Raw genomic sequence first — 57671 nt, forward strand, 5'->3', positions numbered from 1 at the left:
GAGCGGGCGAGCGGAGCGCCCAGGGCGTTCGTCCGGGCGCGGTGCGCCACCGATGGATCGTCGTCGACCGATCACCGCAAGGTCGGCCGGCGGAACACGAAGCCCAGCGGGTCCGCTTCCACCTTGCCGAACACGAGCTCCGCCGCCCCGTACATCGCCATCTCGGGACCCGCGACGGACGAGCGGATCACGAGCGAGCGGAGCACCGTGGGGAGGCCGACCTCCGACAGCACCTGATCGAACTCCGCCGGGAAGCGTCGGTACAGCGATCCGAGGAACCCGCCGAGGACGATCGCCTGCGGGTTGAACAGGTTCGCAAGGTTGCCGCTCACCGCTCCCGCGATCCGCAGCTGCCTGGCTGCGAGCGCGGGCAGGCCGATGCGCTCCGAGCGCTGCACGAGCAGGTCGATCTCGCCGTCGGTCAGGTCGGCGACACTCGCCTCGGCTTCCCCTTCCCGGAGAACCGCGAGCAGGTCGTCCCGTCGCACCAGCGCCTCGAAGGTGCCGGAGAGCCCGAGGTAGTCGAGCTCGGGCGAGTCGTTGACCCGGAGGTGACCGAGTTCCCCCGCGAAGCCGTTGCTGCCGAGGAGCAGCCGATCGTCGAGGACGATCCCGCCGCCGACACCGCCGGCGCCGGAGAAGATGTAGATGAAGTCGTGGAACTCGCTGGCCTCGCCGAGGCGATGCTCCGCCTCGGTGACCAATCGCGCATTGTTGTCGGCCCACACCGGGAGGCCGGTGATCTCGCCGAGCATCCCGGCGAAGTCCGCATCGCGCCAACCGAGCCGGGGGGCCACGAGCACGTGCCCCGACTCCCGGATCACCTGGCCGGGGACCGCGACGCCGATCCCGCCCACCCGTTCGCCCGGCTGCGACGTCTCGAGCATCTCCCGCATCGCATCGGCGGCGAGGCTCGCCGCCGTGCTCGGCGAGACCGGTGTCCGTGTGGGGATTCGGCGTCGATCCGTGATCTCGCCGCCCATCGTCACGCGACCGACGGTGAGGGCGTCGCTCTCGGGGTTCACGGTGAACGCGACGACGGAGTCGTTCGGCGCGACGATCATGCTGGGGCGGCCCACCTGGCCGGAGCCGCTGTCCGTGCGGTCCGTGATGAGCCCCAACTGCACCAGCTGGTTCAGGAGTTCGAAGACCGTCGTCCGGCCCAGTCCGAGCGCTCCCGTCAGCTCGCCGCGCGAAACCGACTTCCGTCGACGGATCTCGGCGAGTGCGATCGCGAGGTTCGCGGGGCGGATCTCCCCCTTCGCATGGCCTCTGGATCCCGTCGACTCGCGAGCCACTATCGCCCCACTCCCCTTCGCTCATCACCGCAGCGGGCGGTCCGGTCGACCGTACTCGCCATCCCACACTATTGGCCGGGCGGTCACGTCGGCCCGCTATTCCTTGATCGCGCCGCTCTCCGACTTGACGATGCGCCGCTGGAAGATGAAGAAGAGGATCGCGACCGGCAGGGTCATCATCGCGGCCGCGGCGAGCTTCAACGGGAACCGGTTCTCCTTGCCTCCGGCACCGGCCGTCAGCGAGGCGACGGCCTTGGTCAGTGGGGACAGGTCCGGGTCCTGGGCAGCGACGATGAAGTGCGACAGCTCGTTCCATGAGCCCTGGAAACTCAGGATGAGGACCGTGACCACCACGGGCAGCGCCATCGGCAGCACGATCGACCAGAAGGTGCGGAAGACCCCGGCGCCATCGATGCGCGCGGCCTCCTCGATCGAGACCGGGATCGAGTCGAAGTAGTTCTTCATGATGAAGATTCCGGCGGCGTCGCAGAGGAGCGGGATGATCAGCCCCGCGTAGGTGTTGTAGATCCCGAGTTGATGCACGACGAGGAACCGCGGGATCAGGAGCACGACCCCGGGCACGGCCAGCACGCCGATGATCGACGCGAAGACGATCCGCCGTCCGGGAAAGTCGAGCCGGGAGAGCGCATACCCCGCCAGGGCGTTGATGAAGGCCCGGGACAGCGTCACGACGATCGTGATGATGACGGAGTTCGTCAGCGCCTGAGGGAACCAGCTCCCGAGGATCTGCTCGTACGCGGCGAATGTCACCGGCGAGGGGATCAGCGACAGCGGGTCGCTGGTCGCCTGGGCATCCGTCTTGAACGAGTTGGCGATGCTGATGATGAACGGGGAGATGAACAGGAGCGAGAGGACGCTCGCCGCCGCATACAGGACGAGGTCTCCGCGGCGCACCTTCCGGCGTCGCCGCGGCATCGCCATGGCCTCGCCGCTACGCCGATCAGTGGTCTTCACTCGGGTCACCCTTCTGAGTCCGGGCGGCGCGCAGCCGACCCGAGCGGTCGGACGTCCGCTCGCGAAGTCCCCAGCGCTGCAGCAGCGTGAAGAGCAGGATGATGGCGAACAGGATGAAGGAGACGGCGGCGCCCTGCCCCCAGTCGGAGCTCTTGAACGACCACTCGTACGAGAGGTAGGCGGGCGTCAGCGTGGTCTTCGCGGGGTTGCCCTGGGAGCCCGTGTAGATCTGGTCGAACACCTGCCACGACCCGATCATGCAGAGCGTCAGGACCGTGAACAGGGTCGGCCGGAGCATCGGAAGCGTCACGTACCGGAACCGCTGCCAGCGGGTCGTGCCGTCGATGATCGCGGCCTCCTCGATCTCGTCGGAGATCTGCTGCAGGCCGGCCAGGAAGATGAGCATGAACGTTCCGGATGCGGCGAGCGCGGCCATCAGGATGAAGACGGTCATGGCGACGGATGGTCCGGAGAGCCAGTCCCACCACGACACGCCCCAGAATTCGAAGCCCGCGCCCGGTGCCGGCTTCGGGATCCCGAGGCCCTCGAGCGCGAGGTGGAAGATACCGCGCGGATCCGCCATCCACGTCGGCCCTTCGACGTTGATGAGGCTCAGGATCTCGTTGACGACGCCAGTGGAGTTGAAGAGGAACAGGAAGATGACGGTGAGCGCCACCGACGAGGTCACCGACGGGAAGTAGAAGGCCGTGCGGAAGACGCCGTTGCCGCGGCGGCTCTTGTTGACCATCAGCGCGAGCGCGAGCGCGATCGCGGTCACGAGCGGCACCGAGACCAGTACGTAGTACAGGTTGTTCCTGATCGAGGTGCCGAAGTCCTTCTGCGCGAGCCCTTCCTCGGTGAGGAAGGAAGCGTAGTTCGCGGTCCCGACGAACTCGACCCCGGGTTGGAGTGGGCTGCCCTTCCCGTTCCAGTCGGACACCGACACCCACCCGGCGGTGAGGATCGGCAGGAAGAGGAACACGCCGAGGATGATGACCGCCGGCGCGACGAACAGCAGTCCGGCGAGCGCCCGTCCTCGGGCTTCCCGCGAGCGGCGTCTGCGGCGCGGTGCAGTGGCGATGGATCTCATGCGCGTTCCTCTCCCGCCTCCCGTCTACTTGGTGAGCGCTTCGAGGTTCTTCTGCACGGAGCCGAGCAGGCTGGGGATGTCGGCCGTCTTCAGTTCGAACAGTTGGGCGTTCATGTCGGCCATGACCTCGCTGAACCCGGCGATCGTCGGGTAGGTCTTGGAGCCCTCGATCCCGTCCAGGTACGCGACGGTGTCGGGGAACTCGGAGCGGTAGGCGTCGGCCGCCGAGATCCGGGCCGGGATCGGTCCGAACGCGCGCGCGAACTCCATCTGCTGCTCGGGGGTGGTCAGGAACTCGACGAAGTCCACCGCCGCGTCCGTGTTCTTGGATTCGGCCGCGATCCCCCAGGCGTTCGTGAAGAACATCGACGCCGCGCCGTCAGGGCCGGCCGGGAGCTCGACAACGCGGTAGTCGACCTCCGGGTAGTCGGCCGCCATCGCTCCTTCGAGCCACGGGCCTTCGATGACCATGGCCGAGGCCTGCTTGCCGAAGGCTTCTCCGGACCAGCCGACGCCGAGGTCCGTGGTGAGTGTCGCCGAGCCGTCGTTGAGCAGCCCCTGCACGTACTCGAGCGCGTCCACATTCGCGGTGGAGTCCGCGGTCGCCTCGGTCTGGGCGTCGTTGAACACCCAGCCGCCGGCCTGGAGCATGAACGGCCCCACCCGCGCCAGGTCGGGCGACAGGGTCAGCCCGGACACGCCGTTCGTGCTCAGTTTCGCCGCGACGGTGCTCAGCTCGTCCCAGGTCGTCGGGATGTCGGCGTCGGTGAGCCCGGCGGCCTCCCAGAGGTCGAGGTTGATCGCGAGTGCGAGCGCGCCGACGTCCTTGGGGGCGGCGTAGAAGACGCCGTCCTTGGTGTACGCCTCACGAAGCTCCGGGTAGAAGTCGTCGGCGGACTCGAGCTCGTCGGCGTAGGGGTAGAGGTTGCCGGCGTCGACGAGTGCCGTGATCTGCTCGGGGCTGACGTAGAAGATGTCGGCGGGCTCGCCGGTGGCGAATCCCTGGGCGAGCTCCTGCGCGAGGTCGGTCGCCGGGGTGACGGTGACCTCGATGCCGGACTCTTCGGACCATGCCTCTGCGGCGGCTTCGAGCGCGGCGGTCTCCGCCTCGCCGGAGGTGCCGAACAGCACCTGCAAGGATCCGCCTGCGTCGGCGTTGTCGGCGGTGCCCCCGCCGGCGCATGCCGCGAGCAGTGAAACCGTCGAGAGTCCCGCGACGGCAGCCATCGCGAATCGGGTCGTGCGCCTCATTGTGATTCCCTTCCTGGTACTTCATTGGCCCAGTCGACGACCACTCGGTTCGCCGGCGTCGCACCTGATCGGTGACGCGACCAGCCGCCGATTCCGGGTTCGAATCAGGTGCGGATGCATGTTTGGCGTTTGGTCGCATATCGACTATATTTTTGAGCGGCCGGCATGTCAAGGCGCTGGCCGCTCAGCACCGACGCCGATGCGCCCAGACCTCGAAAGGGATTTCCTTGGACACTCAACGCCAGCCGTTCTTGCACCGAGAGATCGCCCTCTACTCCGGTCCCACGCAGGCATGGTCTCCCGCGGACGGGCAGATCGAGGACCGGCGTGGCCTCGGCGGCTTCTACCACTCCGACGTCCGGATCGTGAGCGTCGCGCGCCTGACCTTGAACGGTGAGGAACTCGAGCTCATCGGCTCGGGCAGCACCGACGCCGGACACGCGTCGTTCCTCTACGCCGCCAGGGTCATCGACCGCGAGAGCGCCGATCCCCTCGTCGCGGTGCGCCGCGATCGAGAGGTGCACCACGGACGCATCCGAGAGCGCATCGAGTTCACGGGCGAGACCACGTCGACGGTGGAGGGCACCCTGCGCCTCGAGATCGCCTCCGACCTCGCGGGCATGGATGCCGTGAAGAACGGCCGGACGGTCCCCTCGAAGACCCCCGCCGTGAGCGACGGACGCAGCATCGTCTGGCGCGACTCCAGCATCGTCGCGAGCCTGATCCTCGATGACCGCTGCGAGATCGCCGTCGAGGGCGACCTGGTCGTGCTGTCGTGGGCCGTATCCCTCGGCCCCGGCGAGCGCGCCGTCCACGAGTGGGGCGTCGAGGCGGAGGACACGATCGCCGTGCTCGGCCCGCCCCCGACGGCGACCCCGGAGTGGCCGGCCCCGGCGCTGTCGCACAGCGACCCGCGGCTGGCCCGGTTCGTCGACACCTCGCTGAGCGACTTGGCCGCCCTTCGGAGCGTGGTGAGCACCGCGCCGGACGACGTCGTGCTGGCCGGCGGTATCCCCTGGTTCCAGACCCTCTACGGGCGCGACTCGATCTGGGCGGCGGAGATGCTGCTGCCGCTCACCTGGAAGGTCGCGGCGAGCACCCTCCGTGCGCTCGCCTCGCTGCAGGGCACCCGGGTGGATGCCGAGACGGCGGAGCAGCCGGGAAAGATCCTGCACGAGATCCGCCGCTCGCCCGGCGGCGACGAACAGCGCCCAGGACTCCCGCCGATCTACTACGGGACGGTGGATGCCACAGTCCTCTGGATCGGACTGCTCCACGATGCGTGGCGGGGCGGGATGCCGGATGCCGAGGTCGAGGCGCTGCTGCCGAACCTCGAACGGGCGATCTCCTGGATCTTCGAGTACGGGGATGCCGACGGCGACGGCCTGATCGAGTATCTCGACGAGTCGGGCACGGGTCTCGCGAATCAGGGCTGGAAGGACTCCGGCGATTCCGTCCAGTTCCAGGACGGCACCCTCGCCCGCGGCTCGGTCGCGCTCGTCGAGGTGCAGGCCTACGCCTATCGTGCGCTCCGCGTCGCCGCGGAGGTGCTCGAGGCGTTCGGACGCCCCGGCGCGGCCGAATGCCGCGCCGCCGCCGACCGCCTGCACGCCACGTTCCACGAGCAGTACTGGGTCAGCGACGAGCACGGCCCCTACCTCGCGATGGCACTCGACGGGGACAAGCAGCCGGTCGACGCGCTCGCCTCCAACATGGGCCACGTCATCGGCAGCGGCATCCTCGACGATGCGCAGATCGCCCTGGTCGCCGAGCGATTGATGGGTGACGACCTGTTCAGCGGTTTCGGCATCCGCACCCTGTCGACGTCGGCGGGTCGGTACTGGCCGCTGCGGTACCACGGCGGGAGCGTCTGGCCGCACGACTCCGCCCTGATCGCGAAGAACCTCGCGAACGCCGGGCACACCGACGCGGCCCGCAGGATCGCGAACGGACTGCTGGACGCGGCCGAGGACTTCGACTACCGCTTGCCGGAGCTCTTCGCGGGCTACGCACAGGGCACCGTCCCGCACGCCATGCCGTACCCCGCGGCCTGCCCGGTGATCTGCTGGAGCGCCGCCTGCGCCGTCACCGTCGCCTCGCTGCTCGGAGGGCTGCAGTGATGCCGACCTTCGCACCCCGACAGCCCGCACTCAATGATCTGGTCACCGCCATCTGCGCACCGACGCAGGCCTGGCTGAGCCGCGGCGGAGAGATGCGCTCCGGCGCCGAAGGGCTCTACCACGGAGACGTACGAGTGCTCTCCGGCTTCGCGGTGACCGTCGACGGCGAAGCCCCGCTCACGCTCGGCGTCGACACCGCCGCCGCGGCGCGCGCCGTCTTCACCGGCGTCGCCAGGGCGATCGACACCGACGACGCCGATCCGAAGGTGCGGATCGATCGGGCGTGGGAGGTCGGGTGCGGCCGTGCTGCGCTGTCCATCACCCTCGCCAACGGGAACGACGTCGAGGTCGCTGGATGCCTCCGCGTCTCCGTCGAATGCGACCTGGCGGCCATGGACGCGGTCAAGAACGGCTACCCGACGCCGCCGCGAGCGCCGGCCTTCGTGGACCAGGAAGCCGGGCACGCCGTGCGCTGGGAGACGGACGACGCGCACGTGCGCCTCTCCGCTGCCGACAGCGAGACCGTCGGCGCCTCCGGGGAAACCGTCGACCTCGAATGGTCGATCGTGCTCGCCCCGCATGCGACCCGGGTCATCCTGATCACCGTCGACATCGAGGACGCCGGCTCCGTCGTCGGGCCGGGGATCCCCGGCCTGTGGCGGTCGCCCGACTCGACCACCGGGGACGCGCGCCTCGACCGCCTCGTCGAGCGTTCCCTCGAGGACCTCGCCTCCCTGGTGATGACGTCGCGATTCTCGCCCGAGGACGCGTTCCTCGCGGCGGGAGCCCCGTGGTACTTCACCCTGTTCGGCCGGGACTCGCTCTGGGCCGCTCGAATGATGCTCCCGCTCGGCACGAAGCTGGCAGAGGGGACGCTGCGGACGCTCGCTGCCCTGCAGGGGGCCGCGGTCGACGTCTCCACGGCTGAGCAGCCGGGGAAGATCGCCCACGAGGTGCGGCGCACGAGCTTCCATCTCGACGAGGGGCCCCGGCTGCCCCCGATCTACTACGGCACCATCGACGCCACCCCGCTGTGGATCGTGCTGCTGCACGACGCGTGGGAGGCCGGGATGCCGTTCGAGGTGGTCACCGAACTCGCGCCGAACCTGCGTGCAGCGCTGGCCTGGTTGCGCGACCATGCCGACGCCGACGGCGACGGATTCATCGAGTACATCGACGAGAGCGGCCACGGACTGGCCAATCAAGGGTGGAAGGATTCGTCGGACTCCGTGCAGTTCCGCACCGGTGAACTCGCGGACGGGCCGATCGCGCTCGTCGAGGTGCAGGCCTACGCGTTCGAGGCGGCCGTCAAGGGCGCGATCCTCCTGGAGCAGCTCGGCGCCGCCGACGAGGCCCGCGACTGGCGCGCCTGGGCCGAGCGCATGCGGGAGCGGTTCCGCGGCGCGTTCTGGCTCGAAGACGAGCTCGGACCGTATCTCGGGCTCGCTCTCGACCGCGACAAGAACCTCGTCGACGCCGTGACCTCGAACATGGGGCACGTGCTCGGCACCGGCATCCTGACGGACGAGGAGTCGGCCGTCATCGCGGCGAGGCTCGTGCATCCCACGATGTCCTCCGGCTACGGGCTGCGGACGCTCGCCTCCGACTCCACGGGCTACTGGCCGTGGAAGTACCACGGCGGCAGCGTCTGGCCACACGACACCGCCATCGCCATCCGCGGCCTCGCCATCGACGGTCACGCCGACCACGCCGCCGAGCTGGCATCCGGCGTGCTGGCTGCGGCGGAGAGTTTCCAGTATCGACTGCCGGAGCTCTACTCGGGCGAGGAACGCCGACGCGGCACGTCCGCCCTCCCCTATCCCGCCTCCTGCCATCCGCAGGCGTGGTCGGCCGCCGCGGCCATCTCGATCGCGGACTCCCTCGCGCGAGGAGGCGAGCGATGAGCGGCGGGACGTGCCCGGTCACCGGGGCGACGCGGGAGATCCGCGGCTACCAGGCGGTGCGCCTGGCGGCCAAGGACCACGAGGCCTACTCGAGCGACCTCCTCGGGGATCGGGACGTGCGCACCTTCAAACAGCTCCCCCTCGAGGTGGACCCGCCCCGTCATGCGATGTACCGCGAAGCCTTGCAGCCCTGGTTCCTCGGCACCGCCGTGGCCGTGCACGACGAGGCGTTCGCCGCGATCGCGCAGCGCCTGATCGACCGGGTGACCGCGGTCGGGCAGGGCGAGGTGGCGTCGGAGGTCGCGCTTCCGTACGTCATGGGCTGTCTCGCAGAGCTCTACGGGCGCCCGCAGGATCTCGACGAGTGGATCTCGTGGGGCCCCGACGTCTGGACCGCCGAGGCGTACGCCCGCGGCGAGGTGACGGCGGAGTCCCGAGCGGCGCAGCGTGAGCGCAACTTCGACTCGCCGACCCAGCGCTCCGGAGCGACTCTGCACGCCTACCTCGACCGTGTGCTGACGGCGGCGATGGCGCGGGCGCACGACGGCGTGGAGCCCGTCGACGTCTGGGACGAGCTGGTGCGACTCGACCTCGGCGGCCGCGCTCCGACGATCGAGGAGGCCAACGGTATCGCGAACATCCTCCTCGCCGGCGGGCGGGACACGGTGATCAAACTGATCACCGGCATCGTGTGGCACCTGATCCGCACTCCCGCAGACCGCGAGTTCCTGGCCGCGACGCCGACGGCGCACAGCCGGGCCGTCTCCGAGTTCGTCCGATACCTCTCCCCGCTCCACAAGATCGAGCGACTCGAGACCACCCCGAGCGACGGGTGCCCGGTCGGTGGCGACCACGACGCCCACGTGCTCCTGAACTTCGCGTCGGCCAACCACGATCCGACCGCGTGGGAGCACCCCGGCGTCATCGACATCCACCGCCCGCGCCAGCCGCACCTCGGGTTCGGATTCGGCCGACACTCCTGTCTGGGCATGAACGTGGCCGAACGCGAGGCCAAAGCATTCCTGCGGGTCCTGCTCGCGAACTGGCCATCCTGGGAGTTGGCCTCCGAACCCGAGATCGAATGGGTCGAGGAGGGCGAGATGACGTTCCTCGCCAGCTTCGAATCCGTTCCCGTGACCGTCGACACGCGGCGGCCAGAGCCGTCAGGAGAGTGAGCCCGCCATGCGCGTGCAAGTGAACATGGACCGATGCCAGCACTACGGACAGTGCGTGTTCGAGGCGCCGAGCAATTTCGCGCTCAACGACGAGGACCTCCTCGAGTACGTCGCGGAGGTCGACGATGCGAACCTCGAAGAGGTGCGTTCCGCGGTCGCCGTCTGCCCCGTGCAGGCGATCACGCTCCGCTCGTGAGCGCGCCACGCACCCGGGAGCCGGGGGTCGTGATCGTCGGCGCCTCGATCGGGGGGCTTCGGACGGCGGAGTCGCTGCGGAGGTTCGGGTACGACGGCCGCATCACGGTGATCGGCGACGAACCGCACCGTCCGTACATGCGGCCGCCGTTGTCGAAAGCGGCGCTCCTGAACGGGGTGGAGCAGACCGAGCTCGCGCTCCCGATCGATGCGTCGCTCGACGTGGAGTGGGTACTCGGCACTCGGATCACCTCGGTCGATCTCGACGGGCAGCGGCTGCTCGACGAGCACGGCGACATCCACGAGTACCGCCACCTCGTCGCGGCGACGGGCGTCCGTGCACGGCGCATCGCACGGCGTTCCGCGGTCGACGGCGTCTTCTCCATCCGCACTCTCGACGACGTCACCGCCCTGACGGCGAGACTGCGGCCTGGCCAGCACATCGCCGTCGCCGGCGCCGGCGTCCTCGGCTGCGAGGTCGCGGCGACCGCACGCAGCCGCGGGTGCGAGGTGACGGTCGCCGGATCCGAGGCCCTGCCGATGCAGCGTGCGCTCGGGACGGGGCTCGCCCGCCGTCTGAGCGAGGTCCACGTCGCGCACGGCACGAGGTTCGCCATGGGCGCGCGCATCTCGCACGTCGAGACCGAAGGCGGCGGCCGACCGGCGCTTCACTTCGCGGACCGCGAGCCGCTCGTGGCCGACCTCGTGGTCGAGGCGGTCGGCTCGCGCTTCAACACGGAGTGGCTCGCCGACGCGGACGCGGCGATGCCGCACGGCGTCCGGACCGACTCGAGCATGCGGGTCCACCGCCGTTCAGGCGGAACCTGGACCAACGTCTACGCGGTGGGCGACCTCGCCAGCTTCCCCACCCTCCTCGTCGACGGCGATCACGCGAACGTGCAGCACTGGAACATCCCGACCGAGACCGCACGCCGAGCGGCCCAGGTCATCGCGGCGGCGCACGCCGGTCCGGACCAGGAGGAGCAGGCGGTCGCCGCCCGGTTCGCCCCGCTCCCGTCGTTCTGGACGGATCAGCACGAGGCGCGCGTCATGTCCTACGGACTGCCTGCGGCGGCGACCTCCTCCGAGCTGCTGGAGAGCGGGGACGGGCCGGAGGCGATCTACGGCTTCTTCCGCAGCGGCCAGCTGACCGGCGTCTGCGGGATCGGGATGCGCGGCAAACTCGCCGGCTACCGGAACCAGATCGCCGACCGGTTGAAGGCGGCCTCATGACCTGGGACGTGCTCTGGGCCGACGGCGAGCCCACGGCCGACTGGTCGCATGCGGGCATCGTCGCCATCGACGAGCGGCGCATCGCGTTCGGGCACCCCTCGGGCCGAGGCCTCGTGATCCTCGACGCGACCGGCGGCTCCCGGTTCCTGCCGACGCCCACCACCGAGGTGCATGGGCTCTCGCTGGCGCCGGGTGACGGCGTCTGGGTGGCCGATCCCGGATTCAAGGCGCAGCCTTCCGACGGATACCGGGAGGATCGCCGGCACGGTCGGGCACTCCTGATATCACTGGAGGGCGAGGTCCTCACCGAGCTGAGGCAACCGGAGCACCCCGCGTACGAGGTCCGTCCGTGGCGGCCGACCTCGGTGGTCGCGGCACCCGACGGCAGCGTCTGGGTGGCAGACGGGTACGGGGAGAATCTCGTGCACCGATTCGACTCGGCCGGCGCCGTGGTGCGCACACTCGGCGACGCCCCCTCCGGCGTCGCCTTCGACTGCCCGCACGGGCTGGTGGTGGATCCGCGGATCGCCGGTGATCCTCGGATCGTCCTCGCCGACCGGGGGCATCGACGGCTGGTGTGGCTGAGCCTGGACGGCGACGCCGTCCAGGAGCTGTGCGACGCGGCGGTCACCGCTCCCAGTTGCCTCGCCGTGCGCGGTGACGAGCTGCTCGTCACCGACCTGTGCGGCGGCGTTCGCGCCGTCGATCGCACCGGCGCGGGACGCTGGATCGCCGAGCCGCCGCCCGGGGTCGTGATGACGCCCCCGTGGCCGAACGTCCTCGACGGCTCCGTGCTTCGGCGCCCGCTGCTGGAGCCCGACCGGCTGCACAGCCCCCACGGCATCGCGGTGGGCGCGGACGGTGACCTCTATCTCACCGAGTGGCTGATCGGTGGGCGCCAGCTCCGCATCCCGTTCCCCGAGCTGCGAGGTGACCCCGGGGCCTGACCGGCGGCCCCCGAGGCACCCGCCCGGCCCCGCGTTCGCTCCAGAGCCGGAGCGCCTCCCCGTCGGCGCCGACGAAGACGGTGCCCATGACGTCGGTGCGCGCCGGACGGACGCCGTGCCGCTGCAGCAGCTCCAGGAGGGAGGCGGTCGGGTGGCCGTACCCGTTGTCGGCGCCGACGCCGACGAGACCGAGCACGGCGTCGGTCTGCGCGTACAGTCCCTCGTGCTGATCGGCGGAGCCGTGGTGCGCCACCTTCACGAGGTCGAAGCCACCCGGCCGGTCGGACGCGAGGCGCTGGGCGAGTCCGATCTGCGCGGTCTCACCCAGGTCGCCGAGGAGGAGCGCGCTCGCCCGGGGCCCGTCGACGCCGAGCACGACGCTCGCATCATTGCCCGGCCGTGCCTCGGAGTCCGGCCACAGCACGCGCCATGACAGGCCGCCGAGCTCGCCGTGCCGCCCGGCCTCGGCCTGCACGGTCGGGATCCCGCGCTCCAGGAAGGGGGCGAGCGCGCGACGGGAGCGAGCCTCGTCCGGTGGGCCGTGGAGGACGGCCGCGACGCGATCGGAGACGGCGGCCGCTCCCCCGACGTGGTCCGCGTCCCAATGCGTCAGGACCAGCAGGTCGATGCGCTCCACCCCGGCGAGGCCGAGGCAGTGGTCGAGCAGCGCCGGATCGGGTCCGGTGTCGATCAGCATCGTCGACCCGCCGGATCGGAGCAGCACCGCATCGCCCTGCCCGACATCGCACGCGACCACGAACCAGTCGCTCGGTCGCAACAGACCGGGGAGCACGCGAGTGCCGATCGCTCCGCCCACCGTTCCGACCATCACGAGCGCCACCAGGGCGAGCGAGAGCGCCGCCATCGGGCGTCGCTGGCGTCGACCGAGTACGAGTCGGAGTGCGAGAGCCGTCGTGCCGAGCAGCAGGGTGGCCCCGAGCGGGCCGGGCGGCCAGGGCAACTGTGCCACCGGGGCACTCGAGGCGGCGTGCGCGAGCGCGGCGATCCAGCTCGCGGGAAGCCAAGCCAGCTGGGCGAAGGCGAAGCCGAGCGACGGCAGCACGGGCAGGACGAGGCAGGCGAGCAGACCGAGGACCGTGCCGGCCGGAGCCGCCGGGGCAGCGAGCAGGTTCGCCGCGACCCCAGTGAGCGGGATCGCCGGCTCGAGCAGCACGAGGATCGGCTGGCAGGCGAGCTGTGCGGCGGTCGGGACGGCCAGCACGACGGCGAGGGGTCCCGGCATCACCCGCGCGAGGCGCTCGGCGAGCGGCGGCGCGAGCAGGAGCAGCCCGCCCGTCGCCGCCACCGAGAGCGCGAAGCCGAAGTCGCCCGCGTACCACGGATCGACGACGAGGAGCACGATGACCGCCGTCGCGAGGGCCGGGACCCCGCCACCGCGGCGGCCCCGCGCGAGGGCGAGGAGCAGCACCACCGCCATCGTCGCCGCGCGCACGACACTCGCCTGCGGGGTGACGAGCACGACGAAGGCGAGGAGTGCACCGATCGCGATGGCGACCCGGACCCAGCGCGGCACCCGGCAGCGGGCCGCGATCCAGAACGCGGCGGCCGTGATGATCGCGCAGTTCGCCCCGGAGACCGCGGTCAAGTGGCTGAGCGAACTCGCCTTCATCGCGACGTCGAGCTCCTCGCCGACCGCACGCTCGTCGCCGACCGCGAGGCCCGGCACGAGCGCACCGCCGTCACCGCCGAGCGCGGTCGCGGCTTCGACGAGCCCCGAGCGCAACGGCAGCGCCCACGCCGCCCACCACGGTGGCGCGGTGACCTGTTCGGCCTCGGCTCCACGTAGCCGGAGGGCCGCGCGTTCCGCCGACGGCTGCGGCTGCGCACGTGCGTCGAACACGACCCGGGAGCCCAGCCCGATCCGAGCCGGGTCCACCTCGAACTCCGCCACGACGGGCAACGCCCGCACGGATCGTCCGTCCACGCCGACGAGCCGCGCATCGGCACGGACACGCTGCGGGGCGGAGGACGAGGTTGCCTCGCCGCCGGTCTCGGAGGCGAACTCCACCGCGGCGTATGACGCATCTCTCGGAGCCCCGACGAGTTCGACGACCACCTCTGCGGCAGCCGTGCGCCCGCCGGCGAGCGGCCCTCGCTCGCGCTCGCTCAGCGCGACCCCGGCGCTCGTGGCGACGACTCCGGCCGCCGCCGCCACGACGAGCGCCACGGTCGCGGCCGGCCGACGCCAACCGAGCACCGCGATCGCCGCTCCGGCCGCCGTCGCCCAGCACCAGACCGGAACGGCCCAGGCCGCGACCCCGAACTCGGGCAGCCGCACCGCCACCCATCCGACGCCCCAGGCGACGAGTGCCGGCAGCACGAGTCGAAGGTCTCGCACCGAGGCTCCCGCGCCGAGCGGCCCGGTCGGCTCGGCGCTCACAGCCCGACCCGGTCGACGAGGCCGGCGAAGACGGCATCGCCGATCCCCGCGACCTCCCGCAGTTGCTCCACGCTCGTGAAGCCTCCGTTCGCCGCCCGCCAGTCGAGGATCCGCTGAGCGAGCGCCGGCCCGATCCGCGGGAGCGTGTCGAGCTCGGCGAGCCCCGCCGCGTTCAGCCGCACGACGCCGCCGTCGCCCGGGGCACCGCCCTGCTCGCCGGCCCCGCCGGCGAGCGGGAGGGGGGCCGGCGCTTCGCCGGGCCGCGGGACGAGCAGCTGCTCCCCGTCGGCGACCGGTCGCGCCAGGTTCACCCCGCCCGCGTCGGCTTCGTCGGTGAGCCCGCCCGCGGCGGCGATGGCGTCGACCACCCTGGCGCCGGGCTCGAGCTCCACGAGCCCGGGTTCGGCGACCGCGCCGAGCACGTGCACGAGGAGCACGGTCGGCTCGGCGCTGCCGATCGGCGGCTCCCCCGTCGCTCCGCCGCCGGCTGTCGCCGCGGCCCCGAGCTCGAGCGAGCCGGCATCGCCACCGCCCGCCCCGCCGAACGAGAGCAGCGCGGCCACCCCGAGTGCCGCGATGAACACGACGATCGCCGCACCGACGGCGATGCGGGTGCGCGCCCCCGCGCGCAGCGCGGACGGCGCAAGCACCGCCGACGCATCGTCGTCGGGTTCCGCGCCGCTCCGGGATCCAGGCATGCGACGACGCTAGGCGCCCGCGTGCCCCGCCGTGCGGGGACCTCGCCCGTCGGTGAGCGCCGCGGCATCCGCTGCCGATGTGGAGGACGGGCGTCGCCCGTCCCCGGCCGGGCTACCCCCGCGTCGCGATGTTGACGAGCCTCGGCGCGCGCACGATCACGTTCACGATCTCGCGCTCGCCGATCGCCCGAGCGACCGCAGCCGAGTCGCGCGCGAGCTGCTCGAGCTCCTCGACCGACACCTTCGGCGACACCTCGAGGCGGTCGCGCACCTTGCCGTCGACCTGCACGATGGCCGTGACCTGGTCTTCGACGAGCAGTGCCGGGTCGGCCTTGCGCCACGGCACGAGGGCCACCGACGGCTCGTAGCCGAGCCGCTGCCACATGTCCTCCGCGGTGAACGGCGCGAACAGGTCGAGGACCATCGCCGTCACCTCGGCCGCCTCGCGAACCGCTGCGTCGGCGGGCCCGGGGCCCTGGTCGATCGCCTTGCGGGTCAGGTTCACGAGCTCCATCAGGCGCGCGACGATGACGTTGAACTTGTACGACTCGGCGAGGCCCGGGGCATCCGCCAGCAGGCGATGCGAGGCGCGCCGGAGCGCGCGATCGCCCGTGGACCAATCGACCTCGGGCGCGCTCGTCACGTCGTGCGCGACGCGCCAGGCACGGGCGAGGAACTTCGCAGACCCGACGGGCGAGACATCGGCCCAGTCGATGTCGTCCTCCGGCGGGCCGGCGAACGCGAGCGTCACGCGGAGGGCGTCGGTGCCGTGCGCGGCGAGCTCGGACGCGAACTCGACGAGGTTGCCCTTCGACTTCGACATCTTCGAGCCGTCCATGAGCACCATGCCCTGGTTCAGCAGGGAGGTGAACGGCTCGGTGAACCTCAGGTAGCCGAGATCGAACAGCACCTTCGTGATGAAGCGCGAGTAGAGCAGGTGCAGAATCGCGTGCTCGACGCCGCCGACGTACTGGTCGACGGGCGCCCACTTCTCGGCCTCGGCCGGATCGAAGGCGCGCGTGTCGTCGTTCGCGTTCAGGTACCGCAGGTAGTACCAGGAGCTGTCGACGAAGGTGTCCATCGTGTCGGAATCGCGCTTCGCCGCGCCGCCGCACTTCGGGCAGGAGACGTTGACCCACCCCTCCGCAGCACCCAGCGGGCTCGTGCCCTTCGGCTTCAGGTCGAGGCCCGCCGCGTCGGGCAGCCGCACCGGCAGTTCCGACTCGGGCACGGGCACCTCGCCGCACTCGGCGCAGTGAATGATCGGGATCGGGGTGCCCCAGAAGCGCTGGCGGGAGATCAGCCAGTCGCGCAGGCGGAAGTTCTTCGCGGCGCGGCCGGTGCCGCGCTCGTCGAGGATCTCGATGGCGCGGCGGATGGCGTTCGACTTCGACAGCCCGTCGAGCGGTCCGGAGTTGATCAGCCGGCCCTCGCCCGTGAGCGCGACGCCGGTGGAGGCCGGGTCGAGCGGCGGCAGCTCGTCGGGCTCGATGGCGTTGCCCTCGGCGTCGGTCGGGATCACGGGGATGACGCCCGTGACGGGCGCGTTCGTGTCGACGACCACGCGGACCGGCAGCTCGAAGGCGCGGGCGAAGTCGAGGTCGCGCTGGTCGTGTGCGGGCACCGCCATGATGGCGCCGTGGCCGTAGTCGGCCAGCACGTAGTCGCTCGCCCAGATCGGCAGGCGCTCGCCGTTCAGCGGGTTGACCGCGTAGCGCTCGAGGAACACGCCGGTCTTCGGACGGTCGGTCGCGAGCCGGTCGATGTCGCTCTCCGAGCGGACGGAGTCGAGGTAGCCCTCGAAGTTGCGCTGCACCTCGGCGGAGGAGCCGCCGGCGAGCTCGGCGGCGAGCGGCGAGTCGACGGCGACGACCATGAAGGTCGCGCCGTACAGGGTGTCGGGCCGGGTCGTGAACACGGTGACGCGCTCGTCACGGCCCTCGATCTCGAAGTCGACGTCCGCGCCGGAGGAACGGCCGATCCAATTGCGCTGCATCGAGACGACCTTCGACGGCCAGGTGCCCTCGAGCTGGTTCAGGTCGTCGAGCAGCCGGTCGGCGTAGTCGGTGACCCGGAAGTACCACTGGGTCAGGGCCTTCTTCGTGACCACGGCGCCGCAGCGCTCGCAGTGCCCGTCGACGACCTGCTCGTTCGCGAGCACGGTCTGGTCGTTCGGGCACCAGTTGACCTGGCCGGCCTTGCGGTAGGCGATGCCCTGCTCGTAGAGCTTCAGGAACAGCCACTGGTTCCACTTGTAGTACTCGGGGTCGCTCGTGTGCAGCTCGCGCGACCAGTCGAAGCTCGGCGCGTACTGGCGGAAGGAGCGCTTCTGCTGCGCGATGTTCGTGTAGGTCCACTCGCGGGGGTCGGCGCCGCGCTTGATCGCGGCGTTCTCGGCCGGCAGGCCGAAGGAGTCCCAGCCGATCGGGTGCAGCACGTCGAAGCCCTGGTGGCGCCAGTAGCGGGCGGAGATGTCGCCGAAGCCGAACGCCTCGGCGTGGCCCATGTGCAGGTCGCCCGAGGGGTACGGGAACATGTCGAGCACGTACTTGCGGGGGCGGGTGTCGCCCTCGCGGCCCGCGCGGAAGAGGTCGAGCTCCTCCCACACCGGAAGCCACTTCTCCTGGATGGCGGCGAAGTCGTAGGCGTCGGCGTCGGGGCGCGGCACGGATTCCTGCTCGTTGACCACGTGACTCTCAATCGTGCGTATCTGCGGGGGTGGGGATCGCGGGCGCGACGGAAGCGCGCTCGATGCGAGCCTCCAGCCTATTCGATCGCGGCGTCGGGGGCGGCGCCGAGGGCCTCGAGCAGCGCCCGGGCCTTCACCCGGGTCTCCTCGACCTCCTCGTCGGCCACGGAGAGCGCGGTGATGCCGCCGCCGGTGCCGATCGACGCGCCCGCCGGGGTCACGACGATCGAGCGGATGACCATCGCGAGGTCCGCGCCCCCGTCGACGGAGAGGGTGCCGAAGGCACCCGAGTAGACGCCGCGCTCCCCCGCTTCGAGCTCGTGCAGGATGCGCATCGCGCCCTCCTTCGGTGCGCCCGTCATCGAGCCGGCGGGGAACGCCGCAGCCAGGGCGTCGACGGCGCCGAGCCCGGGTCGGAGCCGCGCGGAGACGGTGGAGACGAGCTGGTGCACCTGCGGGTACTCCTCGACCGTGTGCAGGCCGCTCACGCGCACGCTGCCGAGCTCGGCGACGCGCGAGAGGTCGTTGCGCATCAGGTCGACGATCATGAGGTTCTCGGCCCGCTCCTTCTCGCTCGCGAGCAGCTCGGCGCGGAGGGCGGCGTCACGCTCCGGGTCGGGATGCCTCGGGCGCGTGCCCTTCATCGGCTTCGTCGAGACGAGTCCGCCGGGCTCGACGAGCAGGAACTGCTCGGGCGAGGCGCTGACGAGGGCGACGCTGCCGAAGCGGAGCAGCCCACCGTGATGGCTCCGGCTCGTGCGGCGGAGCCGCCGGTACAGCTCGACGGGGTCGAACTGACCGTCGACGTCGATGCGGTTGGTGAGGCAGAGCTGGTAGGCGTCGCCGCGGGCGATCGCTTCCTGACATTCGCGGATGCGTCGGCGGTACGCCTCTGGCGAGTGCCGCCAGCGCGGCTCGGCGACGGCGGGCGCGGCGGGCCCGGGGTCGAGGCCGACCGCCGCCACGGGCAGCGCGGCGATGGCGGCGGCGGTGCGCTCGAGCCAGGATGCCTGGGCCGCGACGAAGGCGGGATCTGCCTCGTCCTCGAGCCACTCGAGGCGCATCGTCCGAGCGGCGTGGTCGAAGACCACGGCGCGCTCGGCGAAGAAGAGCGCGGCCGCCGGCGTGCGCGTCGGCGCGGCGGGCAGGCCGAGCGCGCGAGCGCCGAACTCGTAGCCGAACCAGCCGAACCAGCCGAGCGGCGTCGCGCCCGCCGAGGCGTCGACGGGATCGCCGAGCTCGCCGCGGAGCCGCTCGAAGACGGCCGCGGGCGGAGTGCCGTCGTCGGCCACGAGGATCGCGGCACCGTCCCTCGGCACGGCGACGACGCTCGTGCCGGAGCTCGCGTCGATGCCGGAGTCGAGCCACGCCGACACCGGCGAGTCGCCGGTGAGCTCGAGGTGCACGAGCTCCGGGTCGCGCCACCCGGGCAGCGGTCGGCGACGGAGGCGTCGGGGCATCCCCTCAGCCTACGGCGCCCGCAGCCCATGCCGCGCCGCGGCCGGATCCCCCGCGCCCGCTCCCGCTCCGGCGCCCACGCGAGGGGGTCGATTCCCGACATCCGCTGCGGTGGTCGCGGCCTCGGATGCCGGAAAGCGACCCTTCCGCGCTCAGTCGAGCACGAGCTCGCGGTCGACGAGGCCCGGCGCGACCGGGGTATGCGAGATGAGCACGACGGAGCGACCGGATGCCGCGTCGAGCAGCTCCGCGAGCAGGGCGTCCGCCCGCGCGCGGTCAACGCTCGCGGTCGGCTCGTCGAGCACGAGCACGGCGAAGTCGGCGAGCATCGCCCGGGCCAGCGCGATCCGGTGCGCCTGACCGCCCGACACGAGGGCACCGCGCTCGCCGACCGGCGCGTCGAGGCCGCCGCGCTCGCGCATCCAGTCGCCGAGTCCGACCCGTTCGACGACGGCCTCGAGCTCCGCGTCGCTCGCCGTATCGCGCGCGAAGATGAGGTTCTGCCGGATGGACTCGTCGAACAGCCAGGGACGCTGCTCGACGAGCCCGATACGATCCCGCAGCCGGTGGGGGTCGAGCTCCCGCGCCTCGATCCCGTCGATGCGGTACGACCCGCCGTACTCGAGGAAGCGGACGAGCACATGGGCGAGCGTCGTCTTGCCGCTGCCGCTCGGGCCTCGCACGAGCACCCGCTCCCCCGGGTCGAGCACGAGATCCACGGGTCGGAGGGCGCTCGGCCGCTCGAGCTCGGCCGACCCCGGCCAATCGGCGTGCACGCCGTGCAGTTCGAGCCTGGGTGCGGTTCCGCCGGCCGGCAGCGCCCGGGGCGCGAGCGCGGGGACGGGCAGCTCCGGCGGCACCTCGGCGGGCACCGCACGGGCGACGCGCTCCGCCGCCGAGCGCGCGACGCGCCACGCCGCCGCCGCGGGCGGGATCGCCGCCGCGACCTCGGCGACGGCGAGCGGCACGAGGGCGAGGATCGCGAGCGTCGGCCCGTCGATGCCGCCGTTCGAGAGGACGGGGGCGGCGAGCCAGAGCGCGACGGCTGCACCGATGCCACCCATGGCCGCGACGGCCGCGGCCACCGCCCCGGCGGCGACCGCCCGCGCCCGCGAGACGCGTCCGAGTCGCCGGGCGAGGCCGTCGATGCGGTCGAGGTCGGCGGCGGCGGCGCCATATGCGACCAGCAGCTCCCTCGTGCGGAGGTGTTCGACGACCGCCTGCTGGAGCCGACCGCGCAGCGGGGCGAGCTCGCGGTCGGCCCGCGCGCCCGCGCGGTGCTGGGCGAACAGCGCGAGGCCGATGCCGGCCACGAGCACGACCGCGAGCCCGGCCGCCGCGCCTGGCGCGAGGAACGCGATGCCCGTCACCGCGGCGACGAGCACGACGAGCGCGCTCACGACGGGCTGCACCACCCGGAGGGCGAGGTTCTGCAGCTCGTCGACGTCGCCCACGAAGCGGGCGAGCAGCTCGCCGCCCCGGGTCGCCGGCACGCCGTCAGGTGCGACCGGGAGCATCCGCTCGTACACGCCGGCACGGACGGCCGCGAGCTGCCGGAACGCCGCATCGTGCCCCGCGAGTCGCTCGAGGTAGCGGAACACCGCACGCGACAGCGCGAACGCCCGCACGCCGACGATGCCGAGCGAGAGGAAGAGGATCGGCGGCTGCTCGGCCGCCCGGGTGATCAGCCAGGCGCTCGCGGCGAGGAGGGCGACGGCCGAGCCGCCGGAGGCGATGCCCGCGAGCACAGCCGGCATGAGCCGCCGGAGGGGTGGCATCGCCTCGCGCAGTACGCGACGGGTGGCGGGGTCACTTCGCGACACGGACGGCCTCCCGGAGCTCAACGGTGCGGTCAGCGGCGGCGACGAGCGCGGGGCGGTGGCTCGCGACGAGCACCGCGGTGCCGCCGTCCGCGAGCCGGCGCACCGCGGCGGCGAGCCGGGCCTCGTGTCCGGCGTCGAGCGCCGAGCTCGGTTCGTCGAGGACGAGCAGTCGCAGTCCCTCGGCGCGGGCGCGGTGCCACGCGCGGGCGACCGCGACGCGCTGCTGCTGCCCGCCCGAGAGGCCCGCCCCCTCAGGGCCGACCGGGTGCCCGGCCTCGAGCCCCACGGCGAGCTCGGCGAGCGCCTCCTCGAGCAGCGCCTCGGGCGCGTGCTCGCTGCCGAGCCGGACGTTCGACGCGACGGTGCCCGCGCGCAGCAGCGGCTGCTGGCTGGCCCAGGCCACGCGCGGCCGGGCAGCGGGCCCCGCGGTCACGCCGTCGACCCAGGCCTCGCCGTCGGCCTCGGCGAAGCCGAGCAGCGCGGCGATGAGGCTCGACTTGCCCGCACCGCTCGGTCCGACGAGGGCGACGACCTCGCCGGGTGCCAGTTCGAGGTCGACGGGAGCGGCGACGGCACGGCCGTCGCGCAGCGCCGCGAACCGTTCGAGCCGGAGCGCTGCGGCCGCCCCGGACCGTGCCGAGGGCGGCGTCGTCGCGGCGCGCGTGGCCGAAGCATCGACCCGCTCCCCCGCCTCGATGCGGTCGAGCGCCTCGCCGGAGGCTTCGAGCCCCTCGGTCGAGGCGTGGAAGGCGGCGCCCACGTTCCGCAGCGGCAGGAACACCTCCGGCGCGAGCACGAGCACGAAGAGGCCGGCCAGCAGGCCCATCTCGCCCGAGACGAGGCGGAGGCCGATCGACACGGCGACGAGGGCGATGGAGAGACTCGCCCCGAACTCGAGGACGAAGCCGGAGAGGAAGGTCACCCGCAGCACTCGCATCGTCTTGCCGCGGTACGCGTCGGTCGCCCGCCGGATGCGGCCCAGCTGGCGCTCCGCGCGGTTGAAGACCACGAGCGTGGACAAGCCGCCGACGATCTCGAGGAAGGCGGTCGAGAGCTGCTGCAGCCCCTCCCACTGCCGCTGCTGCACCTGCTTGGTGGCGAGGCCGATGAGGGCCATGAAGATCGGCAGCAGCGGCAGCACGATGACGAGGATGAGCCCGGAGAGCGGATCGGCGAGCCAGACCGCGACGAGCAGGATCGGCATCGCGACCACCGTGAGCACGAGCTGCGGGAGGTAGCGCCCGAAGTAGTCGTCGAGCGCGTCGAGCCCAGGCCCGAGCAGGGTCGCGAGCCTGCCCGTGCCGCCGGGCGCTCCGGCGCCGCGATCGACCGACTCCAGAACCGCCCGGCGGAGCTCGGTCTTCACCCGCACCGCCCCGGCGGCGCCGGACCACTCCCACACCCACGCCGCGAGCGCGCGCACAAGGACGCAGCCGACGAGCAGCAGCATGGCCCAGCCGAGCTCCGCCAGCGGGACGCCCGCGACGAGATCGGTGACGAGCCGGGCGAGGCCGTACGCGAAGCCGATGACGGCGGCGGCCTGGACGAGCGCGACCGCGCCGCCCGCGACGAGAAAGCCGCGGGCGGCACCGGAGCGCCGGATCAGACGGGGGTCGAGCGGTTTCACGTCAGTGCGCGGCCGCCTCGATGGTCTGCCTGGTGACGCGCTTGCGGAAGATCCAGTACGTCCACGCCTGGTACGCGAGCACGAGCGGGAGGAAGATCAGCGCGGTCCAGCTCATGAAGGTGAGCGTATAGGGCGTGCTGGAGGCGTTCGCGATCGTCAGGCTGTTCGCCGGATCGTTCGACGCGGGCATGACCTCGGGGAAGAGCGCCGCGAAGAGACCGATCACGGCCGCGGCGATCGTGAGGGCCATGAGCCCGAACGCGAGCCCCTCCTTGCCCCGCATGTTGGCCAGGACGCCGCCGATGAGGGCGACCGCCGCGACGGCGGCGAGCGCCCAGAACCACGCGGAGCCCTGCGCGACGCCGGTCCACAGGAGGAACGACGCAGCGACCACGATCGTGACGAGCCCGGATTTCGTCGCGAGGCGCTTCGCGCGGGCCCGCAGCTCACCCTCGGTCTTCAGCGCGACGAACACCGCGCCGTGCGTGAAGAACAGCAGGAGGGTGGTCGCGCCGCCGAGCAGGGCGTAGGGGTTCAGCAGGTCGAACAGCGTGCCGATGTAGTTGTGATCGGCATCGAGGGGGACGCCCTGCACGATGTTCGCGAACGCGACGCCCCAGAGCAGCGCCGGCACGGCCGAGCCGACGATGATCATGCGGTCGAACCAGGCTTTCCACTCCGACTCGGGTCGTTGATGCCGGTACTCGAACGAGACGCCGCGGGCGATGAGGGCGAGCAGGATCAGCAGCAGCGCGAGGTAGAAGCCGGAGAACAGCGTCGCGTACCACTCGGGGAACGCCGCGAACAGCGCGGCGCCGGCGACGATCACCCAGGTCTCGTTGAGATCCCAGACCGGGCCGATCGTGTTGATCATCACCCGGCGATCGGTGTCGTCCTTCGCGAGGAAGGGCATGGTCATGCCGACGCCGAAGTCGAAGCCGTCGAGCACGAAGTAGCCGACGAAGAAGAAGGCGACGATCCAGAACCAGAGAACGGCGAGATCCATGGCGAACTCCTTCTAGTAGACCGTCGAGGGCTGCTCGACGCGTCCGGTCTCGGGGTCGGGGGCGCCGATCTCGGGCGGCCCCTTCCTGACGGCGCGGATGATGAGGCGCACCTCGACCACCGCGAGGATGCCGTAGATCAGCGTGAAGGCGGTGAGCGAGATGAGCACGTCGAGACCCGTGACGTTCGGCGACACCGCGGACTCGGTGAACATCTGGCTGAAGACGATCCAGGGCTGGCGGCCCATCTCGGTGAAGACCCAGCCGACGATCATGGCGCCGAGCGAGAGCGGGAAGCTCCAGATCGCGACCTTCCACACCCACGTCTGCTTCGGCATGCGGCCCTTGCGGGTGAGCCAGAGCCCCACGACGGCGACGAGGACGTGCGCCATGCCGAGGCCGATCATCCAGCGGAACGCCCAGTAGGTGACCCAGATGATCGGCGTGTAGTCGCCCGGGCCCCACAGCTCGGTGTACTGGGCCTGCAGGTCGTTGATGCCCTCGACGCAGCCGTCGAGGCTGTGCGTCGACAGGAGCGACAGCAGATAGGGCACGCGGATGGAGAACAGCTCGTTGGTGCCGTCCGGGGTGCCGAGCGTGAAGATCGAGAAGGAGGCGTCCGCACCGCAGACGGTGTCGTAGGTGGCTTCGGCCGCGGCCATCTTCATCGGCTGCGTGGCGACCATGGCGAGGCTCAGCTGGTCGCCGAAGAAGGTGGTGAGCGCGCCCGAGACGATCATCGCCCAGAGGCCGAACTTCAGCGCCGGGCGCATCGTGTCGAGGTGCTGGTTGCGCGAGAGGTGCCAGGCGGCGGCGGTGATGATGAGGCCGGAGGACACCATGAACGCCGCGGCGATCGTGTGCGGGAACGCCGCGAGGGCGACCGGGTTCGTGAGCACGGCCCAGATGTCGACCAGCTCGGCGCGTCCGCGTTCGGCGTTCACCTCGAATCCGACCGGGTTCTGCATCCAGGCGTTCGCCGCGATGATGAAGTAGGCCGAGACGATCGAGCCGATCGCGGTCACCCAGATGGTGGCGAGATGCAGCTTCTGCGGCAAGCGGTTCCAGCCGAAGATCCAGAGGCCGATGAACGTCGCCTCGAGGAAGAAGGCGAGCAGGCCCTCGAGGGCGAGCGGGGCACCGAAGATGTCGCCGACGAAGCGGGAGTACTCCGACCAGTTCATGCCGAACTGGAACTCCTGCACGATGCCGGTGACGACGCCCATGGCGAAGTTGATGAGGAAGATCGAGCCGAAGAACCGCGTGATGCGGAGGTACTCCACCTTCGCCGTGCGCACCCACGCGGTCTGGAAGATCGCCGTCGTGGTGGCGAGGCCGATCGTGAGCGGGACGAATAGGAAGTGGTAGACGGTCGTCAGACCGAACTGCCACCTGGCCAGCAGGAGTGGATCGAGCAGATCATTCACAGGGTGCCCCCTTCGCGGCCATCCGGGCCCGAGCGGATGACTTCTACACTTCGTAGAAGCCTGCGCCATCCATTCTTCTACTCGACGTAGAAGAAGTGCAAGTCACGCAGTACGATGAAGCAATGGCAGGTCTTGGCGAGCTCGAACGAGCGGTGATGGAAGAGCTCTGGACGAGCGACGCCGCCCTCACGGCCAACGAGTTGCGCGACCGACTCGTGCTCACCGGTTCCGATAGCGGTCGCTCCCCCGCGACGACGACGGTGCTGACCGTGCTCTCGCGCCTCGAGCGCAAGGGCTTCGTGTCCCGCTCCCGCGACCAGCGGCCGCACCGGTATCGCGCGCTGCTCAGCCGGGCCGAGCACACTGCGGAGCTCATGCACGAGGTGCTCGACTCCTCGCATGACCGCGATGGCGCGCTCGCGCGATTCGTCGGCACCGTCACCGCCGGCGAAGCGCAGACCCTCCGCCGCCTCCTCGACGAGCTCAGCGCCCGGCGCTGACCATGCTCGTCGTCGCGGCCGTGCTCGCCGCCCTCGCGATCACGCTCGCGTGGCCGGCGCCGCTCGCCCTCGCGAGTGCCGCGTGGCCCGCCAGGGCGCCCGCCCTCGCCCTCGCCCTCTGGCAGGCGATCGCGCTGGCCGGCGGGCTCTCGATGATCGGCAGCCTGCTCGCCTTCGGCGCCTCGGCCTCCGGCTCGCTCCTCGCCGGGCTCGACGAGCTGCTGCCCCACCTCGTCGACGGCCCGATCCCGGGGCACTACGGCGTGTTCGAGATCGCCGCGCTCACCCTCGCCGCCGGCCTCGCGGCGCATCTCGCACTGAACCTCGCCCTCACCGCCGTCTCGGCGGAGCGGGAGCGACGCCGCCAGCACCAGCTCATCGACCTGCTGAGCGAGCCCCTGCCCGGACAGCCCGGCACCCGGGTGCTCGCCCACCCGGTCCCCCTGGCCTACTGCGTGCCCGGCCTCCGCACCGCGACCGTGCTCACCGAGGGGCTCATCGGCGCGCTCGAGGACGACGAGCTCGCCGCGGTCGTCGCGCACGAGCGCACGCACCTCGAACAGCTGCACCACCTCGTCCTGCTCTCGTTCCGCGCCTGGCACAGCGCGCTGCCCTGGTTCCCGATCGCGAACCGCGCCGAACGCGCGGTCTCGACGCTGACCGAGATGCTCGCCGACGACGGCGCCCGGCGCACGACCGGCGCCGAGCCGCTGCGGCGTGCCGCCGAGCGCCTCGGCGCGGACGCCGAGCCCTTCGCCTACGCGGATGCCGGCGGCGTGCGCCCCGACCCCGACCTGCTGGAGGCCCGGCTGCGCCGCCTCGACGGCCCGATCCCGCCGCTGCCCGCCGTGGAGCGCGTCGGCATCGTCGCGACCGCGGTCATCCTGGTCGCCACGCCCGTCGTCTCGATGATCGCGATCCTCGGCTGAGGCATCCGCCGCGGCCCCTGCGCCGCCTCCCCCCGTGGTACGGGGCCGGCACCCGTCGGATCCCTCCCCGGTCGGATGTGCTCCCCAGCCACGGCCCCTAGGCTCGGTGACGATGAACGAGCTGCTCGATTGGATCCTCGACACCGTCCAGAGCGTGGACCCGGTGCTCCGCACCGCGCTGGCGGGGATCGGCATCATGCTCGAGACCTCCGTGCTCATCGGCCTCATCGTGCCCGGCGACACGGTCGTGATCGTCGCCTCGACGGCGATCGAGAACGGCCCGCAGTACGTGGCGATGCTCCTGACGGTCATCGTCGGTGCGCTCCTCGGCGAGACGATCGGCTTCGTGCTCGGCCGCTGGTTCGGCCCGCACATCCAGCACTCCCGGCTCGGCCGCCGCATCGGCGAGGCGAACTGGCAGCGCGCCCAGCGCTACCTCGACCGTCGCGGCGGGCCGGCCGTCTTCATCTCCCGCTTCCTGCCCGTGCTGCACTCGCTCGTGCCGCTCACCGTCGGCATGAGCACGATGAGCTACCGGCGATTCCTCGCCTGGACCGCGCCCGCCTGCGCGATCTGGGCCGCGGCGTACACCACGGTCGGCTGGGTCGCGGCGGGCAGCTACCGCGAACTCAGCCGGGAACTGCACTGGGCGGGCTACGTCTTCGTCGCCGTCATCGCGGTGTTCCTCGTCGTCGTCTGGATCGCGAAGAAGCTGATCCTGCGCTCCGAGGCCCGGCATCTCGACGCCGACGACGCGGCCGTGGTCGACGCGGTCGCGGCCGAGGCGAGGCCCGCCGACGGCGAGGCCACCCCGAGCACGACGGAGGGGCCGGAGCCCCGGGCCTAGCCCGGGATTCCGACCCCTCTGCTCAACGGTCTCCGCTCAGCCGTGCGTCAGAACAGCGACTTCTCGGCCAGCCAGTCCTTCGCGATCTGCGCGGCCGACTGCTGCTCGTTGACGCTCAGGGAGTTGAGCGCCACGAGGTCCTCCGGGGAGAGCGCCGCGCTCACCGTGTCGATGACCTTCGCCATCTCGTCGGTGACCTTCTTGCTCACGACGGGCACGACGTTCGAGGCGAGGAAGAGGCCCTCCGGGTCGTCGAGCGTCACGAGGTCGTTCGCGGCGATGTTCGGATCGGCGCTGAAGATGTTCACTAGCTGCACCTGGTCGTCGACGAGCGCCTTCAGCGTGAGCGGGCCGCCGTTGTCCTCGATGGGCGTGAAGGCCACGTCGACGCCGTACACCGACTTCAGTCCCTCGGGGCCGTAGGGCCGGGTCGCGAGCTCGGAGTTGCCGCCGAGCGTGATCGGCGTCGTGACGTTCTTGAGGTCGGCGAGGCTCTTCACGTTGTTCGCCTCGGAGAACGCCTTGGTGACGTTGTACGAGTCCTGGTCGGTCGCGGGCGACTGGTCCAGCACGCGCAGCCCGTCGGGCAGTGCGCCCTCGAGCGCGCTGTACACGTCGTCGCTCGTCGTCGCCGTCGTGTCGGGCTCGAAGAACTGCAGCAGGTTGCCCGTGTACTCGGGGAAGACGTCGATGGCGCCGTCCTCGATCTCGGGCATGTAGACCTCGCGCTGCCCGATGCGGAACTGGCGGTCGACGGTGAAGCCGTTCTCCTCCAGTGCCTGGGCGTAGATCTCGGCGATGATCTCGTTCGAGTAGTAGTCCTGCGAGCCGATGACGATCGCGTCGCCGCCCGAGCCTCCGGGCGAGGACGATTCGTCGAGCGGGTCGCCGCCCGCGGCGCAGCCCGCGAGGGCGGTCATCGCGCCGACGGCGACGGCCGCCAGGGCGATGCGGAGGGTCTTGCGTGCCGTGTTCATACTGGATTCCCTTCGGTGATGGTGCGTCGGGCAGGGGTGCGCTTGCGTGCCGGTTCGCCGCCGGTGCGGGCGGAACGGGCGAGGCGCACCCCGGTCGGGGTGACGAGGCGCTGCACGAGGGCGAACGCACCGTCGACGACGAGGGCGAGCAGGATGACGAGGAGGGAGGCGCCGAGCATCTGCGCGTAGTCCCGCGTCTTCAGGCCTTCGAAGATGAATCGGCCGAGGCCCACGTCGGCGAGGTAGGCGGCGAGCATCGCGGTGGCGATGACCTGCAGCGCCGCCGAACGGATGCCGCCCACCACGATCGGCAGCCCGATGGGCAGCTCCACCTTGCCGACGATCTGGGTCTCGCGCATGCCCATGGCGCGGGCGGCGTCGATCGTGCGCCGGTCGACCGACTCGAAACCGGCGTAGGCGCCGGCGAGCAGCGGCGGGATCGCGAGGATGACGAGGGCGAGCACGGGCGCGCGCAAGCCGATGCCGAGCCAGAGGCCGAAGAGCGTCAGCACGCCGAGGGTCGGCAGTGCGCGGAGCCCTCCGGACACCATCACGGCGAGCTGCTTGCCGCGACCGGTATGGCCGATGACGCCGCCGACCGGCAGCGCGATGACCGCGGCGATGACGAGGACCACCGCCGAGACCACCAGGTGCTGCAGCAGCCGCGCGGTGATGCCACTGGGACCGGCCCAGTTATCAGGACCGAAGAGCCAGGCGATCGCCTCGGCGAAGAGGTTCATGCGGGCTCACCCGCCTCGACCGCGACGGGCTGCGCCGAACTGCGCCGGCCGGGCGCTGCTCGCCGCGCCCACGGCAGCAGCAGCCGCCCGGCGACCACGCTCAGCGCGTCGAGCACGAGCGCGAGCAGCATCGTCGCCACGATGCCGGTGACGATCTCGGCCACGATCCCGCGCTGGAAGCCGTCGGTGAACAGGCTGCCGAGGCTCTGCACGCCGATCACCGCACCGACGGTCACGAGGCTCACGGTGCTCACGATGACCACGCGGAGCCCCGCGATCAGCACGGGGCCGGCCAGCGGCAGTTCGACGGCCCAGAACCGGCCGGCGGCCGAGTACCCGACGGCCGTCGCCGCGAGGCGGGTGTCGGGCGACACCGCGTCGAAGGCGTCGGCGGCCGTGCGCACCATGACGGCGATGCCGTAGAGCGTCAGCGCGACGACGAGGTTCAGCGGCGAGCGGATGCCGAAGCCGGTGATCGCGGGCAGCGCGATGAACAGCGCCAGGGACGGGATCGCGTAGAGCACGCCGCAGAGGGTGAGCAGCACGCCTCTGGCCCACCGTTGCCGGTGGGCGAGGTAGCCGATCGGGATCGCGATCACGAAGCTCAGTATGATCGCGGGCACCGACAACGCGAGGTGGACGAGCAGGAGCTCGCCGACGAGTCCGACGTTCTGGACGAGCCAGTTCACGGTTCGAGGACTCCCGCCGGCCGGCCGTCCTCGTCGACCACCACGCGCTGACCGTCCACTTCCTCGAGCCGGAGCCGTCGACGCCCGCGATCCGCGCCGACGAACCCGCTGACGAAGTCGTCGGCGGGGCTCGCGAGGAACTCCGCCGGCGTGCCGGACTGCACCACCTTGCCGCCCGTGCGGAGCAGCACGACCTGGTCGCCGAGGAGGAACGCCTCGTCGATGTCGTGGGTGACGAAGACGACGGTCTTGCCGAGCTCACGCTGCAGTCGGCGGAGCTCCTGCTGCAGCTCCTGCCGCACGAGCGGGTCGACGGCGCCGAACGGCTCGTCCATGAGCAGGATGTTCGGATCGGCGGCGAGGCCCCGGGCGACGCCGACGCGCTGCTGCTGCCCGCCCGACAGCTGCGCCGGATACTTCTGCGCGAGCGAGGCATCCAGTCCGACCGTCTCGAGCAGCTCCATCGCCCGGGCCCGCGCCGACTGACGGCGCGTCCCGTTCAGCAGCGGCACCGTCATGACGTTGTCGAGCACCGTGCGGTGCGGCAGCAACCCCGAGTTCTGCATCACGTAGCCGATCGAGCGGCGAAGGCGCACCGGATCGACCGTCGCGACATCGGTGCCGTCGATCAGCACGGCTCCCTGACTCGGGTCGACCATGCGGTTGATCATGCGCAGCAGGGTGGTCTTGCCGGACCCTGAGGTGCCGACGAGCACGGTGGTCGTGCGCGGGGGGACGATCAGGTCCACCCCGCCGACCGCGACCGTGCCGTCGGGATACTGCTTGGTGACGCCGCGGAATTCGATCATGTATCGCTCTCCCCCGCCCGGAAGGTCCGAACGCGCGAGGACCAGCCAAACACCAATCCGGCCGGCGGGCAACGCCTCCGTCGGCGCGGCGCGGGTGGACTATGCTGCGGATCCGACCCGGGCGCGCACCTCGAGCGCGCCCTCGAGGTACTCGCGCACCACCCGCTTCGCCTCGCGCAGATAGCGCTCGTCGCCGTCAGGATTGCGCAGGAACGCGCGGTTCACGAGCGAGTCGACGAGCTCGATCGCGACGCCGAGGCGGAACCGCAGCTCCTGCCCGTCGTCCAGCTCGCCGAACTCCGCCTCGATCACGCTCGCGAGCCGGTCGGCGAACTCGGGTTCGATGCCGTCGTCGCTGAGCTCGCGCTCGGAGCCGTGCACGACGCTGAAGCCGGGCTCGTCGCGGTACAGGTCGATGCAGGCGTCGACGGCGAGCTCGACCGCGTGCCACCAGCCGTCGAGCTCGGTGCCGTCGAAGAGATCGGCGACCCGCTCCCGGTATCGACGCACGGACCGCTCGCGCAGTGCGTGCAGCACCGCGACCCGATCGGGGAAGTAGCGGTACACCGTGCCGATGGAGGCCCCGGCTCGCTCGGCCACCATCTGCGTGGTGAGCCGTTCGAAGCCGATCTCGTCGACGATCTCAGCAGCGGCGTCGAGCAGCGCGTCGAGGCGCTGCGAGCTGCGACGCTGGGTCGGTTCGGTACGGACGGTACGCTTCCGAGCGTGGTCGGTACCGAGGATCAGGTCGACGTTCGACACGAAACCTCCTTGGACTTGCCTGGCTACTTTACCTGGCCGTCGGCGCCGATCCGACCGCGCCGGCGCCGCGCGCCGCGGTTCGCCCCGGTCCACGCGGGCATGACAGACTGAGGGGATGCCGGCGAGCCCTCCCAACCCGCCCGGACCCCCCGAGCGGACGGCCCGGCACGGCGCCGCACGCTTCGAGGACTGGGTGCACGAGGTCCGCGAGCGGTTCGCCCGGCGCCGCGGGCACGTGCCGACGGTCGTTCCCTACACCGGCTACGGCTCCACCGACTGGGTGCGCGTGTTCTGCCGCGTGCTGCTCTCGAAACCGCGCACCGGCGACGAGCCCAGCGGCCGCCGACGGCGGCGGCCCGGCCAGGAGAGCATCCGCGGTTGGCGGAGCTTCACGAGCGTCCCGGTCGGCGACGTGCCGGTCGTCATCCGCATCGGCGAGGTGCGCATCGAGGTGCTCGCCGACCGCGGCGGCGTCGTCGACACCAAGATCCCGGTCGCGCTCGCACCGGGCTGGCATCGCGCCATCCTCTCGACCGAGGGCGCCGTCGAGGTCGAGGCGCCCGTCCTCGTCGTCTCTCCCGAAACCGACTTCGGCATCATCTCCGACGTCGACGACACCGTCATGGTGACCGCGCTCCCGCGCCCCCTCGTGGCGGCCTGGAACACCTTCGTGCTCGCCGAGCACGCCAGGATCCCGACCCCCGGCATGGCAGTGCTGTTCGAGCGCCTCGCTCGTTCTCATCCGGGCGCGCCGGTCATCTACCTCTCGACCGGAGCGTGGAACGTCGCCCCGACGCTGACGCGCTTCCTCTCCCGCAACCTGTTCCCCGCCGGCCCCCTGCTCCTCACCGACTGGGGGCCGACCCACGACCGCTGGTTCCGCAGCGGCCGCGCGCACAAGGAGCAGAACCTGCGTCGGCTCGCCGAGGAGTTCCCCGGCATCCGCTGGCTCCTCATCGGCGACGACGGCCAGCACGACGAAGAGCTCTACGCGAGCTTCGCCGAGGAGTACCCCGACCGCGTCGCCGCGATCGCGATCCGGCAGCTCTCGACCGGTGAGGCGGTGCTCGCCGGCGGGCGCACGAAGGTCGGGGAGCACGACGACGGCATCCCGTGGGTCTCCGCCAGCGACGGCTCCTCCCTCGCCGACCGGCTGGCCGAGGCCGGTGTGCTCACCGGGCGCGGCAGCGGCACCTGAGCCGGGCGCCGGGACGAAGCGCGATCAGCCGCGACGCGGGCCGGCCTGCTCCCGCGACCGGCGGAAGCGGAGCAGCCCGCGGTTCACCTGCCGCGCCCAGAACGGCCCGCGGTAGATGAAGGCCGAATAGCCCTGCACGAGGGTCGCCCCCGCATCGAGTCGGTCCTGCACATCGGCCGCGGTCTCGACGCCGCCGACCGAGACCACGCAGAGCTCCGCCGGGACCTCCGCCCGGATGAGTCGGAGCACCTCGAGCGAGCGGGCGGCGAGCGGCGCGCCGGAGAGCCCGCCGGCGCCCTTCGCCTCGACCTCGGCGGCCGGGGTCTTCAAGCCCGCCCGGGAGATCGTGGTGTTCGTCGCGATGATGCCGTCCAGGCCGATCCGCAGCACCAGTGCGCAGATGCGGCGCACCTCCTCGTCGGCGAGGTCCGGCGCGATCTTCACGAGCAACGGCGTGGAACCGGCCGCCGCGCGAACCGTCTCGAGCAGCGGGGCGAGCGCGTCGAGTTCCTGCAGGCCGCGGAGTCCGGGCGTGTTCGGCGAGCTGACGTTCACCACGAGGTAGTCGGCGAATGGGGCGAGCACGCTCGCGCTCCGCTCGTAGTCGGCGACGGCGTCCTCGACGGCGGTGACCCGGCTCTTGCCGATGTTCACCCCCAGGACGGGGCGGTGCGTGCGGCGAGCGAGCCGGGAGAGACGGCCGGCCGCGGCATCCGCTCCCCCGTTGTTGAAGCCCATGCGGTTGATGAGCGCACGATCGGCGACGAGTCGGAAGAGTCGGGGCCGCTCGTTGCCGGGCTGCGCGATCGCGGTGATCGTGCCGACCTCGACGTGGCCGAAGCCGAGGTTGCCGAGGCCCCGGACCGCGAAGCCGTCCTTGTCGAAGCCGGCCGCGACGCCGAACGGCGAGGGGAACCGGAGTCCCAGCGTCTCCACCGCGAGCGAGGAGTCGGGGCCGGTGAAGCGTTCCACGAGGCGGCCGACGCCGAGGGTGGGCAGCGCGCGGATGACGCGGAAGGCGAGGTGGTGCGCGTCTTCGGGGTCGAGCTTCGACAGGAAGAGCGAGAAGAGGAGTCGATACATGCCGGAGCCAGGCTACCGGAGGCGGGGAACGCGGGTGCGACGCTCGTCGCGCCCTGCGAGGCTCACTCGACCGGGCGCGCGGGCAGGCGACCGTGCTCCTCGCGGAGCTGCGCGATCGCCGCGTCGAAGTCGTCGAGCGACTCGAACGCCTGGTACACGCTCGCGAAGCGCAGGTACGCCACCTCGTCGAGCTCGCGCAACGGGGGCAGGATGGCGAGCCCGATGTCGTTCGCCTCGATCTGCGAGGCCCCGGTCGACCGGATCGTCTCCTCGACCTTCTGCGCCAGCACCGCGAGGTCGGAATCCGTCACCGGGCGCCCCTGGCAGGCCTTGCGCACCCCCAGCACGACCTTCTCGCGGCTGAACGGCTCGACGACCCCGGAGCGCTTAATGACGACGAGGCTCGCCGTCTCGGTGGTCGAGAACCTGCGCCCGCACTCCGGGCACTGCCGACGGCGTCGGATCGAGAGTCCGTCGTCGCTCGTGCGGGAGTCGATGACACGCGAATCTGGGTGGCGGCAGAACGGGCAGTACATGGTGTGCCAAGCCTACCCCCGGCTCGGAGGCCGGCTCAGCCCTCGGGGAAGCGCGCCGTCACGGCCTCGCCGTGGGCCGGCAGGTCTTCCTCGGCCGAGAGGGCGGCGATGACCGGCGCGACCTCGCGGAGCGCCCGCTCGTCGTAGCGGACGAGCTGCTGCGGCCGCAGGAAGGTGGCCGCCGAGAGCCCGGCGGCGTGCCGGGCCTGGCCGCCCGTCGGCAGGACATGGTTGGAGCCCGCCGCGTAGTCGCCGAGGCTCACCGGCGAGTACGGGCCGAGGAAGATCGCCCCGGCGTTCTCGATGTCCGCGAGGACCGCATCGGGGTCGCGGACCTGGATCTCGAGGTGCTCGGGACCGAACGCGTTCGCGAAGGCCGCGGCCTGCGCGAGGTCGTCGACGAGCACGAGCGCCGATTGCGCCCCGCCGAGCGCCGCGAGCACGCGTTCGCGGTGCTTCGTCGCCTCGGCGCGCGCCGCGAGCCGGTCGAGCACCCGCTCGCCGAACGCCTCCGAGTCGGTGACCAGCACCGAGGCGGCGAGCTCGTCGTGCTCCGCCTGGCTGATCAGGTCGGCCGCGACGAAATCGGCGTCCGCCGCGTCGTCGGCGATGACGAGGATGTCGGTGGGCCCCGCCTCGGCGTCGATCCCCGTGACGGCGGCGACCACCCGCTTCGCGGCGGCCACGTACACGTTGCCCGGGCCGGTGACCCGCTGCACCGGGTCGAGGCCGAGCTCGTCGACCCCGTACGCGAAGGCGCCGATGGCCCCGGCGCCGCCCATCGCGTAGACCTCGGTGATGCCGAGGAGCGCGGCGACGGCGGCGACCGTCGGGTGGATGCGCCCGCCGTGGGCGGCCTGCGGCGGCGAGGCGAGCGCGATCGAGGCGACCCCTGCGGCCTGGGCGGGCACGACGTTCATGACGACGCTCGAGGGGTACACGGCCTTGCCGCCGGGGACGTAGAGGCCCACCCGGGCGACCGGCTGCCAGCGCTGCTCCACGACGGCGCCGTCGGCGAGCACCGTGCGTGCGGGCGCGGGCACCTGCGCCGCGCTCGAGGCGCGGACCCGCTCGATGGTCGACTCGACGGCCCGGCGGACCTCGGGAGCGAGCCCGTCGAGCGCCGCCTGCAGTTCAGCGTCGGGCACCCGGATCGCGGGCGGGCGCACTCGATCGAGACGCTCCGCCTGGGCGAGGAGCGCCTGCTCGCCGTGCTCGCGGACCTCCTCGACGAGCGCTCGAGCGGTCTCGAGCGCAGCCGACACGTCGGTGGCGGCTCGGGGCACGAGCGCGAGCAGCTCGCGCTGGGTCGGACGGGTTCCGCGGAGATCGATCGTTCGCAGCATCAGGGCTCCAGCCTAGCGAGGCCGGAGCCTGCGCCCGGTGCGGCTCAGCTCAGGCAGTTCGGCCCGAGCAGGCTCTTCAGCTCGCCGTAGAAGTCGGCCGTCACCCGGACCGGGTGCGGCACCTCGAAGACGCGCGCCGTGCCGCCCTTCACGAGCCGGAGCCGCACCTCGGTGTCGCCTCGGTGCCGCGCGAGCACCTCGCCGAGCGCCGTGATCGTGTCGGTCGTGGCGCGCACGTCCTGCACGGAGATCATCACGGGCCCGCTCTCATCGCCCTGACCGAGATCGGGGGTGAAGACGCTGAAGGCGTGCAGGTTCATGCCGTCGTCGCGCATGCTCACCCGGCCGCGGACGACCGCGATCGAGTCGGCCTGCAGTCCGGGCGCGAACTCCTGGTAGGCCTTGCCCATGAACATCACGGTGATCTCGCCGGAGAAGTCCTCGACCTGGATCATGCCGTACTGATTGCCGGAGGACTTCGCGATGCGGTGCTGCACGCTCGTCACGAGTCCCGCGACCACCACCGTGTCGCCGTCCTGCGTGTGCTCCGAGCTGACGAGGTCGGCGATCGTCGTCGAGGCGTGCTTCGCGAGCGGCACCTCGAGGCCGGCCAGCGGGTGGTCGGAGACGTAGAGCCCGAGCATCTCGCGCTCGAACGCGAGTTTCGTGCTCTTCGGCCACTCGGGCCGCGGCGGCACCTGCGAGGCGACCTCGGAGCGCTCGCCCTCGTCGAAGAGGTCGTCGAAGTTGAACCCGGCTTGCCCGGTCGCCTCGACGCGCTTCGTCGCGACCGCGCCGTCGACCGCCGATTCGTGCGTCTCGACGAGCGCGCGCCGTGTGTCGCCGAGCGAGTCGAAGGCACCCGCCTTGATCAGGGATTCGACGGTGCGCTTGTTCGCGACCTGGAGCGGCGACTTCTTCAGGAAGTCATGGAACGACTCGAACCGCCCCTTCTCGTCGCGCGCTGCGCGGATCGCGTCGACGACGTTGAACCCGACGTTCCGCACCGCGCCGAGACCGAAGCGGATGTCGTCGCCGACCGCGGCGAAGAAGCCGATGGATTCGTTGACATCGGGCGGCAGGACCTTGATGCCCATGCGTCGGCACTCGTTGAGATAGAGCGCGAGCTTGTCACGGGCGTCGCCGACGCTCGTGAGGAGGGCGGCCATGTACTCCGCCGGATAGTGGGCCTTGAGGTAGGCGGTCCAGTAGCTCAGCACGCCGTAGGCGGCCGAGTGCGCCTTGTTGAACGCGTAGTCGGAGAACGGGAGCAGGATGTCCCACAGCGTCTTGATCGCGGCCTCCGAGTAGCCGTTGTCGATCATGCCCTGGGAGAAGCCCGCGTACTGCTTGTCGAGCTCGGACTTCTTCTTCTTGCCCATCGCACGCCGAAGGATGTCGGCCTGGCCGAGGGAGAAGCCGGCCACCCGCTGCGCGATCGCCATCACCTGCTCCTGGTAGATGATGAGGCCGTAGCTCGTGTCGAGGATGTCTTTCAGGGGCTCGGCGAGCTCGGGGTGGATCGGGGTGATCTCCTGCAGCCCGTTCTTCCGGAGCGCGTAGTTGGTGTGCGAGTTCGCGCCCATGGGGCCGGGGCGGTAGAGCGCGATGACCGCGGAGATGTCCTCGAAGTTGTCGGGCTTCATGAGTCGCAGCAGCGACCGCATCGGGCCGCCGTCGAGCTGGAACACCCCGAGCGTGTCGCCGCGGGACAGGAGGTCGTACGCCGGCTGGTCGTCGAGGGCGAGGTCTTCGAGCACGGGGCGGAAGCCGCGGTTCGCCTCGATGTTGTCGAGGGCGTCGTCGATGATCGTGAGGTTTCGCAGACCCAGGAAGTCCATCTTGATGAGCCCGAGGGACTCGCACGCCGGGTAGTCGAACTGCGTGACGATCTGGCCGTCCTGCTCGCGCTTCATGATCGGGATGATGTCGATGAGCGGGTCGCTCGACATGATCACGCCGGCCGCGTGCACCCCCCACTGGCGCTTCAGATTCTCGAGCCCGAGCGCGGTGTCGAAGACGGTGCGCGCCTCGGGGTCGGTCTCGATGATCGCCCGGATGTCTCCCGCCTCCTTGTAGCGCGGGTGGTCCTTGTCGACGATGCCCGAGAGCGGGATGTCCTTGCCCATGACGGCCGGCGGCATCGCCTTCGTGAGCTTCTCGCCCATGGAGAAGGGGAAGCCGAGCACGCGGCCCGAGTCCTTCAGCGCCTGCTTGGCCTTGATGGTGCCGTAGGTGACGATCTGCGCGACGCGCTCCTCGCCGTACTTCTCAGTGACGTACTTGATGACCTCACCGCGCCGACGCTCGTCGAAGTCGACGTCGAAGTCGGGCATCGAGACGCGGTCGGGGTTCAGGAAGCGCTCGAAGATGAGCCCGTGCTGCAGCGGGTCGAGGTCGGTGATCTTCATCGCGTACGCCGCCATGGAGCCGGCGCCCGAGCCACGGCCGGGGCCCACGCGGATGCCGTTCTCCTTCGACCAGTTGATGAAGTCGGCGACGACGAGGAAGTAGCCGGGGAAGCCCATCTGGCTGATGACGCCGACCTCGTAGTCGGCCTGCTTGCGCACCTCGGCCGGGATGCCGTTCGGGTAGCGCTGGTGCAGCCCCTTCTCGACCTCCTTCACGAACCAGCTCTCCTCGTTCTCGCCCTGCGGCACGGGGAAGCGCGGCATGTAGTTCGCGCTGGTGTTGAACTGGACGTCGCAGCGTTCGGCGATCGCGAGCGTGTTGTCGCAGGCCTCGGGGTGGTCTCGGAAGAGGTGGCGCATCTCGGCCGCGGTCTTCAGATAGAACTCGTCGGCGTCGAACTTGAACCGATTCGGGTCGTCGAGCGTCGAGCCCGACTGCACGCAGAGGAGCGCGGCGTGGCTCTTCGCGTCGTGCGCATGGGTGTAGTGCAGGTCGTTCGTGGCGACGAGCGGCAGCCCCAGGTCTTTCGCGAGGCGCAGCAGATCGTCCATGATGCGCTTCTCGATGCCGAGGCCGTGGTCCATGATCTCGCAGAAGAAGTTCTCGCTGCCGAAGATGTCACGGAACTCCGCGGCCGCCTCCACCGCCTCGTCGTACTGGCCGAGGCGGAGGCGCGTCTGCACCTCGCCCGACGGGCACCCCGTGGTGGCGATGAGCCCCTTGGAGTAGGTCTGCAGGAGCTCGCGGTCCATGCGCGGCTTGAAGTAGTAGCCCTCGATCGAGGCGAGGCTCGAGAGCCGGAACAGGTTGTGCATGCCCTCGGTGGTCTCGGAGAGCAGCGTCATGTGCGTGTACGCGCCGGAGCCGGACACGTCGTCGCCGCCGCCGTCGCCCCAGCGCACCCGCGTCTTGTCTCGACGGTCGGTGCGCGGGGTGAGGTAGGCCTCGGTGCCGATGATCGGTTTGATGCCGGCGTCGGTCGCCTGCTTCCAGAAGTCGTAGGCGCCGAACACGTTGCCGTGGTCGGTGACCGCGACGGCGGGCATCTCGTGCCCCTGGGCGGCCTTGATGAGCTCCCCGACTCGCGCGGCGCCGTCGAGCATCGAGTACTCGGAGTGGACATGCAGATGAACGAAGGAATCGGCGGCCACGTGGCTCCTCATCGGGTGGTGCTGCGGGTGGTTCTGGGGTGTGCTGAGAGTCTACGGCGGGCCACCCACATGCCGACCGCCGACCCACCACCGAGGACGCGCTGAGTGCGGGTCAGTCGGCGCGCAGCACGTCGAGCGCGTGCGCGAGATCTGCGGGATACTCCGACACGTACGTCGCCCACTCCCCCGCGCCCGGGTGCACGAACGCGAGCTGCTTCGCGTGCAGCCACTGCCGTTCGAGCCCGAGCCGTGCCGAGATCGTCGGATCGGCGCCGTACATCGCATCGCCGACGCAGGGATGCCGCTGCGCCGCCATGTGCACGCGGATCTGATGCGTCCGTCCCGTCTCGAGCTGCACCTCGAGCAGCGAGGCGGAGGGGAACGCCTCGAGCGTCTCGTAGTGGGTCACCGCGTGCTTGCCGTCGGCGACGACCGCGAACTTCCACTCGGAGCGCGGATGGCGGCCGACGGGCGCGTCGATCGTGCCGGCGAAGGGATCGGGATGGCCCTGCACGACCGTGTGGTAGATCTTCTCCACCTCGCGGTCGTGGAACGCGCGCTTCAGCGCCGTGTACGCCCGCTCGGACTTGGCCACCACCATGAGCCCGCTCGTGCCGGCGTCGAGGCGGTGCACCACGCCCTGCCGCTCGGGGGCGCCCGAGGTCGAGATGCGGAAGCCGGCCGCGGCGAGGGCGCCGACGACGGTCGGGCCGTTCCAGCCGAGCGAGGGGTGCGCCGCGACCCCGGCCGGCTTGTCGACGACGACGAGGTCGTCGTCGTCGTGCACGATGCCGAGGTCCGGGACCGCGATCGGCTCGACCTCGAGCGTGCGCGGGGGCTCCCAGCTCACCTCGAGCCAGGCCCCGGCGCGCAGCCGGTCCGATTTGCCGGCCACCGAGCCGTCGACGAGCACCCCGCCGGCCGACGCCACATCGGCCGCCTGCGTTCGGGAGAAGCCGAGCAGCTTCGCGAGCCCCTGATCGACGCGCGCACCCTCGAGCCCGTCCGGGACGGGCAACGAGCGGTGCTCCATCAGGACTCGCTCGGCCGCGGTGCGGGCACGCTGGTTCGGGGCCCCGGGTCGGCCTCGCCTGCGGCGTCCGGGTCGGCCGACGCCTGCGGCTCGGCCGCCTGCGCCTCGGCCGCGGAGGCCTCGGCCGTCGGCACGCCCTTGCTCTGCCGCTCCTCGCGGGAGCCGTCGAGCCCGATGCCGCGGATCGTCAGGATCATGAACAGCGCCATGCTCGACACGATCGAGATGTCGGCGATGTTGTAGATCGCCGGCAGCATCCAGGGCGTCGAGATGAAGTCCACGACGTGCCCGAGCCCGAAGCTCGGCTCCCGGAAGAGCCGGTCGGTCAGGTTGCCGAGCACCCCGCCGAGCAGGAGTCCGAAGACCATCGCCCACGCGACCGACTTGATGCGCCGGGAGAACCAGATGATGAAGGTGATGACGCCGGCCGCGAGGATCGTGAAGATCCAGGTCATCCCGCTCGCGAGCGAGAACGCCGCACCCGGGTTCCGCACGAACTGGAACTCGAGCACCTGCCCGAGCACCTGGACCGTCTCGCCCTCGGTGAGGTTCGAGACGACCAGGTACTTGGTCAGCTGATCGAGGCCGTACGCCACCACGGCGGCGCCGGCGAGGACCAGAAGTGCGGTAGCGGTGCCGACCTTGGCGCTGCGCTCAGGCGCCAAAGCCCTGGAAGGTGGGCGCCTGCTGCTCGCCCTGCGCCGAGGCGCTCACGGGGGCCGAGAAGCCCTGGTTGCCCGACACCTGCACCGGCGCGGCGGTGTCGAGGTCGCGCAGCTGACCCTCGATGTAGCTCTTCAGCTTCTGACGGTACTCGCGCTCGAAGACGCGCAGCTCGTCGACCCGCTTCTCGAGCGCCACGCGCTCCTGGTCGAGGATGCCGATCTGCTGGCGCTGCTTCGCCTCGGCCTCGGCGACGAGGCGGGCCGCGGTCGCGTGCCCCTCGGCGATCAGCGCGTCGCGCTTCTCGACGCCCTCGCGCACGTGCTCCTCGTGGAGACGGCGGGCCAGCTGCAGGAGGTTGGTCGTCGAGGTCTGCTCGTCGAGCTCCGACTGCGGAGTCGGCTGCTGCGTCGGGACCGCGACGGTGGCCGGCTGGGAAGCGGGCTCGGTGAAGGCGGCGGGCGCCGTGGCCGCGGACGCCTGCGCGGCCGGCTGGTCGGCGGAGCGGGCCTCGGCGGCGGCGAGGCGCTGACGCAGCTCCTCGTTCTCCTGGTTCAGTCGACGCAGCTCCACGACGACCTCGTCGAGGAAATCGTCGACCTCGTCCTGGTCGTAGCCCTCACGGAACTTCGTCGCCTGGAAGCGCTTGTTGACCACATCTTCCGGAGTTAGCGCCATGGCTGCTCACCCTCAAATCTGTCGAAACTATCGAACTGTCGGATCACGTTCAGGTTACGGTACCACCCGTGTTCGGGAGACCGCAGGGCCGATCGTCTCGGCCCGCAATGCTCGCAGGATATCGTCAGCCAGCGAGCGCGGTGGCCTGCGAGAGCCAGGACACCACGGTCATCGCCACGATGACGACGAGCATGGCGAGGCTCCACGCGAGGTCGAGCGCCACGGGGCCGAGGCGCAGCGGCGGCACCAGCCGCCGGAAGAACTTGATGAGTGGATCGGTGACCGTGTACACGAGCTCGACCACCACGAGCCAGCCGCCTCGCGGCCGCCAGCTGCGGTTGAAGGTGCGCACGAGGTCGAGGACGAACCGCCCCCACATCACGAAGAAATAGATGAGCAGCAGCGTCGAGAGGATGCTCCAGACGACGGAGAGGGCGCCCACCGCCGGCTACGCGCGGGTGAAGAACGACGCTTCCACGTCGTCGTCGACCTCGCCGCTCTCTCCGGAGATCACGACGTGCGCCGGCGAGAGCAGGAACACCTTGCTCGTGACGCGCTCGATCTTGCCGGACAACCCCTGCGAGAGCCCGCTCGCGAAGTCGATGAGACGACGCGCGTCGTTGTCGGACATCTGCGAGAGGTTGATGATGACCGGCACGCCCTCGCGGAACGACTCGGCGATCACCTGGGCGTCGCGGTACTGGCGCGGGTGCACCGTCAGAATCTCGTTCATCTCCACCTGGGGGGCGACCGGCTGGACGTGCTGCTTGCGCAGCGGCGTCACCGGCGCCTGCTTGGGGGCGGCAGCCGCGACTGGCGCGGCCTGGGCGGGTGCAGCCTGTGCCGGCACGGCGGCCTGCTGCTGGGGAGCCTCGGTCTCGAGCTCCTCGTCGGCGAGGCCGAGGTAGACCATGGTCTTCTTGAGCGGGTTCGACATCGCTGCCCTCCGGTGTTCTTCGTCTCTTCGAGGTTAACCGCGGTCCGGGCGATTCCCCGTGATTGCGGTGCCGATCCTCAGGTGTGTCGCACCCTCGGCGATCGCATCGGCGTAGTCGTGCGACATCCCCATCGACAGCGCGCCCGCCTCGGGGGCGAGCCGCTGCACGCGCTCGGAGAGCTCGCGCACCCGGGCGAACGCCGGTCGCGCCGGCTCGTCGAGCGGGGCGACCGCCATGAGTCCGAGCAGCCGCAGTCCGGGCGCCTCGAGCACCTGCTCGACCAGCGGTTCGAGCTCGCTCGGCGCGACACCGCCACGACCGGGATCGTCGGTGAGGTTCAACTGCACGAAGCAGTCGACGCTCGTTTCGTCGGATCGAAGCGCGTCGACGAGGGCGACCCGGTCGATGGAGTGGATGACCGAGGCGTACGACCTGACCTGCCTGGCCTTCTTGCTCTGCAACTGTCCGACGAAGTGCCAGCGGAGATCGAGCTCGGCGAGCTCCGCCGCCTTCGCCTGCGCCTCCTGGTGACGGTTCTCCCCCACGTCGCGGACGCCGAGCTCGGAGAGCTCGCGCACGAGCGCCGCCGGGTGGAACTTGGTCACGACGATCGTCGTCAGCTCGTCCGGGGAGCGACCGGCCGCGGTCGCGGCATCCGCGATGCCGGCGCGGACCGCGGCCAGCCGGTCGGCGAGGGAGCTCACTTCAGGAAGTCGGGGATGTCGAGATCGTCGCCGTCGTCGTCGAAGGCCGGGTCCGAGACGATCTGGTCGGCGGTGCTCGCGGTCGTTTCGGCCGAGCCCCAGCTCGCCGTTTCGACGAGCTCGTCGATGTCGATCTCGGCGATCGGGTCGCCGGGCTCACCTGAGCCCAGCACGCCGGCCGCACCGACGGCGGCGCCGACGGCGGCGGGCATGGCCGCCTGCTGGCGCGCCTCGACCACCTGCTTCGGCTGCGGCTCACCGCCGTCGAAGCCCGCCGCGATCACCGTCACGCGCACCTCGTCGCCGAGGGTGTCGTCGATGACGGCGCCGAAGATGATGTTCGCCTCGGGGTGGACCGCCTCCTGCACGAGCCGCGCGGCATCGTTGATCTCGAAGATGCCGAGGTTCGACCCACCCTGGATCGAGAGCAGGACGCCGTGCGCGCCGTCGATGGAGGCCTCGAGCAGCGGGCTCGCGACGGCCAACTCCGCGGCTTTGATCGCCCGGTCCGCCCCTCTCGAGGAGCCGATGCCCATGAGCGCCGACCCGGCGCCCTGCATGACGCTCTTGACGTCGGCGAAGTCGAGGTTGATGAGGCCGGGGGTCGTGATGAGGTCGGTGATGCCCTGGACACCGGCGAGGAGCACCTGGTCGGCCGTGGAGAACGCCTCGAGCATCGAGATGCCGCGATCGCTGATCTCGAGCAGGCGGTCGTTCGGCACCACGATGAGGGTGTCGACCTCTTCCTTCAGGCGCGCGACGCCCTGCTCGGCCTGGGTCTGCCGACGCTTGCCCTCGAAGCTGAACGGCTTCGTGACGACACCGATCGTGAGCGCGCCGATCGACTTCGCGATGCGCGCGACGACGGGAGCGCCACCGGTGCCGGTGCCGCCGCCCTCGCCCGCGGTGACGAAGACCATGTCGGCGCCGGCGAGCGCCTCCTCGATCTCCTCGGCGTGGTCCTCGGCCGCGCGACGGCCCACCTCGGGGTCGGCGCCGGCGCCGAGTCCGCGGGTGAGGTCGCGACCGACGTCGAGCTTGACATCGGCGTCACTCAGCAGCAGCGCCTGGGCATCGGTGTTGATGGCGATGAACTCGACGCCGCGCAGGCCCAGCTCGATCATGCGGTTGACGGCGTTGACGCCGCCGCCGCCGATGCCGACGACCTTGATGACGGCGAGGTAGTTCTGGTTTGTCGACATGTTCGGCCTTCCCTGGGAACCTTGAACCTCTAGTCGAAGGTTAAAGTTTTGCTGAGTATGCAATTCCTGAGAACGACGGTAGGTCCCCGGCCCCGCCTGCGCGACGATGACACTCCGCGTGTCGCGAACGGATGCCCGGATTGCTGCGCTCGGAGCACGAAACGGCGCCGCCGGGGGTCCCGTCAATCGGTGACGGGGCTCGTCGGAGCGGAGACGTCGTACTGGCCCACCGTGTCCGGCGGTGCGTTCTTCATCAGGCCCGCGAGCACCACCGCCTTCAGCGCGGAGTCGTCGGCGCTCCCCCAGACGACCGCCGCGCCACTCGCGAGCTCGAGACGCACGTCGTCGGCCGTCTCGGCCGTCACGCGGACGAGCTGGCCCCGGATGTCGTCGGGCAGCGCGCGGACCACCCCCGCCGCCGCTCGGAACCCCGCCCCGTTCGTGGCCCCGGCCTCGATCATGGGCTGCCCGTCCGGGCGCTCCGCAGGCCGATCGATCACGACACCGGCCGCATCGACGAGCTCGAGCCCCTCGGCGCCCTGCACGACGCCCACCGGGGTGCGTTCCGTGATCCGGACGATCAGCGTGCCCGGCGGCACCAGCTCGGTCGAGTAGGTCTCGATGAGCGGGAAGGCGCGAAGCGCGGTGTTCACCTCGCTCGAGCCGATGAGCGGCAACGGCGTGCCGAGCTCCCCGTCGAACGCCGCCCGGATCTCGTCCGGCGGGATGCGCGAAGCACCCTCCACCCGGACCTCGCGCAGCGCCATGGCCGGCGAGTAGGCGACGGCCAGCACACCGCCGACGAACACGACCGCCGCGCCGAGCCCGATCAGCCACGCCCGTCGCCGCCGCCGGGTGTGCGCCGTGAACCGCCGCACCTCGCGACGCTCGTAGCGGCGCCTGGCCCGCTCCGCCGAAGCGAGCGCCTTGCGCGCCGCGCGCGCCGCAGCATCCGACGACCCCGCGCCGACACGGCCCGGAGTCACGGCCGAGACCGGCGCCTCGCCCTCCGCCGGCAACCCGGGTCCCGCAACGAGCGGCCCGGTGCCGAGCGGGACCGTCGCATTCGGGTCGCCGACGACCGGCACCGGGTCGGTGACGGCCTCCGGCTCGACCCGCTCCGCGACACCGCCGCGGCGGAGCGGCACCGTCGCAGCAGGCTCTTCCGACCCGCTCGAGGGCGGGCGTTCACGACCCGACCGCGCAGCACGCGGCCCGTCGAAGCCCTGCGGCCGCTTCACGGGCGCCCCGAGCTCACCCGCGCTCGCGCTCGAGCGAGGCGAGCAGCTGCGGGACGATGCGGTAGACGTCACCGCAGCCGAGCGTGATCACGAAGTCTCCGTCGCGCGCGATCTGCGCGGTGTGGTCGGCCGCCTCCTGCCAGTCGGCGATGAAGGCCACCCGCTCCGCGTCGCCGAAGCGTTCGCTCACGAGGGCGCCGGTGACGCCGGGGACCGGGTCTTCTCGCGCACCGTAGACGTCGAGCACGACGGTTTCGTCGGCGTACTGCTCCAGCACCTCCGCGAACTCCTTCGCGAAGGCCTGCGTGCGACTGTAGGTGTGCGGCTGGTGCACCGCGATGATCCGACCGTCGCCGACGACGGTGCGCGCGGCGGCGAGGGCCGCGGCGACCTCCGTGGGGTGGTGCGCGTAGTCGTCGTAGACGCTCACCCCGCCGACGGTGCCGTGCAGTTCGAAGCGCCGGCCGGTGCCGGCGAAGCCGGCGATCCCGTCGAGGGCGAGCTGCGGGTCGAAGCCGAGCCCGACGAGCACGGCGAAGGCTCCCGCCGCGTTGATCGCATTGTGTCGGCCCGGCACTCGCAGTCGCGCACGGTATTCGGCGCCCGCGTAGCTTAGTGCGAACGCGACCGGGCCGTCCGTCTCGATGGAGTGCACCCGCACCGTCGCACCCTCGGCCTCACCGAAGCTCACGATGTTCGCGTGCGACAGCCGCTCGGTGACGCGCAGGGCCCCGGCGTCGTCCGAGGAGATCACGACGAGCTCGCGCGCCCGATCGGCGAAGTCGACGAAGGCCTGCTCGAACGCCTCGCGCGAGCCGTAGTGGTCGAGGTGGTCGGGGTCGACGTTCGTGATGAGCGCGACGGAGGTGTCGTAGAGGAGGAAGGAGCCGTCGGACTCGTCGGCCTCGACGACGAAGAGCTCGCCGTCGCCCGCGGCCGCGCTGACCCCGAGCCCCTCGATGACCCCGCCGTTCACGAAGTTCGGCCGCGCGCCGAGCGCGAGCAGTCCGGTGACGATCATGCCCGTCGAGGTGGTCTTGCCGTGCGCGCCGGCCACCGAGACTAGCCTCCGCCCGCCGATGAGGGCGGCGAGGGCCTGAGATCGGTGCAGCACCGGCACGCCGCGCTCGAGGGCGAGCTGATACTCCGGGTTGTCCTGCCACAGGGCCCCGGTCACGACGACGGTGTCGACGTCGTCGGGGAGGTTCGCGGCGTCGTGACCGATCGCGATCTCCGCGCCGAGCTCGCGCAGCGCCTGCACGTTCGCCGAGTCCCGCACGTCGGAGCCGGTCACGCGATGTCCGTCGCCGAGCACGAGTCGCGCGATGCCGCTCATACCGGAGCCGCCGATGCCGATGAAATGCACGGCGCCGAGCTCGGCGGGGATCTCGGTGGAGGGGTCGGGCTTGATCGTCACGTCGGGTGGCTCTTCCTCGCTGGTCGGTGTCTGCTCGGGAGCGCGATGCTCCCCCTCCACGTTACGCGCCTTCCGGCCCGTGACGGCTCAGGCGTGCGGTTCGCCGAGTGCCTCGTCGATGAGCGCGACGAAGCGCGCGGTGCCGTCGCGGAAGCCCGTGCCGAGCGCCAGGCGCCCCATCTCTTCGATGCGTGCCGGGTCCGCCAGCAGCGGCAGCACCGTCGCCGAGAACCAGTCGGGCGTGAACTGCGCGTCGTCGACGAGGATTCCACCGCCCGCGCTCACCACGCCCGCGGCGTTGAAGCGCTGCTCGCCGTTGCCGACGGGATACGGCACGTAGACGGCGGGGATGCCGAGCGCCGAGAGCTCGCTCACCGTCGCCGCCCCGGCTCGGGACACCGCGAAGTCCGCGAGCGCGAGCGCGAGATCCATGCGGTCGGCGTAGGAGACGAAGCGGTAGCCGTCGATCCCGGGGTCGCTCGCCTCAGCCGTGCCGCCAGCGATGTGCAGCACCTGCCAGCCGGCGTCGACGATCCGTCGGGCGGACTCGACCATCGTGCCGTTGATGCGCCTGGCGCCGAGCGAGCCTCCCGTGGCGAGCAGCACCGGCTTCACGGCATCCAGTTCGAAGAACTCCGCCGCCTCGGCCCGGGACGCCGCGCGGTCGAGCCCCTCGATCTCGCGGCGGAGCGGCATTCCGACCACTCGGGCGCCGTGAAGCGGCGTGCCGGCGAAGGCAACCCCCACTCCAGCCGCCCAGCGCGCGCCGAGGCGATTCGCGAGCCCCGGACGGGCGTTCGCCTCGTGGATGACGACCGGGACACCCGCGCGCCGGGCGGCGAGATAGGCGGGCGTCGAGACGTAGCCCCCGAAGCCCACGACGACGTCGACGCCGTGCTCGGCGATGAGCTCGCGAACGATGCCGATCGAGCGGCCGAAGGCGCTCGGGAATCGCAGCGCGGCCCCATTCGGACGGCGCGGGAACGGCACCTTCGGAATCGTGAGCAGGCGGTAGCCGCGCTGCGGCACGAGGCGGGACTCGAGGCCCTCCGCGGTGCCGAGCACGAGCACCACGGCGTCGGGCTCGCGCTCGCGCAGCCGGTCGGCGACGGCGAGGAGGGGGTTCACGTGCCCGGCGGTGCCGCCGCCGGCGAGGAGGTAGACCGTCATCGCGTCGCGCCCGCCGTCGCCGGGGATCCGGTCGAGTCGCGGAGCCAGCGGCCGCTCCCCCCGCCGTCGGGATTGCGGGCGACCGACAGCACGATGCCGATCGCGAAGAGCGTGGTGAGCAGGGCGGTACCTCCAGCGGAGACGAGCGGGAGCGGGACACCGAGGACCGGGAAGACGCGGAGCACGACACCGATATTGACACAGGCCTGCACGATCACCCACACCATGACCGCCGCCGTCGCCGCCTTGCCGAACGGCGTCCGGGCGCCACGGAGCACCCGCGCGAAGGCGATCGCGAGCAGCACGAACATGGCGATCACGACGATCGCGCCGATCAGGCCGAGCTCCTCGCCGATGATGGCGAAGATGAAGTCGTTCGCCGCCGCCGGCAGCCACGACCACTTCGCCGCGGAGTTGCCGAGGCCGACGCCGAACACGCCGCCGTTCGCGAGGGCGAAGGTGCCGTGCTGGATCTGCCAGCACGCGTCGACGTCGACCTTCGTGCAGCTCTCCTGCACGAAGCTCATGATGCGCTTCATGCGGTTCTCGCTGGAGAAGGCGACGATCACGAAGAGCAGCGCGGCGAGGATCACCGGGCCGATGAGCAGCCGGATCCGGATGCCGACGAGGAACAGCGCCCCGATCAGCATGGCGCCCATGATCATGACCGTGCCGAGGTCGCCGCCGAGGAGGACGAGCCCGATGGAGCCGCCCCCGACGAGCAGGATCGGCAGCACGCCGTGCACGAAGTCGCCGAGCTGGGCCTGCTTCTTCGTCACGATGAGGCCGAGCCACATCACCATCGAGACCTTGATCATCTCCGAGGGCTGGAACTGGAACCCCCCGAGCGAGATCCAGTTCGTGTTGCCGCCGACCTCGACGCCGAGCGGCGTCGCGACGACGAGCAGCTGCATGAGGCAGGAGAGGGCGAGGGCCGGCCAGGCGAGGAGCATCCACACCCGCTGCGGCATCCGGCTCGCGAGCAGCATGACGGGCACGCCGACGGCCGCGAAGGCCGCCTGCCTGCCGATCTGCACGAAGGCGCCGCCGTCTTCGATCCGGGACTCGACCACCGAGGACGAGAGCACCATGACGAGGCCGAAGACGACGAGGAACAGGGTGGTGCCGAGCAGCAGGTAGAAGTCGCCGGACTCCACGCGGAGGACCCGGCCGAACCGGATCCGGGCGGCGGCGATTCCGCGGGGTTCGGCCGACGCGTCAGTCGCTTCCGGCTCGGGGGTCGGCTGCGGTGCCATCGGCATCCGCCTCACCTCCCAGCATCGCTCTGACCGCCTCGTGGAACCTGCGGCCGCGGTCCGCGTAGTCGCTGAACTGATCCATCGACGCCGCCGCGGGCGCGAGCAGCACGGTGTCGCCCTGCTCCGCCACCGAGGCCGCCAACGCGACCGCCTCGGGCATCACGTTCTCAGTGTCGGGCGCGATGACCTCGAAGAGCGGCAGTTCTGGGGCGTGTCGGCGGAACGCGGCGACGAGCTCCGCGCGGTCCACGCCGATCACGACGGCCGCGCGCAGGCGGCCGACGTGGGCCGCGACGAGGGAGTCCGCGTCGACGCCCTTGAGCAGGCCGCCCACGATCCACACCACTCGGCCGAACGCCTTCAGCGACGCCTGCGCGGCATGCGGGTTCGTTGCTTTGGAGTCGTCGATCCATCGCACGCCGCCGGCGATCGCCACCGTTTCGATGCGGTGCGCGTCGAGCCGGAACTCCCCGAGCGCGTCGTGGATGATGCCGACCGGGACGCCCGCCGCCCGGGCGAGCGCCGCGGCGGCGAGGATGTTCTGCACGATGTGCGGCGCGTCGAGCCCGTGCGGCTCGAGCTCGGCGACCGTGATGATCTCGAGGGCCGTGCGGTGGCGGTCGTCGAGGAAGGCGCGGTCGCAGAGGATCCCCTCGACGACGCCGAAGTCGCTCGGCCCTGGCACGTCGAGCCCGAAGCCGATGGCGCGTGCGCCCTCCTCGACCTCCGCCTCCTCGACCATGAGACGCGTCGCCTCGTCGGCGCGGTTGTAGACGCAGGCGAGCTTCGTGTTCGCGTAGACCTTGGCCTTCGCCGCCCGGTATCCCGCGAAGGAGCCGTGCCAGTCGAGGTGGTCGTCGGCGAGGTTCAGGCAGACGCTCGCGAGCGGGTGCAGTGCGCCGGGGCCGGTCGTCGGCACGTGGTGCAGCTGATAGCTCGAGAGCTCGACGACGAGCACGTCGAAGCCCTGCGGGTCGCGCACCGCATCGAGCACCGGCACGCCGATGTTGCCGCACGGCGCCGCGCGCAGGCCGTTCGCGGCGAGGAAGGTCGCGGCGAGCTGCGTCGTCGTCGTCTTGCCGTTCGTGCCGGTGACGAGGATCCACTCGGCTGCCTCGACCTTGTCGCGGACCCGCCAGGCGAGCTCGATGTCGCCCCAAACCGCGATCCCCTCGGCGGCGGCCCACTCCAGCACCGGATGGTCCGGGTGGAAGCCGGGCGAGGCGATGACGAGCTCCGCACCGAACTCGACGAGCTCGACCGGCACCGTCTCGAGCGGGTCGGTGACGAGCCGGGCGCCGATCACCTCGAGGATGCGGGCGCGATCGTCGTCACGCGCCGGGGCGAGCGCGAGCACCTCGGCGCCGAGCTCGGTGAGGGTGTCGGCGACGGCGAAGCCGGTGACGCCGAGCCCGAGCACCGCGACCTTCAGCCCCGTCCAGTCGGCGTGCCAGCTGGTGAGACCGTCGAGCCGTTCGGCAGTCGGGCCGCCCATCAGCTCTGCAGCCATTCGAGGTAGAAGGTGCCGACGCCGGCGGCGACGAGGAGGCCGCCGATGATCCAGAACCGGACGACGATCGTGACCTCGGCCCACCCCTTCAACTCGAAGTGGTGGTGGATCGGGCTCATCAGGAAGATGCGCTTGCCGTGGGTGAGCTTGAAGTACGCCCGCTGCACGATCACCGAGCCCGTCTCGATCACGAACAGCCCGCCGATCAGCACCAGCAGCAGCTCGGTGCGGCTCACGATCGCCAGCGCCGCGAGCGCCCCACCGAGCGCCAGCGAGCCCGTGTCGCCCATGTAGATCTTTGCCGGGTTCGTGTTCCACCACAGGAACCCGATCAACCCGCCCACGATCGCGGTCGCCACGATCGCGAGATCGAGGGGGTCGCGGACCTCGTAGCAGCGGTACGCGTCGGCCTGGTTCAGGTTCGGATTCGAGCAGGCCTGGTTGAACTGCCAGAAGCCGATCACGACGAACGAGCCGATCGCGAGGATCGACGCCCCACCCGCGAGCCCGTCCAGCCCGTCGGTCACGTTCACCCCGTTCGACGCGGCCGTGGAGATCAAACAGATCCAGATCACGTACAGGATCGTCCCGGCGATCGTGCCGAACACCATGAAGTCCAACGGCAGATCCCGGATGAAGGAGATCTTCGTATCCGCCGGCGTCGTGCCCTGCGCATTCGGGAACTGCAACGCCAACAACGCGAACGTGCCCGCCACCACGACCTGCCCGGCGACTTTCGCCCAGCCCCCGAGGCCCAGACTCTGCTTCTTCCGCGTCTTCAGGAAATCATCGATGAACCCGACCACCCCGAGCCCGACCATCATGAACAACACCAACAGCCCCGACGCCGTGGCACCCTCACCATTGATCAACGTCGCCCCGAAATACCCGAACAACGTCCCCAGGATGAAGATGATCCCACCCATCGTGGGCGTCCCACGCTTCACATGATGCGACTGCGGGCCATCATCCCGAATGAACTGCCCCCACCCCAAACGCGTGAACAACCGGATGAACAGCGGGGTCAGAAAGAGCGTGAAGGCGAGCGACAGGGCTCCAGCGGTCAGCAGTGCTCTCACGAGAACCATTCTCCCAGTCGGTCGCCGAGGTGTCGAAGCCCCGCCGAGTTCGAAGATTTCACGAGGATCGTGTCACCCGGGCGGGCCTGCGCCGTGACGAGTTCGAACGCCTCGTCCTGGGTCTCGACGAAGGCGGACTCACCGTCCCAGGAGCCCTCGTTGATCGCCGAGATGTGCAGGCGCCGGGCGCCCTGCCCGACGACGACGAGCTGCGAGATGCCGAGCCGGACGGCGAGCAGGCCGATGCGGTCGTGCTCGTCGCCGGAGAACTCGCCGAGCTCGCTCATCTCGCCGAGCACGGCGAAGGTTCGAGCACCCTCGCGCCTCACCTGGGCGAGCGTCTTCAGCGCGGCCGACATCGAGTCGGGGCTCGCGTTGTAGGCGTCGTTGATGACGGTGACGTCGTCGCGCCCCCCGAGCACCTCCATGCGGCCGTGCTCGGCGAGGGTGACGGACTCCAGCGCGGAGACGATCTCGGCGAGCGGCACCCCGAGCTCGCGCGCGGCGGCGATCGCCGCGAGTGCGTTCATGATGTGGTGCTCGCCGAGCACGCCGAACGCGACCGACGCGGTCTCGCCGCCGGGCACGGTGACGGTGAAGTCGGTGCCCCTGGCGTGGACGCGGATGCCGCTCGCCCGCACGTCGGCGTCGTCGCCGAGCCCGAAGCGGACCACCCGGGCGCGGGTGAGCCCGGCCATGGGGGCGACGCGCGGATCGTCGGCGTTCAGCACCGCGACATCGGTGTCGAGCAGTTCGGTGACCATCTCGCTCTTCGCGCGGACGGTCTGCTCGATCCCGCCGAACTCGCCGGCGTGCGCGAGGCCGACCTTCAGGACGATGCCGACGTCCGGCCGCGCCATCCGGACCAACCGGGCGATCTCGCCGACGCCGGAGGCGCCCATCTCGGCGACGAGGAACTCGGTCGACTCGGTCAGTTCGAGCATCGTGATCGGCGCGCCGACCTCGTTGTTGAACGACTTCCTGGCGGCGACCGTCTCGCCGACGCGCTCGAGCACGGTGCGGAGCAGGTTCTTCGTCGTCGTCTTGCCGTTGGATCCGGTCACGCCGACGATGCGGAGCCGGCCGAGGGCGCGGACGCGGGCGACGACCTCGGTCGCGAGCCGTCCGAGCGCCTCGACCGAGTCGCCGACGACGATCTGCGGCACCGCGACGGACTGCGGCTCCTCGACGATCAGCAGCGCAGCACCGGCGTCGACGGCGGCCGGCACGAAGCGGTGACCGTCGTCGAACTCGCCGCGCTTGGCGACGAAGACGCCGCCGGCGACGACCTCGCGCGAATCGGTCGTGACGGGCCCGTCGACGAGCTCGGCCGAGGCGGCCCCCGCGTCGGGCAGACGGAGTTCGCCCTCGACCGCCCGGGCGATCTCGGCGAGGCTCAGCGCGATCATGCCGGCCACCCCGCCTCGCGGAGCGCCGCGCGGACATCGTCTCTGGCGGAGTACGGGATCTTCTCGCCCTTCACTTCGTGGTAGTCCTCGTGTCCGGGTCCGGCGTAGAGGATCGCATCGCCCTCGCCGACGAGTCCGAGCGCCGTGCGGAATGCGGTGCGCGGGTCGGCGACCTCGTGGATCTCGCGGCCCGGGACGGCCTCGAGGGCACCGGCGATGAGGCTGGCGCGGATGGCCGCCGGGTCTTCCCAGCGGGGGTGGAAGTCGGTGACGACGAGCGCGTCAGCCCCCCGCGCGGCGATCGCGCCCATCTCGGCCCGCTTTGTCGTGTCGCGGTCGCCGTCCGCCCCGAAGAGCATGACGAGGCGCCCAGGGGTGAATCGGCGGATCGCACCGAGCGTCTGCAGGAAGGCATCGGGGCTGTGGCCGTAGTCGACGTAGACGAGGGGACCGCGATCACCCGAGATGCGCTCGGCGCGACCAGGGATGTAGGCGTCGATCCCGCCGTCGCGGCCGAGCGCCGCGGCGATCTCGTCGAATGCGTAGCCCGCTTCGACGAGCATCACGATCGCGAGCGCGGCGTTCGCCGCCATGTACCAGCCGACGATCGGCACGGAGGTCTCGATCCGCCCGGCCGGGCCTTCGAGCACGAAGGAGGTGCTCGCCGCGAGCTCGTCGCCCACGGTCATGCGCCACTCGGCATCGACGTCGGGGCGCGTGGTCAGCGTCGTGACGGGGATGCCCGATTCGGCCGCCAGGCGTCGGCCCCACTCGGAGTCGACGGTGACGACGCCGCGCCGGGCCCGGTCCGGCTGGAAGAGCGCGAGCTTCGCGGAGAAGTACTCGTCCATCGAGGCGTAGTCGTCGAGATGGTCGTGGCTCAGGTTCGTGAATCCCACGACGTCGAAGACGAGCCCGTCGACGCGGTGCCGGCTGAGCGCCTGCGCGGAGACCTCGATCCCGAACGCCCCCGCGTCGAGCTCGCGCGCGCGCGCGAGCAGCGCGTGCAGCTCACTCGCCTCCGGCGTGGTCAGCGCGCTGACCACCGCCTCGTCGCCGATTCGGCGCTCGGCCGTGGAGGTCAGGCCCGAGACCACACCGAGCTGGCGGAGGATGCCGTCGAGCAGATAGACGACGCTCGTCTTGCCGTTGGTCCCGGTCACGCCGAACAACGTCGCGGGGTTCTCGGCCGTACCGTGGATCCACGCGGCGACGGGGCCGAGCGCCGCGCGTGCGTCGTCGACGACGAGCACGGGCAGGCCGGCGTTCGCCGCCCGCTCGGCGCCATCGGCGTCCGTGAGCACTGCGACGGCGCCGCGCTCGGCCGCCTCCGCGGCGAATCCCGCCCCGTGCACATTGCGACCGGGCACACCGACGTACAGGTCCCCCGGCTGCACCGCGCGGCTCGAGAGGGCCACACCGGTCACCTCGAGTCCGGTGAGATCGCCGCGCACCACCAGATCGAACTCCCCCGCGAGCTCGCGGAGCGATCTGGGATTCGGGTGCTGCGGCCGGAGTGCCGTGGGAGGCGTGCCGGTCACGAATCCAACTTTCTCACCAGCTTGCTGGCAGTTCGGGCGCCGGGGCGCCGGATGGAACGGTCCGATACTTCTTCAGCACCTGGCTCATCACGTCTCGGAAGACGGGAGCGGATGCGGCGGACGAATTCATCGTAACGGCATCGAAGATGCTCACCGAAACGACGTACTGCGGATCGTCGGCCGGCGCGTAGCCCGAGACCGACACGAGGTACTCGCTGCGGTACCCGCCCTGACCGTCCGCCACCTGCGCCGTTCCGGTCTTCGCCGCGACCCGGTAGCCCGGGATGTTCCACTTCTCCGCGAGCCAGCCCTCGAGGTAGACGCGTTCGAGCATGGCCGTGGTCTCGTCGGCGGCCTTGGCCGACACCACCTCCCGCGGGGTCTGGTCCGGCTTGCCGGTGATCTCGCCGTCGGCGAGCTCGCAGCCCTGGACGAGCTGCACCGGCATCCGCACGCCGTGGTTCGCGAGCGTCTGGTAGACGCTCGCGATCTGGATCGCGGTCGTCGTGAGGCCCTGGCCGAACATCGTCGCGTAGCGGGTCTGGTCGTCAGGCCAGTCCGGTCCCCCGTTCAGGTCGCCGGCGCCCTCGCCGGGGAAGCCGACCTCGCTCTCGGTGCCGAGCCCGAAGTCGACCATGTCCTGATACCGCTGCTCGTCGCTCACGCGTTCGCCGAACTGCGACATCCCGGTGTTCGACGAGTCGATCAGCACCCCGGTCAACGTCAGCCGCTCGTCCTCATGGTACTCGGAGTCGTTGATGTTCGCGTCCCCGAAGAGCTTGCGGTACGGCGCGACGATCTCGCTCGTCGGATCCGCCTGTCCGGCATCGATCGCCGAGGCCGCCGTCAGCGCCTTGAAGGTCGAACCGGGCTCGAACGGGGCGGCGAAGGAGCGCGAGCCGCGGTCCTCGACGTCGGTCGAGTCGGGGTCGTTGGGGTCGACCGTCGGCACGTCGGCGACGGCGAGGAGTTCGCCCGTCTTCGCGTTCATGACGGTGACCATCCCCCAGTCCGCTCCGACCTCGGCGATCCGGGCGGCGAGGATGCGCTGCACCTCCCACTGCAGATCGGCGTCGATCGTCAGCTGCACGGTGCCCCCCGGCTGCGCCTCCTTGACGGTCCGCTCCGTGCCGGGGATGTCGACCCAGTCCTTCAGGGAGTGCAGCGAGGTCACCTCGCCGTCGACGCCGGCGAGACATTCGTTCTGCGCGGCCTCCAGGCCGCCGGCCGCCTCGCCGTCGTCGTTGATCCAGCCCAGCAGGTTGCCCGCGACCGCACCGTTGGGATAGATGCGACCCGGGTGCTCCTGGGAGTACACCCAGGGCACCTTCAACGCGGTGACGCGGTCGTACGTGGCGACGTCGACCTGCTTCACGAGGTAGGCGAAGTCGGAGTCGGCGTCCGCGGCGAGGCTCTGCTCGATCACGGTCAACACCTGCTCGGCCGGGATGCCGAGCGCCGCCCCGAGGTCCGCGGCGTTCTTCTCGAGCTGGCCCGGCTCCTCGGCCTCACGGGCCTTGGCCTGCTTGGGCGAGAGCGTGATGTCGTAGCGCATCACCGAGTCCGCCAGCACCGTGCCGTTGCGGTCGACGATGTCACCCCGCGCCCCGTAGACGGTGCGGGAGTCGCTGCGCACCTGCTCGGCCTCGGCGTTGTACTCGTCGGCGCGCACCACCTGGATCTCGACGAGCTTCACGACGAAGACCGCGACGAAGGCGATGAGCAACGCCCCGGCCACGATCACGCGCCGCATCGGGTACCGGCTCGTCTGCTTCATGCCTGCGGTGCCCCCTGGTGGTTCAGTGCGTGTCCGGAGTGGGCAGGGCCCCCGGCGGCACGATCTGGGCGTCGGCTCCGGCGGGCGCCTCCGCGCCCGATGCTCCGGTGGCATTCTCACCCGTCGCCGGCTGGTTCACGAGCGGCACGTCGGTGATCAGCGAATTCGGGACGAGCGGCCCGGACGAGGCCGCATGCCCCGCCGCCTGGGGCTGCCCGAGCACGGCACCGTCCGAGAGCCGGAGGTAGACGGGCGACGTGTTCGGCACCATGCCGAGCTCTTCGGCGTTGCGGGCGAGATTCTGCGGCGACTGCAACGCGTCGAGCTCCTCGCCGACGATCTGACGGTCGCGCTCGAGCTTCGTCTGCTGCACGCGGAGCGAGTCGAGCTCGTACGCCCCCTGGGTCATCGCGACCGAGAGCACGAGCTGCGCGGCCGCCACGAGGAGGATCGCCCCGAGCGCGATGATCGCGTAGGCGATGCGTGGCTTGCGCCGCCGAACAGCGTCGGGGACGAGACGGAGGCGCCGGGTCGGAGCCGCGGCGGGCGCGCCCCGGAGCGGGGCGGGCAGGCTCTGGGCGGGTACAGCGCTCATGACGCCCTCCTCACTCGTTCGGCGGCGCGCAGGCGCACCGGCTTGGCACGGGGGTTCTCGGCCTGCTCGGCCTCGCTCGCCAGCTCCGCGCCGCGGACGAGCAGTCGGAACTGCGCCTTGTGCTCCGGCAGCTCCATCGGGAGACCAGCCGGAGCGGTCGA

49 protein-coding genes (1 of these 49 running past the window's edge) are annotated in these 57671 nt (G+C 71.2%); 10 read left to right on the forward strand and 39 right to left on the reverse strand.

Features of this window, described 5'->3' with window-relative positions; genetic code table 11:
* Positions 1-71: 71 nt before the first annotated feature.
* The 4 genes from M3147_RS13995 to M3147_RS14010 all read right to left on the reverse strand — a co-directional run bounded on the left by M3147_RS13995 (position 72) and on the right by M3147_RS14010 (position 4614).
* On the reverse strand, positions 72-1298 hold the full coding sequence (locus tag M3147_RS13995) for an ROK family protein (RefSeq protein WP_251204093.1): 1227 nt from the start codon (positions 1296-1298) through the stop codon (positions 72-74).
* A gap of 96 nt (positions 1299-1394) precedes the next feature.
* The gene (locus M3147_RS14000; protein ID WP_251204213.1) at positions 1395-2234 is read right to left on the reverse strand and encodes a carbohydrate ABC transporter permease; all 840 of its coding nucleotides are present in this window, start codon (positions 2232-2234) and stop codon (positions 1395-1397) included.
* 25 nt (positions 2235-2259) lie between these two features.
* A complete protein-coding gene (locus M3147_RS14005; protein ID WP_251204094.1) occupies positions 2260-3363 on the reverse strand; it encodes a carbohydrate ABC transporter permease in 1104 nt (367 codons plus the stop codon).
* A 24-nt stretch (positions 3364-3387) separates the two neighbouring features.
* A complete protein-coding gene (locus M3147_RS14010; RefSeq protein ID WP_251204095.1) occupies positions 3388-4614 on the reverse strand; it encodes an extracellular solute-binding protein in 1227 nt (408 codons plus the stop codon).
* Positions 4615-4841: 227 nt separating this feature from the next.
* Here M3147_RS14010 and M3147_RS14015 point away from each other — a divergent pair, with 227 nt between their 5' ends.
* The 6 genes from M3147_RS14015 to M3147_RS14040 are packed head-to-tail and all read left to right on the forward strand — an operon-like array spanning position 4842 to position 12188.
* On the forward strand, positions 4842-6734 hold the full coding sequence (locus M3147_RS14015) for an amylo-alpha-1,6-glucosidase (RefSeq protein WP_251204096.1): 1893 nt from the start codon (positions 4842-4844) through the stop codon (positions 6732-6734).
* Positions 6734-8638: a glycogen debranching N-terminal domain-containing protein gene (locus M3147_RS14020; protein ID WP_251204097.1), complete on the forward strand. Its 1905-nt coding sequence runs from the start codon at positions 6734-6736 to the stop codon at positions 8636-8638. Before M3147_RS14015 ends, M3147_RS14020 begins: the two co-directional genes overlap by 1 nt.
* On the forward strand, positions 8635-9813 hold the full coding sequence (locus tag M3147_RS14025; protein ID WP_251204098.1) for a cytochrome P450: 1179 nt from the start codon (positions 8635-8637) through the stop codon (positions 9811-9813). Before M3147_RS14020 ends, M3147_RS14025 begins: the two co-directional genes overlap by 4 nt.
* Positions 9814-9820: 7 nt before the next feature.
* Positions 9821-10009 carry a ferredoxin gene (locus M3147_RS14030; RefSeq protein WP_251204099.1) on the forward strand — a complete coding sequence of 63 codons (189 nt, stop codon included), beginning with the start codon at positions 9821-9823 and terminating at the stop codon, positions 10007-10009.
* Complete coding sequence (locus M3147_RS14035) at positions 10006-11241, forward strand: NAD(P)/FAD-dependent oxidoreductase (RefSeq protein WP_251204100.1); 1236 nt, start codon at positions 10006-10008, stop codon at positions 11239-11241. The genes M3147_RS14030 and M3147_RS14035 overlap by 4 nt, the downstream gene beginning before the upstream one ends.
* Entirely contained in the window at positions 11238-12188 is a 951-nt protein-coding gene (locus M3147_RS14040) for a hypothetical protein (RefSeq protein ID WP_251204101.1), read from the forward strand. The genes M3147_RS14035 and M3147_RS14040 overlap by 4 nt, the downstream gene beginning before the upstream one ends.
* Here M3147_RS14040 and M3147_RS14045 read toward each other — a convergent pair.
* The 8 genes from M3147_RS14045 to M3147_RS14080 form a co-directional block, all read right to left on the reverse strand.
* On the reverse strand, positions 12115-14589 hold the full coding sequence (locus M3147_RS14045) for a ComEC/Rec2 family competence protein (protein WP_251204102.1): 2475 nt from the start codon (positions 14587-14589) through the stop codon (positions 12115-12117). The genes M3147_RS14040 and M3147_RS14045 overlap by 74 nt on opposite strands.
* Positions 14586-15287, reverse strand: coding sequence for a helix-hairpin-helix domain-containing protein (locus M3147_RS14050; protein ID WP_251204103.1), 702 nt, complete (start codon positions 15285-15287; stop codon positions 14586-14588). Before M3147_RS14050 ends, M3147_RS14045 begins: the two co-directional genes overlap by 4 nt.
* Before the next feature lie 112 nt (positions 15288-15399).
* Positions 15400-17955 (reverse strand): leucine--tRNA ligase, encoded by a 2556-nt coding sequence (leuS, locus tag M3147_RS14055; RefSeq protein WP_251204104.1) that lies wholly within the window; start codon positions 17953-17955, stop codon positions 15400-15402.
* 98 nt (positions 17956-18053) lie between these two features.
* Positions 18054-19436 (reverse strand): anthranilate synthase component I family protein, encoded by a 1383-nt coding sequence (locus tag M3147_RS14060; RefSeq protein WP_251204105.1) that lies wholly within the window; start codon positions 19434-19436, stop codon positions 18054-18056.
* Between the two features lie 150 nt (positions 19437-19586).
* Positions 19587-21257, reverse strand: a complete 1671-nt coding sequence (gene cydC / locus M3147_RS14065; protein ID WP_308201073.1) for a thiol reductant ABC exporter subunit CydC — start codon at positions 21255-21257, stop codon at positions 19587-19589.
* Complete coding sequence (gene cydD, locus M3147_RS14070; RefSeq protein ID WP_251204106.1) at positions 21244-22884, reverse strand: thiol reductant ABC exporter subunit CydD; 1641 nt, start codon at positions 22882-22884, stop codon at positions 21244-21246. The genes cydC and cydD overlap by 14 nt, the downstream gene beginning before the upstream one ends.
* A gap of 1 nt (position 22885) precedes the next feature.
* Positions 22886-23890: a cytochrome d ubiquinol oxidase subunit II gene (cydB, locus tag M3147_RS14075; RefSeq protein ID WP_251204107.1), complete on the reverse strand. Its 1005-nt coding sequence runs from the start codon at positions 23888-23890 to the stop codon at positions 22886-22888.
* 12 nt (positions 23891-23902) lie between these two features.
* Positions 23903-25315, reverse strand: coding sequence for a cytochrome ubiquinol oxidase subunit I (locus tag M3147_RS14080; RefSeq protein WP_251204108.1), 1413 nt, complete (start codon positions 25313-25315; stop codon positions 23903-23905).
* Positions 25316-25437: 122 nt separating this feature from the next.
* Between M3147_RS14080 and M3147_RS14085 the strand changes: the two genes are divergently transcribed.
* The 3 genes from M3147_RS14085 (at position 25438) to M3147_RS14095 (ending at position 27591) form a co-directional block, all read left to right on the forward strand.
* A complete protein-coding gene (locus M3147_RS14085; RefSeq protein ID WP_251204109.1) occupies positions 25438-25815 on the forward strand; it encodes a BlaI/MecI/CopY family transcriptional regulator in 378 nt (125 codons plus the stop codon).
* Positions 25816-25817: 2 nt separating this feature from the next.
* On the forward strand, positions 25818-26744 hold the full coding sequence (locus M3147_RS14090; RefSeq protein ID WP_251204110.1) for a M56 family metallopeptidase: 927 nt from the start codon (positions 25818-25820) through the stop codon (positions 26742-26744).
* A 112-nt stretch (positions 26745-26856) separates the two neighbouring features.
* Positions 26857-27591, forward strand: a complete 735-nt coding sequence (locus M3147_RS14095) for a DedA family protein (RefSeq protein ID WP_251204111.1) — start codon at positions 26857-26859, stop codon at positions 27589-27591.
* A 47-nt stretch (positions 27592-27638) separates the two neighbouring features.
* On the opposite strand, the gene M3147_RS14100 is transcribed toward M3147_RS14095, so the two are convergent.
* From M3147_RS14100 to M3147_RS14120, 5 genes are all read right to left on the reverse strand, one after another.
* Positions 27639-28568 carry an ABC transporter substrate-binding protein gene (locus M3147_RS14100; protein WP_251204112.1) on the reverse strand — a complete coding sequence of 310 codons (930 nt, stop codon included), beginning with the start codon at positions 28566-28568 and terminating at the stop codon, positions 27639-27641.
* Positions 28565-29308 (reverse strand): ABC transporter permease, encoded by a 744-nt coding sequence (locus M3147_RS14105; protein WP_251204113.1) that lies wholly within the window; start codon positions 29306-29308, stop codon positions 28565-28567. Before M3147_RS14105 ends, M3147_RS14100 begins: the two co-directional genes overlap by 4 nt.
* Complete coding sequence (locus tag M3147_RS14110; RefSeq protein ID WP_251204114.1) at positions 29305-29997, reverse strand: ABC transporter permease; 693 nt, start codon at positions 29995-29997, stop codon at positions 29305-29307. The genes M3147_RS14105 and M3147_RS14110 overlap by 4 nt, the downstream gene beginning before the upstream one ends.
* Positions 29994-30806, reverse strand: a complete 813-nt coding sequence (locus M3147_RS14115) for an ABC transporter ATP-binding protein (RefSeq protein WP_251204115.1) — start codon at positions 30804-30806, stop codon at positions 29994-29996. The genes M3147_RS14110 and M3147_RS14115 overlap by 4 nt, the downstream gene beginning before the upstream one ends.
* Before the next feature lie 99 nt (positions 30807-30905).
* Positions 30906-31568, reverse strand: coding sequence for a TetR family transcriptional regulator (locus M3147_RS14120; protein ID WP_251204116.1), 663 nt, complete (start codon positions 31566-31568; stop codon positions 30906-30908).
* A gap of 115 nt (positions 31569-31683) precedes the next feature.
* Between M3147_RS14120 and M3147_RS14125 the strand changes: the two genes are divergently transcribed.
* On the forward strand, positions 31684-32766 hold the full coding sequence (locus tag M3147_RS14125) for an App1 family protein (RefSeq protein WP_251204117.1): 1083 nt from the start codon (positions 31684-31686) through the stop codon (positions 32764-32766).
* Positions 32767-32790: 24 nt separating this feature from the next.
* Here the strand turns inward: M3147_RS14125 and M3147_RS14130 are convergent, their stop codons facing one another.
* The 22 genes from M3147_RS14130 to rsmH all read right to left on the reverse strand — a co-directional run.
* Entirely contained in the window at positions 32791-33849 is a 1059-nt protein-coding gene (locus M3147_RS14130) for a quinone-dependent dihydroorotate dehydrogenase (RefSeq protein ID WP_251204118.1), read from the reverse strand.
* A gap of 62 nt (positions 33850-33911) precedes the next feature.
* Positions 33912-34385, reverse strand: a complete 474-nt coding sequence (gene nrdR, locus M3147_RS14135) for a transcriptional regulator NrdR (protein WP_189086504.1) — start codon at positions 34383-34385, stop codon at positions 33912-33914.
* A gap of 35 nt (positions 34386-34420) precedes the next feature.
* Positions 34421-35731, reverse strand: a complete 1311-nt coding sequence (gene hisD / locus M3147_RS14140; RefSeq protein ID WP_251204119.1) for a histidinol dehydrogenase — start codon at positions 35729-35731, stop codon at positions 34421-34423.
* A 44-nt stretch (positions 35732-35775) separates the two neighbouring features.
* Positions 35776-39246, reverse strand: coding sequence for a DNA polymerase III subunit alpha (dnaE, locus tag M3147_RS14145; RefSeq protein WP_251204215.1), 3471 nt, complete (start codon positions 39244-39246; stop codon positions 35776-35778).
* 160 nt (positions 39247-39406) lie between these two features.
* On the reverse strand, positions 39407-40327 hold the full coding sequence (locus tag M3147_RS14150) for an RluA family pseudouridine synthase (RefSeq protein ID WP_251204120.1): 921 nt from the start codon (positions 40325-40327) through the stop codon (positions 39407-39409).
* Positions 40327-40992 carry a signal peptidase II gene (gene lspA / locus M3147_RS14155; RefSeq protein ID WP_251204121.1) on the reverse strand — a complete coding sequence of 222 codons (666 nt, stop codon included), beginning with the start codon at positions 40990-40992 and terminating at the stop codon, positions 40327-40329. The genes M3147_RS14150 and lspA overlap by 1 nt, the downstream gene beginning before the upstream one ends.
* Positions 40982-41668 (reverse strand): DivIVA domain-containing protein, encoded by a 687-nt coding sequence (locus M3147_RS14160; protein ID WP_251204122.1) that lies wholly within the window; start codon positions 41666-41668, stop codon positions 40982-40984. The genes lspA and M3147_RS14160 overlap by 11 nt, the downstream gene beginning before the upstream one ends.
* A gap of 124 nt (positions 41669-41792) precedes the next feature.
* The gene (locus tag M3147_RS14165) at positions 41793-42110 is read right to left on the reverse strand and encodes a YggT family protein (RefSeq protein ID WP_251204123.1); all 318 of its coding nucleotides are present in this window, start codon (positions 42108-42110) and stop codon (positions 41793-41795) included.
* 6 nt (positions 42111-42116) lie between these two features.
* A complete protein-coding gene (locus M3147_RS14170) occupies positions 42117-42605 on the reverse strand; it encodes a cell division protein SepF (RefSeq protein ID WP_251204124.1) in 489 nt (162 codons plus the stop codon).
* Positions 42606-42638: 33 nt separating this feature from the next.
* On the reverse strand, positions 42639-43310 hold the full coding sequence (locus M3147_RS14175) for a YggS family pyridoxal phosphate-dependent enzyme (RefSeq protein WP_251204125.1): 672 nt from the start codon (positions 43308-43310) through the stop codon (positions 42639-42641).
* Positions 43307-44512, reverse strand: coding sequence for a cell division protein FtsZ (ftsZ, locus tag M3147_RS14180; RefSeq protein WP_251204126.1), 1206 nt, complete (start codon positions 44510-44512; stop codon positions 43307-43309). The genes M3147_RS14175 and ftsZ overlap by 4 nt, the downstream gene beginning before the upstream one ends.
* Positions 44513-44694: 182 nt before the next feature.
* Positions 44695-45660 (reverse strand): FtsQ-type POTRA domain-containing protein, encoded by a 966-nt coding sequence (locus M3147_RS19560; protein WP_251204127.1) that lies wholly within the window; start codon positions 45658-45660, stop codon positions 44695-44697.
* A 106-nt stretch (positions 45661-45766) separates the two neighbouring features.
* A complete protein-coding gene (gene murC, locus M3147_RS14190) occupies positions 45767-47170 on the reverse strand; it encodes a UDP-N-acetylmuramate--L-alanine ligase (RefSeq protein ID WP_251204128.1) in 1404 nt (467 codons plus the stop codon).
* A gap of 87 nt (positions 47171-47257) precedes the next feature.
* Positions 47258-48340 carry a UDP-N-acetylglucosamine--N-acetylmuramyl-(pentapeptide) pyrophosphoryl-undecaprenol N-acetylglucosamine transferase gene (locus M3147_RS14195; protein WP_251204129.1) on the reverse strand — a complete coding sequence of 361 codons (1083 nt, stop codon included), beginning with the start codon at positions 48338-48340 and terminating at the stop codon, positions 47258-47260.
* Positions 48337-49596, reverse strand: a complete 1260-nt coding sequence (gene ftsW, locus M3147_RS14200; RefSeq protein ID WP_251204130.1) for a putative lipid II flippase FtsW — start codon at positions 49594-49596, stop codon at positions 48337-48339. The genes M3147_RS14195 and ftsW overlap by 4 nt, the downstream gene beginning before the upstream one ends.
* A complete protein-coding gene (gene murD / locus M3147_RS14205; RefSeq protein WP_251204131.1) occupies positions 49559-51109 on the reverse strand; it encodes a UDP-N-acetylmuramoyl-L-alanine--D-glutamate ligase in 1551 nt (516 codons plus the stop codon). The genes ftsW and murD overlap by 38 nt, the downstream gene beginning before the upstream one ends.
* Positions 51094-52188 (reverse strand): phospho-N-acetylmuramoyl-pentapeptide-transferase, encoded by a 1095-nt coding sequence (mraY, locus tag M3147_RS14210; protein WP_251204132.1) that lies wholly within the window; start codon positions 52186-52188, stop codon positions 51094-51096. The genes murD and mraY overlap by 16 nt, the downstream gene beginning before the upstream one ends.
* A complete protein-coding gene (locus M3147_RS14215; RefSeq protein ID WP_251204133.1) occupies positions 52185-53597 on the reverse strand; it encodes a UDP-N-acetylmuramoyl-tripeptide--D-alanyl-D-alanine ligase in 1413 nt (470 codons plus the stop codon). The genes mraY and M3147_RS14215 overlap by 4 nt, the downstream gene beginning before the upstream one ends.
* Positions 53594-55138 (reverse strand): Mur ligase family protein, encoded by a 1545-nt coding sequence (locus tag M3147_RS14220; RefSeq protein WP_251204134.1) that lies wholly within the window; start codon positions 55136-55138, stop codon positions 53594-53596. The genes M3147_RS14215 and M3147_RS14220 overlap by 4 nt, the downstream gene beginning before the upstream one ends.
* Positions 55139-55151: 13 nt before the next feature.
* A complete protein-coding gene (locus tag M3147_RS14225) occupies positions 55152-56915 on the reverse strand; it encodes a peptidoglycan D,D-transpeptidase FtsI family protein (protein WP_251204135.1) in 1764 nt (587 codons plus the stop codon).
* 22 nt (positions 56916-56937) lie between these two features.
* Complete coding sequence (locus M3147_RS14230) at positions 56938-57510, reverse strand: hypothetical protein (protein WP_251204136.1); 573 nt, start codon at positions 57508-57510, stop codon at positions 56938-56940.
* Positions 57507-57671 carry the end of a 16S rRNA (cytosine(1402)-N(4))-methyltransferase RsmH gene (rsmH, locus tag M3147_RS14235; RefSeq protein ID WP_251204137.1) on the reverse strand. The gene runs 789 nt beyond the window's last position, so the window shows 165 of its 954 coding nt (coding positions 790-954); its start codon lies beyond the right edge, outside the window; the stop codon is at positions 57507-57509. The genes M3147_RS14230 and rsmH overlap by 4 nt, the downstream gene beginning before the upstream one ends.

Origin of the sequence: Agromyces mediolanus, assembly GCF_023715325.1 — a bacterium.
GTDB classification, from domain to species: domain Bacteria; phylum Actinomycetota; class Actinomycetes; order Actinomycetales; family Microbacteriaceae; genus Agromyces; species Agromyces mediolanus_A.

Coding starts and splice junctions, on each gene's coding strand:
- M3147_RS14000 (WP_251204213.1), bottom strand. CDS start 2,234: ATGCCGCGGCGACGCCGGAAGGTGCGCCGCGGAGACCTCGTCCTGTAT.
- M3147_RS14005 (WP_251204094.1), bottom strand. CDS start 3,363: ATGAGATCCATCGCCACTGCACCGCGCCGCAGACGCCGCTCGCGGGAA.
- M3147_RS14010 (WP_251204095.1), bottom strand. CDS start 4,614: ATGAGGCGCACGACCCGATTCGCGATGGCTGCCGTCGCGGGACTCTCG.
- M3147_RS14020 (WP_251204097.1), top strand. CDS start 6,734: ATGCCGACCTTCGCACCCCGACAGCCCGCACTCAATGATCTGGTCACC.
- M3147_RS14025 (WP_251204098.1), top strand. CDS start 8,635: ATGAGCGGCGGGACGTGCCCGGTCACCGGGGCGACGCGGGAGATCCGC.
- M3147_RS14030 (WP_251204099.1), top strand. CDS start 9,821: ATGCGCGTGCAAGTGAACATGGACCGATGCCAGCACTACGGACAGTGC.
- M3147_RS14040 (WP_251204101.1), top strand. CDS start 11,238: ATGACCTGGGACGTGCTCTGGGCCGACGGCGAGCCCACGGCCGACTGG.
- M3147_RS14050 (WP_251204103.1), bottom strand. CDS start 15,287: ATGCCTGGATCCCGGAGCGGCGCGGAACCCGACGACGATGCGTCGGCG.
- M3147_RS14060 (WP_251204105.1), bottom strand. CDS start 19,436: ATGCCCCGACGCCTCCGTCGCCGACCGCTGCCCGGGTGGCGCGACCCG.
- cydB (WP_251204107.1), bottom strand. CDS start 23,890: ATGGATCTCGCCGTTCTCTGGTTCTGGATCGTCGCCTTCTTCTTCGTC.
- M3147_RS14085 (WP_251204109.1), top strand. CDS start 25,438: ATGGCAGGTCTTGGCGAGCTCGAACGAGCGGTGATGGAAGAGCTCTGG.
- M3147_RS14090 (WP_251204110.1), top strand. CDS start 25,818: ATGCTCGTCGTCGCGGCCGTGCTCGCCGCCCTCGCGATCACGCTCGCG.
- M3147_RS14095 (WP_251204111.1), top strand. CDS start 26,857: ATGAACGAGCTGCTCGATTGGATCCTCGACACCGTCCAGAGCGTGGAC.
- M3147_RS14100 (WP_251204112.1), bottom strand. CDS start 28,568: ATGAACACGGCACGCAAGACCCTCCGCATCGCCCTGGCGGCCGTCGCC.
- M3147_RS14105 (WP_251204113.1), bottom strand. CDS start 29,308: ATGAACCTCTTCGCCGAGGCGATCGCCTGGCTCTTCGGTCCTGATAAC.
- M3147_RS14115 (WP_251204115.1), bottom strand. CDS start 30,806: ATGATCGAATTCCGCGGCGTCACCAAGCAGTATCCCGACGGCACGGTC.
- M3147_RS14125 (WP_251204117.1), top strand. CDS start 31,684: ATGCCGGCGAGCCCTCCCAACCCGCCCGGACCCCCCGAGCGGACGGCC.
- M3147_RS14130 (WP_251204118.1), bottom strand. CDS start 33,849: ATGTATCGACTCCTCTTCTCGCTCTTCCTGTCGAAGCTCGACCCCGAA.
- nrdR (WP_189086504.1), bottom strand. CDS start 34,385: ATGTACTGCCCGTTCTGCCGCCACCCAGATTCGCGTGTCATCGACTCC.
- hisD (WP_251204119.1), bottom strand. CDS start 35,731: ATGCTGCGAACGATCGATCTCCGCGGAACCCGTCCGACCCAGCGCGAG.
- dnaE (WP_251204215.1), bottom strand. CDS start 39,246: ATGCTCGACGGCGCCGCGCGAGTCGGGGAGCTCATCAAGGCCGCCCAG.
- M3147_RS14150 (WP_251204120.1), bottom strand. CDS start 40,327: ATGGAGCACCGCTCGTTGCCCGTCCCGGACGGGCTCGAGGGTGCGCGC.
- M3147_RS14160 (WP_251204122.1), bottom strand. CDS start 41,668: ATGGCGCTAACTCCGGAAGATGTGGTCAACAAGCGCTTCCAGGCGACG.
- M3147_RS14170 (WP_251204124.1), bottom strand. CDS start 42,605: ATGTCGAACCCGCTCAAGAAGACCATGGTCTACCTCGGCCTCGCCGAC.
- ftsZ (WP_251204126.1), bottom strand. CDS start 44,512: ATGTCGACAAACCAGAACTACCTCGCCGTCATCAAGGTCGTCGGCATC.
- M3147_RS14195 (WP_251204129.1), bottom strand. CDS start 48,340: ATGACGGTCTACCTCCTCGCCGGCGGCGGCACCGCCGGGCACGTGAAC.
- ftsW (WP_251204130.1), bottom strand. CDS start 49,596: ATGGCACCGCAGCCGACCCCCGAGCCGGAAGCGACTGACGCGTCGGCC.
- murD (WP_251204131.1), bottom strand. CDS start 51,109: ATGGCTGCAGAGCTGATGGGCGGCCCGACTGCCGAACGGCTCGACGGT.
- M3147_RS14215 (WP_251204133.1), bottom strand. CDS start 53,597: ATGATCGCGCTGAGCCTCGCCGAGATCGCCCGGGCGGTCGAGGGCGAA.
- M3147_RS14225 (WP_251204135.1), bottom strand. CDS start 56,915: ATGAAGCAGACGAGCCGGTACCCGATGCGGCGCGTGATCGTGGCCGGG.
- M3147_RS14230 (WP_251204136.1), bottom strand. CDS start 57,510: ATGAGCGCTGTACCCGCCCAGAGCCTGCCCGCCCCGCTCCGGGGCGCG.